This is a genomic window from Magnetospirillum sp. LM-5 (genome assembly GCF_902729445.1).
Taxonomy (GTDB): domain Bacteria; phylum Pseudomonadota; class Alphaproteobacteria; order Rhodospirillales; family Magnetospirillaceae; genus Magnetospirillum.
Genome location: NZ_CACVCE010000011.1, coordinates 1 through 57,671, shown reverse-complemented (window position 1 = coordinate 57,671; position 57,671 = coordinate 1). Strand labels below are relative to the sequence as shown.

At 65.0% G+C, this 57,671-nt stretch carries 44 protein-coding genes (1 of these 44 running past the window's edge); 23 read left to right on the top strand and 21 right to left on the bottom strand.

The window, feature by feature from the left end:
• From MTBLM5_RS06095 to MTBLM5_RS06065, 7 genes are all read left to right on the top strand, one after another.
• Nucleotides 1-860: part of a PocR ligand-binding domain-containing protein coding region (locus MTBLM5_RS06095; RefSeq protein ID WP_173974881.1), annotated on the top strand (this coding region is incomplete at its 5' end). 817 nt of the annotated region lie to the left of the window's left edge; the window shows 860 of its 1,677 annotated nt.
• Complete coding sequence (locus MTBLM5_RS06090) at nucleotides 857-5,704, top strand: PAS domain S-box protein (protein WP_173974880.1); 4,848 nt, start codon at nucleotides 857-859, stop codon at nucleotides 5,702-5,704. The genes MTBLM5_RS06095 and MTBLM5_RS06090, both read left to right, overlap by 4 nt.
• Complete coding sequence (locus tag MTBLM5_RS06085; RefSeq protein WP_173974879.1) at nucleotides 5,704-7,182, top strand: chemotaxis protein CheB; 1,479 nt, start codon at nucleotides 5,704-5,706, stop codon at nucleotides 7,180-7,182. The genes MTBLM5_RS06090 and MTBLM5_RS06085 overlap by 1 nt, the downstream gene beginning before the upstream one ends.
• A 21-nt stretch (nucleotides 7,183-7,203) precedes the next feature.
• Entirely contained in the window at nucleotides 7,204-8,982 is a 1,779-nt protein-coding gene (locus tag MTBLM5_RS06080; RefSeq protein WP_173974878.1) for an MCP four helix bundle domain-containing protein, read from the top strand.
• Nucleotides 8,983-9,027: 45 nt separating this feature from the next.
• Nucleotides 9,028-14,064 carry a response regulator gene (locus MTBLM5_RS06075; RefSeq protein ID WP_173974877.1) on the top strand — a complete coding sequence of 1,679 codons (5,037 nt, stop codon included), beginning with the start codon at nucleotides 9,028-9,030 and terminating at the stop codon, nucleotides 14,062-14,064.
• Nucleotides 14,061-14,471 (top strand): two-component system response regulator, encoded by a 411-nt coding sequence (locus MTBLM5_RS06070; RefSeq protein ID WP_173974876.1) that lies wholly within the window; start codon nucleotides 14,061-14,063, stop codon nucleotides 14,469-14,471. Before MTBLM5_RS06075 ends, MTBLM5_RS06070 begins: the two co-directional genes overlap by 4 nt.
• On the top strand, nucleotides 14,468-15,613 hold the full coding sequence (locus MTBLM5_RS06065; RefSeq protein ID WP_173974875.1) for a two-component system response regulator: 1,146 nt from the start codon (nucleotides 14,468-14,470) through the stop codon (nucleotides 15,611-15,613). Before MTBLM5_RS06070 ends, MTBLM5_RS06065 begins: the two co-directional genes overlap by 4 nt.
• 58 nt (nucleotides 15,614-15,671) lie before the next feature.
• Here the strand turns inward: MTBLM5_RS06065 and bfr are convergent, their stop codons facing one another.
• Nucleotides 15,672-16,151 (bottom strand): bacterioferritin, encoded by a 480-nt coding sequence (gene bfr / locus MTBLM5_RS06060; RefSeq protein ID WP_173974874.1) that lies wholly within the window; start codon nucleotides 16,149-16,151, stop codon nucleotides 15,672-15,674.
• 115 nt (nucleotides 16,152-16,266) lie between these two features.
• A complete protein-coding gene (locus tag MTBLM5_RS06055) occupies nucleotides 16,267-16,662 on the bottom strand; it encodes a cupin domain-containing protein (protein WP_173974873.1) in 396 nt (131 codons plus the stop codon).
• A 125-nt stretch (nucleotides 16,663-16,787) separates the two neighbouring features.
• Here MTBLM5_RS06055 and MTBLM5_RS06050 point away from each other — a divergent pair, with 125 nt between their 5' ends.
• Nucleotides 16,788-18,566 (top strand): tetratricopeptide repeat protein, encoded by a 1,779-nt coding sequence (locus MTBLM5_RS06050; RefSeq protein WP_173974872.1) that lies wholly within the window; start codon nucleotides 16,788-16,790, stop codon nucleotides 18,564-18,566.
• Nucleotides 18,567-18,777: 211 nt separating this feature from the next.
• Here the strand turns inward: MTBLM5_RS06050 and MTBLM5_RS06045 are convergent, their stop codons facing one another.
• From MTBLM5_RS06045 to MTBLM5_RS06030, 4 genes are all read right to left on the bottom strand, one after another.
• Nucleotides 18,778-20,538, bottom strand: a complete 1,761-nt coding sequence (locus MTBLM5_RS06045; RefSeq protein WP_173974871.1) for an acyl-CoA dehydrogenase — start codon at nucleotides 20,536-20,538, stop codon at nucleotides 18,778-18,780.
• A gap of 25 nt (nucleotides 20,539-20,563) precedes the next feature.
• On the bottom strand, nucleotides 20,564-22,186 hold the full coding sequence (locus tag MTBLM5_RS06040; RefSeq protein ID WP_173974870.1) for an acyl-CoA synthetase: 1,623 nt from the start codon (nucleotides 22,184-22,186) through the stop codon (nucleotides 20,564-20,566).
• A 120-nt stretch (nucleotides 22,187-22,306) separates the two neighbouring features.
• A complete protein-coding gene (locus MTBLM5_RS06035) occupies nucleotides 22,307-23,035 on the bottom strand; it encodes a response regulator transcription factor (RefSeq protein ID WP_173974869.1) in 729 nt (242 codons plus the stop codon).
• Nucleotides 23,032-25,878 carry a cache domain-containing protein gene (locus MTBLM5_RS06030; RefSeq protein ID WP_173974868.1) on the bottom strand — a complete coding sequence of 949 codons (2,847 nt, stop codon included), beginning with the start codon at nucleotides 25,876-25,878 and terminating at the stop codon, nucleotides 23,032-23,034. The genes MTBLM5_RS06035 and MTBLM5_RS06030 overlap by 4 nt, the downstream gene beginning before the upstream one ends.
• A 175-nt stretch (nucleotides 25,879-26,053) precedes the next feature.
• Between MTBLM5_RS06030 and MTBLM5_RS06025 the strand changes: the two genes are divergently transcribed.
• From MTBLM5_RS06025 to MTBLM5_RS19100, 4 genes are read left to right on the top strand one after another with little or no spacing between them, the layout of a single operon-like run.
• On the top strand, nucleotides 26,054-27,517 hold the full coding sequence (locus MTBLM5_RS06025; RefSeq protein WP_254430926.1) for a TolC family protein: 1,464 nt from the start codon (nucleotides 26,054-26,056) through the stop codon (nucleotides 27,515-27,517).
• Between the two features lie 31 nt (nucleotides 27,518-27,548).
• Nucleotides 27,549-29,522, top strand: a complete 1,974-nt coding sequence (locus tag MTBLM5_RS06020; RefSeq protein ID WP_305792049.1) for a peptidase domain-containing ABC transporter — start codon at nucleotides 27,549-27,551, stop codon at nucleotides 29,520-29,522.
• 1 nt (nucleotide 29,523) lies between these two features.
• Entirely contained in the window at nucleotides 29,524-30,885 is a 1,362-nt protein-coding gene (locus MTBLM5_RS06015) for an HlyD family type I secretion periplasmic adaptor subunit (protein WP_173974867.1), read from the top strand.
• Nucleotides 30,886-30,912: 27 nt separating this feature from the next.
• Nucleotides 30,913-35,172: a cadherin-like domain-containing protein gene (locus tag MTBLM5_RS19100; RefSeq protein ID WP_173974866.1), complete on the top strand. Its 4,260-nt coding sequence runs from the start codon at nucleotides 30,913-30,915 to the stop codon at nucleotides 35,170-35,172.
• Between the two features lie 33 nt (nucleotides 35,173-35,205).
• Here MTBLM5_RS19100 and MTBLM5_RS06005 read toward each other — a convergent pair whose 3' ends face one another.
• Nucleotides 35,206-35,874, bottom strand: a complete 669-nt coding sequence (locus MTBLM5_RS06005) for a hypothetical protein (protein WP_173974865.1) — start codon at nucleotides 35,872-35,874, stop codon at nucleotides 35,206-35,208.
• Nucleotides 35,875-36,328: 454 nt separating this feature from the next.
• Here MTBLM5_RS06005 and MTBLM5_RS06000 point away from each other — a divergent pair, with 454 nt between their 5' ends.
• Genes MTBLM5_RS06000 through MTBLM5_RS05975 form a run of 6 tightly spaced genes read left to right on the top strand, consistent with a single transcriptional unit; the run spans nucleotide 36,329 to nucleotide 41,332 of the window.
• The gene (locus MTBLM5_RS06000; RefSeq protein WP_173974864.1) at nucleotides 36,329-37,465 is read left to right on the top strand and encodes a 4Fe-4S dicluster domain-containing protein; all 1,137 of its coding nucleotides are present in this window, start codon (nucleotides 36,329-36,331) and stop codon (nucleotides 37,463-37,465) included.
• A gap of 1 nt (nucleotide 37,466) precedes the next feature.
• Nucleotides 37,467-38,051, top strand: coding sequence for a cyclic nucleotide-binding domain-containing protein (locus MTBLM5_RS05995; RefSeq protein ID WP_173974863.1), 585 nt, complete (start codon nucleotides 37,467-37,469; stop codon nucleotides 38,049-38,051).
• A gap of 2 nt (nucleotides 38,052-38,053) precedes the next feature.
• Nucleotides 38,054-38,890 carry an FAD/NAD(P)-binding protein gene (locus MTBLM5_RS05990; protein WP_173974862.1) on the top strand — a complete coding sequence of 279 codons (837 nt, stop codon included), beginning with the start codon at nucleotides 38,054-38,056 and terminating at the stop codon, nucleotides 38,888-38,890.
• Between the two features lie 2 nt (nucleotides 38,891-38,892).
• On the top strand, nucleotides 38,893-39,669 hold the full coding sequence (locus MTBLM5_RS05985; protein ID WP_068499326.1) for an oxidoreductase: 777 nt from the start codon (nucleotides 38,893-38,895) through the stop codon (nucleotides 39,667-39,669).
• Nucleotides 39,662-40,954 carry a Ni/Fe hydrogenase subunit alpha gene (locus MTBLM5_RS05980; RefSeq protein ID WP_173974861.1) on the top strand — a complete coding sequence of 431 codons (1,293 nt, stop codon included), beginning with the start codon at nucleotides 39,662-39,664 and terminating at the stop codon, nucleotides 40,952-40,954. The genes MTBLM5_RS05985 and MTBLM5_RS05980 overlap by 8 nt, the downstream gene beginning before the upstream one ends.
• Nucleotides 40,955-40,999: 45 nt before the next feature.
• Nucleotides 41,000-41,332: an ATPase inhibitor subunit zeta gene (locus MTBLM5_RS05975; protein WP_173974860.1), complete on the top strand. Its 333-nt coding sequence runs from the start codon at nucleotides 41,000-41,002 to the stop codon at nucleotides 41,330-41,332.
• Between the two features lie 249 nt (nucleotides 41,333-41,581).
• Here the strand turns inward: MTBLM5_RS05975 and MTBLM5_RS05970 are convergent, their stop codons facing one another.
• The 7 genes from MTBLM5_RS05970 to MTBLM5_RS05940 all read right to left on the bottom strand — a co-directional run bounded on the left by MTBLM5_RS05970 (nucleotide 41,582) and on the right by MTBLM5_RS05940 (nucleotide 48,952).
• Nucleotides 41,582-42,004: a VOC family protein gene (locus MTBLM5_RS05970; protein ID WP_173974859.1), complete on the bottom strand. Its 423-nt coding sequence runs from the start codon at nucleotides 42,002-42,004 to the stop codon at nucleotides 41,582-41,584.
• A 68-nt stretch (nucleotides 42,005-42,072) separates the two neighbouring features.
• Nucleotides 42,073-43,125, bottom strand: a complete 1,053-nt coding sequence (locus MTBLM5_RS05965; protein ID WP_173974858.1) for a hypothetical protein — start codon at nucleotides 43,123-43,125, stop codon at nucleotides 42,073-42,075.
• A 198-nt stretch (nucleotides 43,126-43,323) separates the two neighbouring features.
• Entirely contained in the window at nucleotides 43,324-43,935 is a 612-nt protein-coding gene (locus MTBLM5_RS05960; protein WP_173974857.1) for a LysE family translocator, read from the bottom strand.
• Nucleotides 43,936-43,966: 31 nt separating this feature from the next.
• Entirely contained in the window at nucleotides 43,967-44,164 is a 198-nt protein-coding gene (locus tag MTBLM5_RS05955; RefSeq protein ID WP_173974856.1) for a hypothetical protein, read from the bottom strand.
• 70 nt (nucleotides 44,165-44,234) lie between these two features.
• Nucleotides 44,235-47,306: an efflux RND transporter permease subunit gene (locus MTBLM5_RS05950; RefSeq protein ID WP_173974855.1), complete on the bottom strand. Its 3,072-nt coding sequence runs from the start codon at nucleotides 47,304-47,306 to the stop codon at nucleotides 44,235-44,237.
• On the bottom strand, nucleotides 47,303-48,433 hold the full coding sequence (locus tag MTBLM5_RS05945) for an efflux RND transporter periplasmic adaptor subunit (RefSeq protein WP_173974854.1): 1,131 nt from the start codon (nucleotides 48,431-48,433) through the stop codon (nucleotides 47,303-47,305). Before MTBLM5_RS05945 ends, MTBLM5_RS05950 begins: the two co-directional genes overlap by 4 nt.
• 198 nt (nucleotides 48,434-48,631) lie before the next feature.
• Nucleotides 48,632-48,952 carry a cysteine peptidase family C39 domain-containing protein gene (locus MTBLM5_RS05940; protein WP_173974853.1) on the bottom strand — a complete coding sequence of 107 codons (321 nt, stop codon included), beginning with the start codon at nucleotides 48,950-48,952 and terminating at the stop codon, nucleotides 48,632-48,634.
• Nucleotides 48,953-49,124: 172 nt separating this feature from the next.
• On the opposite strand from MTBLM5_RS05940, the gene MTBLM5_RS05935 reads away from it, so the two are divergent.
• Genes MTBLM5_RS05935 through MTBLM5_RS05925 form a run of 3 tightly spaced genes read left to right on the top strand, consistent with a single transcriptional unit; the run spans nucleotide 49,125 to nucleotide 51,202 of the window.
• Nucleotides 49,125-49,592: a toxin-activating lysine-acyltransferase gene (locus tag MTBLM5_RS05935; protein WP_173974852.1), complete on the top strand. Its 468-nt coding sequence runs from the start codon at nucleotides 49,125-49,127 to the stop codon at nucleotides 49,590-49,592.
• On the top strand, nucleotides 49,589-50,794 hold the full coding sequence (locus tag MTBLM5_RS05930) for a hypothetical protein (protein WP_173974851.1): 1,206 nt from the start codon (nucleotides 49,589-49,591) through the stop codon (nucleotides 50,792-50,794). Before MTBLM5_RS05935 ends, MTBLM5_RS05930 begins: the two co-directional genes overlap by 4 nt.
• 18 nt (nucleotides 50,795-50,812) lie before the next feature.
• Entirely contained in the window at nucleotides 50,813-51,202 is a 390-nt protein-coding gene (locus tag MTBLM5_RS05925) for a hypothetical protein (RefSeq protein WP_173974850.1), read from the top strand.
• Between the two features lie 39 nt (nucleotides 51,203-51,241).
• On the opposite strand, the gene MTBLM5_RS05920 is transcribed toward MTBLM5_RS05925, so the two are convergent.
• The 5 genes from MTBLM5_RS05920 to paaI all read right to left on the bottom strand — a co-directional run bounded on the left by MTBLM5_RS05920 (nucleotide 51,242) and on the right by paaI (nucleotide 55,068).
• On the bottom strand, nucleotides 51,242-51,601 hold the full coding sequence (locus tag MTBLM5_RS05920; RefSeq protein WP_068499298.1) for a HigA family addiction module antitoxin: 360 nt from the start codon (nucleotides 51,599-51,601) through the stop codon (nucleotides 51,242-51,244).
• A gap of 8 nt (nucleotides 51,602-51,609) precedes the next feature.
• On the bottom strand, nucleotides 51,610-51,894 hold the full coding sequence (locus tag MTBLM5_RS05915; RefSeq protein ID WP_173974849.1) for a type II toxin-antitoxin system RelE/ParE family toxin: 285 nt from the start codon (nucleotides 51,892-51,894) through the stop codon (nucleotides 51,610-51,612).
• A gap of 59 nt (nucleotides 51,895-51,953) precedes the next feature.
• Complete coding sequence (gene paaK / locus MTBLM5_RS05910; protein WP_173974848.1) at nucleotides 51,954-53,282, bottom strand: phenylacetate--CoA ligase PaaK; 1,329 nt, start codon at nucleotides 53,280-53,282, stop codon at nucleotides 51,954-51,956.
• Nucleotides 53,283-53,350: 68 nt separating this feature from the next.
• Nucleotides 53,351-54,553, bottom strand: coding sequence for a 3-oxoadipyl-CoA thiolase (pcaF, locus tag MTBLM5_RS05905; RefSeq protein ID WP_173974847.1), 1,203 nt, complete (start codon nucleotides 54,551-54,553; stop codon nucleotides 53,351-53,353).
• A complete protein-coding gene (paaI, locus tag MTBLM5_RS05900; RefSeq protein WP_173974846.1) occupies nucleotides 54,550-55,068 on the bottom strand; it encodes a hydroxyphenylacetyl-CoA thioesterase PaaI in 519 nt (172 codons plus the stop codon). The genes pcaF and paaI overlap by 4 nt, the downstream gene beginning before the upstream one ends.
• Nucleotides 55,069-55,261: 193 nt before the next feature.
• Between paaI and MTBLM5_RS05895 the strand changes: the two genes are divergently transcribed.
• Complete coding sequence (locus tag MTBLM5_RS05895; protein WP_173974882.1) at nucleotides 55,262-56,461, top strand: diguanylate cyclase; 1,200 nt, start codon at nucleotides 55,262-55,264, stop codon at nucleotides 56,459-56,461.
• A 16-nt stretch (nucleotides 56,462-56,477) separates the two neighbouring features.
• On the opposite strand, the gene MTBLM5_RS05890 is transcribed toward MTBLM5_RS05895, so the two are convergent.
• Nucleotides 56,478-56,945, bottom strand: coding sequence for a RidA family protein (locus MTBLM5_RS05890; RefSeq protein ID WP_173974845.1), 468 nt, complete (start codon nucleotides 56,943-56,945; stop codon nucleotides 56,478-56,480).
• Nucleotides 56,946-57,127: 182 nt separating this feature from the next.
• Here MTBLM5_RS05890 and MTBLM5_RS05885 point away from each other — a divergent pair, with 182 nt between their 5' ends.
• Nucleotides 57,128-57,391, top strand: a complete 264-nt coding sequence (locus tag MTBLM5_RS05885) for a DUF1127 domain-containing protein (protein ID WP_173974844.1) — start codon at nucleotides 57,128-57,130, stop codon at nucleotides 57,389-57,391.
• On the opposite strand, the gene MTBLM5_RS18715 is transcribed toward MTBLM5_RS05885, so the two are convergent.
• A partial coding sequence (locus MTBLM5_RS18715) for a hypothetical protein (RefSeq protein WP_217424981.1) occupies nucleotides 57,366-57,671 on the bottom strand: 306 nt, incomplete at its 5' end. The genes MTBLM5_RS05885 and MTBLM5_RS18715 overlap by 26 nt on opposite strands.

Here is a 57,671-nt window from a genome sequence, read left to right as displayed (position 1 = left end):
AGTTGAGCCGTTTGGCCGATGCGGAGCGCTTCGCCCATCTTGCCCGCGGGCGCGAGATGCGCATCCTGGAACTGAAGCAGGAGGTCAACGCCCTGGCCGAGGCCATGGGGCGGCCCGGGCCCTATGCCACCGACCTTGTCGAGCCGGTGGGCGACCACGAGATGACGCAGCACCCCGATTACGAGGTTGGCTCCGTCACTGCGGGCCGGCCCTTGCAACTGGCCGATCTGGTGGATCTGGGCGCCTTCCAGGAGCTGTTTTCGAACTTCTGCGACGCGGTCGGGGTCGCGGCCGCCATCATCGATCTGCAAGGCGTCGTCTTGGCCTCGGCACGGTGGCAACCGGCCTGCACCGATTTCCATCGGGTCAACCCGGAATCGTGCGCGCGGTGCATCGAAAGCGACACCGAGCTGGCGCTCAAGCTGAAGGATGGCGACGCCTTCACCATGTACCGCTGCAAGAATGGCATGACCGACTGCGCCTCGCCGATCATCGTCGAGGGGCAGCATGTGGCCAACGTCTTCATCGGTCAGTTCCATCTCGGCGTGCCGGACATGGACTTTTTCCGCGACCAGGCCAAGCGTTATGGCTATGACGAGGAAAGTTACCTGCAGGCCGTCACGTCCGCTCCGGTCATGGACGAAGCCCGCCTGCCCACCATCCTGGGCTTCCTGGCCGGTTTCGCGCGGATGATCTCGACGATGTCGTTGGCGCGCCATCGTGCCGATGCGGCGCAGCAAGCCCTGACCCGTCAGGCCGTCTTGTTGCGGCAAGAACGGCTGGCCGCCATGAGCCTTGCCGAGGACGTGACCAGGGCCGCCCCCATGACGTCCGGTCGTGAAGAGGAGCCGCGGCGATGAAGGCTGTCCTTACCGCGATCGCCAAGTGGCCCTTGATGCGCAAGATTTTGCTGGGCCTGTCCTCGATCACCGTCATCGCCGTGGGGATCAATCTTTATTCGCTGTATGGCATGAGCCAGATCAGTCGGACCTTCGACCGCTTCTATGTCCATGAAATCGCCACCTTGTCCCACCTCCGGGAAGCGCGGGTCCAATACGCCTTCATGGGGCGGGCGTTGCGCCAGGCGGTACTGCCCCAGGCCCCGGGCGAACGCGACGTCGCCTATCGTCAACTGGCCGACGCCGAGGACAGCCTGCGCCGCGAGATGGAACAGGCGCGCAAGCGCCTCGATCCTCAGGCCAACAAGGACGCGCTGGCCAAATTCGATGCCGCCCTGAGCCAATATAAGGGGCGGGTCGAACACGTGGTGGCGGCGCAACGCCGGGGCGACCTGGCCGATTCGCTGGCGCTGTTGGCGGCGCCGGAATTCCAGCAGGCTGGCCGTGCCGCCAATGACGCGCTGGCCGACATCGTCAAGGGCACCGAAGCACTGGCCCAGCGAGCCGCCGCCGACGCCCGTGCCAGTTCCGAGGCCGTGATGATCCTGGCCTTGGCCATCCTGGCGGGGGGACTTGTTCTCGCCCTCGGTCTGGGAATCCTGATCGCCCTGTCGATCCGCGGGCCGTCCGAAAGCCTGCGTCTGGCGGTGGATCAGTTGGCCGACGGACATCTGGACGTCACGGTGCCGCATGCCGATTACCCCAATGAAATCGGCGGGTTGGCCCGGTCCATCCAGGTGCTGCAGGTCCAGTCCCGCCAATTGGCGGCCCAGCGCTGGATCAAGACCAATCAGGCGGCGATCGGATCGCAGTTGCAGGCCGCGACCAGCCTGACCGAACTGGCCAGGGATTTTCTGGCCCGTCTGGCGCCGCTTTTGAACATCGGGCACGGCGTCTTCTACACCTTTGACCAGGCCGAGCGGCATCTGCGGCTGGTCGGCAGCTATGCGTTCCTGGCCCGCAAGACCTTTCGCCCGACCATCGCCCTGGGACAGGGACTGGTCGGACAGTGCGCGCTGGAACGTCAGCCGATCATCATCACCGACCCGCCCGAGGATTACGTCATGATCGGCTCGGCGCTGGGCGAGGCGGTTCCGCGCGCCATCATGGCGCTGCCGATCCTTCATAACGACGAATTGATGGGGGTTGTCGAACTGGCGACCTTCGAATCCTTCGGGCCGGATCAGGAAGCCCTGCTGGAAGGGGTCATGCCGATTCTGGCGATGACCATGGAAATCCTGGAGCGGAATATCAGGACACGGGAATTGCTGGAGGAAACCCAGCGCCAGTCCGAGAACATGGAAAAGCAGGCGGCCAGGCTCGAGGAGCAATCGGTCGAACTGGAAGCCCAGCAGACCGAGATCAAGGCCACCGAGGCCTGGTATCGCGGCATCATCGAATCGGCGCCCGACGGCATGCTGGTGATCGACGAAGGCGGCACCATCGTCATGGTCAACCTGCAGGTCGAGACCATGTTCGGCTATCAGCCGGGCGAGTTGAACGGGCAATTGATCGAGACCCTGATCCCCGGATCGGCCCGGGCGGGCCATGTCGCCCAGCGCGACAACTTCATTCACGACAACAATGTCTCGCGCATGCCGATGCGTGACCGCGAGCTGCGCGGCCTGCGCAAGGATGGCGGCGAGTTTCCGGTGGAAGTCGGCCTGTCTCGCCTGCCGGCCATCGGTGGACGGGGAAGGTGCATCTGCGCCTCGATCCGCGACATCACCGCGCGCAAGGTCGCCGAAGACCGCATGGCGGCGCTGGAGGAACGCAGCCGCCTGATCCTGGGGGCGGTGCAAGACGGCATCGTCGGTCTCAGCAATGACGGCATCATCGTCTTCGCCAATCCGGCCGCCCCCAGGCTGCTGGGCTACGAACTCGAGGAATTCCAGGGCAAGGCGATGCACGCCCTGGTCCACCAATATTATCCCGACGGATCAGAGTTCCCGCGCGAGCAGTGCTCGATGTACCGGACGTCGGTCGATGGCCAGCCCAGGACCATCGATACCGAGGTGCTGTGGCGGAAGGACGGCATCGCCCTGCCGGTCGAATATTCGACAACCCCCGTGGTGAAGGACGGCCAATTGGTCGGCAGCGTCGTGGTCTATCGCGACATCACCGAGCGGCACCGTCTGCAAGAACAGATGAAACGCGCCAATTTCTTGTCGGATATCGCGCTGGAATTGACCGGCAGCGGCTATTGGCACGTCGATTACAGCGATCCGGACTATTACTACCAGTCCGACCGCGCCGCGACCATTCTGGGCGAGCCGCTGAAGCCCGATGGCCGCTATCACCTGATGGACGAGTGGTTCTCGCGCTTGCAGGAAGCCAATCCGGAAACCGCGCGTCTGACCGCCGAACGCTATCAGGGGGCCATCGACGGCATCTATGACCACTATGATTCGACCTATGCCTACAAGCGCCCGGTCGATGGCAAGGTGGTGTGGGTCCATGCCGCCGGCAAGCTGGTCCGCGACGACGCCACCGGCCAGATCGCTTTCATGTACGGCGCGTACCAGGACGTCACCGAGCAGAAACTGGCCGAGCAGGAAGTCCTGAGGGCCAAGGAAATCGCCGAGGAAGCCACCAAGGCGAAAAGCGACTTCCTGGCCAATATGAGCCACGAAATCCGCACGCCGATGAATGCCATCATCGGCATGAGCCATCTGGCCTTGCAGACCAAGTTGGACAAGAAGCAGCGCAATTATATCGAGAAGGTTCACCGCTCGGGCGAGAACCTGCTGGGAATCATCAACGACATCCTTGACTTCTCGAAGATCGAAGCCGGCAAGATGAGCATGGAATCCATCGACTTCCATCTGGAAGACGTGATGGACAACCTTGCCAGCCTGGTCGGCCTGAAGGCCGAGGACAAGGGGCTGGAACTGCTGTTCAACATCGCCCCCAACATCCCGACCGCCTTGATCGGCGACCCGTTGCGCCTGGGGCAAGTGCTGATCAACCTTGGCAACAACGCCGTCAAATTCACCGACAAGGGCGAAATCATCGTCGGCGCCGAAATGGTGGGGCGGACCGGCGATCAGGTGGTTCTGCATTTTTGGGTCCACGATTCCGGCATTGGCATGACGCCGGAACAATGCGGCAAGATGTTCCAAAGCTTCAGTCAGGCCGATTCCTCGACGACCCGCAAATATGGCGGCACCGGTCTGGGGCTGGCCATTTCGAAGAATCTGGTCGAGCTGATGGCGGGGCGCATCTGGGTCGAGAGCGAGGCCGGCAAGGGCTCGACCTTCCACTTCGAGGTTCGCCTGGGCGTGCAGGCCCAGCCGGCACCGCGGCGGGTCTTCCATCCCGACGAATTGTTGGGTCTTCGGGTCCTGGTGGTCGATGACAATGCGTCGGCCCGGGAAATCCTGTCATCCATGGCCAAGGGGTTCGGGCTCGAGGTCGATGCGGCCTGGGATGGCCGCCAGGCCTTGGAAATGGTGGCGGCGGCGAAAAAGCGCGATCTGCCCTATGACTTGATCTTGATGGATTGGCGGATGCCGGTCATGGACGGCGTCGAGGCCGTCCAGCAATTGCAGGCCCAGCATTCCGGCGCCATTCCGGCGGTGATCATGGTCACCGCCTATGGCCGCGAAGAAGCGCTGACCGACGCCCACGAGCGGGGCATTGCCCTGAAAACGGTGCTGACCAAGCCGGTCACCGGCGCTTCTCTTCTCGAGGCCATCGGCGAGACCCTGGGGAAGGGGACGGTGGTCGAAACCGGGGCTCAGGACAAGACGGCCGGCTATCAGGCGGCGATGAAGGCCCTGGAAGGGGCGCGCGTCCTGTTGGCCGAAGACAACGAGATGAACCAGGAACTGGCCACCGAACTGCTGGCCATGGCGAAGATGGAGGTGGTGGTGGCCGCCAACGGCCAGGAAGCCCTGGACATTCTGGCCCGCGATACCGGTTTCGACGGCATCTTGATGGATTGCCAGATGCCGGTGATGGACGGCTATAACGCCACTCGCCTGATCCAGGCCAATCCCGGCCTGAGCCACATTCCGGTCGTCGCCATGACCGCCAACGCCATGGCCGGTGACAAGGAAAAGGTCGTCGAGGCCGGCATGGTCGATCATATCGCCAAGCCGCTGAACCTGGACACCATGTATGCCACCATGGCCAAGTGGATCAAACCAAGCCGCACGGCGGCCAGATCCGATGCCAGGCCGGACCAGGCCGCCGGAACCGGCGGGCTGCCCGATCTGCCCGGCATCGACGTCAAGGCCGGCATGGCGACCATGGGCAACAAGGAATCGCTGTACCTGCGCATGTTGGCGAAATTCCGCGATGGCCAGGCTGATTTCGCAAAGATATTCGCCGATGCCCGGACCGATTCCGATCCGACCGCGGCGACACGGGCGGCCCATACCCTGAAGGGCACCGCCGGCAATATCGGCGCCAAGGGCGTGCAAAGCACGGCGGCCGATCTGGAGCATGCCTGCAAGGATGGCAAGCCCGACCACGAGATCGACGCGCTTCTGGCCAAGACCCTGGCGGAACTGGCGCCGGTGATCGCCGTGCTGGGCCGGATCGGCGGCGCGGCGCCAGCCCCGGCCCCGGCCCCGGCAAAGACGGTCGGCGCCACCGACGGCGAGGTCAAGACGGCCCTGGAGAAACTGGCGGCCCTGCTGCGCGAGAGTGATTCCGAGGCCGGCGACGTCCTCGAGGCCCTGATGCCGAAGATCGCGGGCAGCCCCCTGGCCGAGAGTTTGAAGCCGGTGGCCCTTGCCATCGAGAATTGCGACCTCGACGAGGCCCTGGCCAAACTGACGGCGGCGGGCCTGACCTGATGGGCGCCGCCAGCCAGCCTTCGGCACACGCTCCGTCGCATGTCGCCGGGATCGGCGCCTCGGCCGGCGGTCTCGAGGCCATGCTGGTGATGTTCGCCCGGATGCGGCCGACCGGGCGGGTCGCCTATGTCGTCGCCCAGCATATGGCCGATGACGGCCACAGCGATCTGGTGGTGCGCCTGATTCAACGTGAATCGGCCCTGCCGGTGGTGTTGGGCGAACATGGACGGCGGCTGGAGCCCGATCGGATCATGATCATTCCCGCCGGCAAGGACGGCCACGTCAAGGGCGACACTCTCAGGCTGTGCGAACCGGCGCCGGAACATCTGTCCACGCCGTCGGTCAACGCCCTGTTTTCCTCGATCGCCGAGAATTGGGGGCCGGCATCGATCGGCATCTTGTTGTCCGGAACCGGATCGGACGGCGTATCGGGATGTCGGGCGATCCGCGGCGCCGGCGGGCTGACCCTGGCGCAAACCCCGTCGCAGGCGAAGTTCGACGGCATGCCCGAGGCGGCCATCCGCGCCAAGCTGATCGACGAGGTGCTGCCCGCCGAGGCGATCGGGGAAAATCTGGCGTTACGTTTCCCCGGAAAGCAACCGGGACCGGCGCCGTCGCCAAGGGCGGGCCTTTCCGCCGCCGAGACGATGATGGCCGATCCGGTGGTGACGGCGGCCGAACACCAGGAATTACAGGCGCTGATCGTCAAGATCCACGACGCCACCGGCATCGATTTTTCCAGCTACAAGGAAGAAACCCTGCTGCGGCGCGTGGACAAACGGAAGTCCGCCCTGGGGATCGGGTCGGCGGACGCCTACCAGGCCTTCATCCGCAAGAACCCGGAAGAATTGCACATTCTGCAGCATCTGTTTCTGGTGTCGGTGTCGTCGTTCTTCCGCGATCGCCCATCGTTCCAGGTCCTGCAAGGTGCCTTGGCCGACACCTTGATCGACCAGCCCCCGGGTGCCCCCATCCGCGTGTGGGTGCCGGGCTGCGCCACCGGCGAGGAACCCTATAGCCTGGCGATCATTTTGACCGAACTGATGCGCACCGTCGGCGAGCGGCGTCCCATCGTCATCATTGCCAGCGACCTGAACCCCGAGGCCCTGGACGCCGCCCGCGAGGGGCTTTACCGCAAGACCGCCTTCAAGGAGGTCGAAGATGGTCTGCTCGAGCGATATTTTCACCCGCGCGGCCAGCATTACGAGATCGATCCGGCCATCAAGGCCTGTGTCACCTTCGAGCGGCGTGACGTGCTGAGCGGTCTGCCCCCGGCAGACCTGGATTTGATCAGCTGCCGCAATCTGCTGATCTACATGAAAAGCCATCTGCAGGACGGCCTGTTCAAACTGTTTCATCAGTCGCTTCGGCCGCAGGGTCTGCTGTTCATCGGCCAGTCGGAATCGCTTGGTTTCGCCGGCAATTCCTTGTTCGCACCCATCGACCATTTCCATCGGCTGTACCGCCGTCGCCGCTGAAGTCCCAGGAAAGGACGGTTCATGAAAGCATTGCTGTTCTCGGTCGAGCGCCTGACCGTCACCACCAAGCTGATGATCGGCTTCTCGACGGGCATTGTGGTCGCCCTGGTGATCGGGGTGAACGCGCTTGCCGGGTTGCAGGCGATGGAAACCGAGATGGAGCGGATGTACGAGAACGACCTTCTGGGGATTTCGCACATCAAGGACGCCAACCTGAACCTGATCTACATGAGCCGGGCGATGCGTCACATGTTGATCGCGCAGGATCAGGTGGTTCGCGACGCCTCGGCGGCGCAGATCAAACGGGCGCGGGAAAACATGCTGGTCGATCTGGCCGAAGCCCGCAAACGCATCTATCGACCCGAGGCGATCGAGCGCTTCAACGCCTTTCAGGCCGACCTGAACAAGGCGCTCGAGGGGATCGAGCATGCCGTCGTCTTGATCCAGGGCGAGGAAATGCGCGCCTCGGCCGCAGCCCGCTACATCACCAGTCCCGAGTTCGGTGCCGCCATCGCCAAGGCCGACCAGGGACTGCATGCCCTGGTGGAGCTCAAGGAACGAGGCGCCGATGATGCGCTCGACCAGGCGCGGCTGGCGTCGTCCCGGGTCAAACTCGCCTCGGTTCTTCTGCTGGCCGTCGGGATCGTCATTTCGGTGCTGGTGGGCATCGTGATCGGCCTTAGCATTCGCCGGCCGAACGAGCATCTTCGGGCGGCGGTCGAGGCGTTGGCGGCCGGCAACGTCGATGCGGCCATTCCGCACAAGGATTATCCGAACGAAATCGGGGTGATGGCCCGGGCCATCGACGTGCTGCAAAACATCTATCGCAAGGCCAACGATCAGCATTGGGTGAAGTCGCACGTGGCCGAAATCAGCGCCGCCCTGCAACAGGCCGAGGATTTCTCGGCCCTGACCCAGAGGGCGGTATCGAAGGCCGCCCCGGTCATCGGAGCGGGGCACGGCGCCTTCTACGTCGCCGACGCCGACGGGCGCTACAATCTTCTGGCCAGCTACGGCTATCGCGAGCGCAAGCATCTGTCCAACAGCTTCCTGGCCGGCGAGGGACTGGTCGGGCAATGCGTGCTGGAACGCTCGACCATCATGCTGACGGCGCCCCAGAACTATATCCGGATCGGCTCGGGCCTGGGCGAGGGGCCGCCGGCCTGTGTCATCGTGTTGCCCATCATCCATGGCGACCGCGTCCTGGGGGTCCTGGAACTGGCCTCGTTCCAGCCCTTCACCGATCGCGAACGGGCGGTGATGGATGGGCTGTTGCCGGCGTTGTCGGCCAGCATGGAAATCCTGGACCGCAATCTGCGCACCAAGGAATTGCTGGCCGCCACCCAGGAACAGGCCGAGCGAATGGAAAAGCAGGCCGCCCAGCTCGAGGAACAGCAAGTCGAGATGGAAGCCCAGCAGGTCGAATTGCTGGAAACCGAGAACTGGTTTCGCAGCATCATCGAGACCGCGCCCGACGGCATGCTGGTCACCGATGCCCAAGGTCGCATCCTGCTGACCAATCCCCGCGCCGAGGCGATTTTCGGCTATCGGGCCGGCGAACTGATCGGCACACTTTTCAGCCAATTGGTGCCCACCCGTCTGCGGGGCGGGCAGGGCGGGGTTTCCGAACAGGTTTTGATCGATCATGCCAGCCGGGTGATCGATGGCGGCGCCGACATATTCGGGCTGCGCCGCGATGGGGAAGAGTTCGCGATGACGGTGGTCTTCAATACGCTGCCGCCCTGCGGCAACCGTGGCAAGTGCATCAGCGTTTCTGTTCGGGTCCAAGCGGTGTCATAAAGAAATGGCGGCCTTGGCGTCTCGATTGGGGAGCGAGTAAAGCGAATGCGTGTATCGACGGTCGTCAGCCTTGGCATGGGATTGGTGATATTCGCCAACGTCATGCTTATCGGGCGTGTCATCGAACCACAATTGGACATGCTGTCGCGTGTCCGATCGGGCATGGCGGCCGAGCGCCTGATGGAACTGGGGCTTGCCGCGGCGACCAAGATATCGGCTGAACGCGGCCCGGCCAACGGGGTGCTGGGCAGCGATGTCCCGCTGCCGCCCGAGCGGATCGATGCGTTGAAGGCCGCTCGCGCCGCCACCGATCAGGCCCTGAAAGAGGTCGAGGCGAAAGTTTCGGCGAAAACCCCGTTGAAGGAGATCGGCGCCGTCGCCAATTCCCTTGCCGCCTCGGGCCGGCAGTTGGTCACGGCCCGGCGCATGATCGACGATCTGGCGAGCAGGCCGCGCGCCAATCGTAACGATACCGAGGTGACAGCGGCGGTCACCGCCATGATCGACGTGCTGCCGCTGTTGGCTCCTGGCCTGAACGTCATCGAGAACAATCTGGCCCAAGCCGATCCGCAATTGATCAACTACGTTTCCATCGCCCGCCTGTCGACCGAGATGCGTGATTATGCCGGCCAGCTGGGATCGGTCTTCACCGCCGCCTTTGTCGGCCGCCGACCGCTGAACCAGGCCGAACAGGCCCGGATCGACACCTTGTTGGGGACGATTGGCTCGCTTGATACTCAATTGCGCCTGGCCTTCGACAAGACCGGGGCGCCCCAGGATCTGAAGACGGCCTTGGGGGTGATCGATGCCGATTTCGTCGGCGCCGGCCTGCCTTTGGTCCGCAAGATCCGGGATATCGGCCGCACCAGCGGCGACTATGGCATGAGCGCGGCCGATTTCGCCAAGGCCTACGTCCCGCAGATGAACGTCATCCTGGCCTTGCGGGGCGCGGCCTTGAAGGCCATTTCCACCCGCATCGCCACGCTGGACCGCGAAAGCACCGGGTCTTTGGTCACCAGCATCGCCTTGGCCGCAATCGTCGGGTTTTCGATCGCGCTGTGCTTCCTGCTGGTCATCCAGCGTCTGTCCCGTCCGTTAAGTCATGTCCATCGGGCGTTGGGGCAACTGGCGGCTGGGTCGGACGACGTGACCCTGCCGGCCATCGACCGGCATGACGAGGTGGGCGAGTTGTTCTCCGCGCTCAAGCGTCTGGTCGGCGTGGTGCGCGGTCGGGTCAGTGAAAGCTATGTCTCGGGCATGGTCGCCCGGATATCCACCGACCTGCAGGCGGCCGAGGATTTCGAGCGCCTGGCCGGGGCACTTTTCTCGAACCTTGGGCCGATCCTGGACCTGGGGGTGGCCAGCTACTTCCGAGCCGACGGCGCCACCGGCGATCTGGTCTATTGTGGCGGCTATGCCCGTGCCGGCGCCGTGCATTCCAGCCGCGTCGTCGCCCCCGGCGACGGCCTGATCGGAGAGTGCGCCGCCACCCGCCGGGTCATCTTGGTGACCGATCCGCCGTCCGATTACCTGTGCGCCCAGACCGGATTGGCCAAGGCGGTTCCGCGCGCCATCTTGATGCTGCCCATCGTCGGCGGTGACGAATTGCTGGGCGTGGTCGAGATGGCGATGCTCAAGCCCATCGATCCGCTCGATCGGGATGTGCTGGATGCGGTCCTGCCGGTGCTGGCCATGCGCATGGAAATCCTGGCGCGTAGCGAACGGACCCGCCAATTGCTGGAGGCCACGCAACAGCAAGCGCGCGAGCTCACGGTCCAGCAGGACAGAATCCAGTCGTTGCTGGCCGAACAGGACGCCATTTTCAACAACGCCCCCATGGGCATCATGTATATCGCCTCGGGGGCGATCCAGCGGGCCAACCCGGCGATGGCCGAGCTGTTGAACCATTCGCTCGACGCACTGAAGGGGTTCAAGGTCGCCGGCCTGTTCTCTTCCGAGGCAAGCCACCACGGCTTTAGCGATGCCATCGGATCCCGGTTGAATGGCGGCGAAGGGGTCCATCAGGAATGGGACCTGCTGCGCGGCGACGGGCATGTCTTCACTGCGGCGGTTTCGGCCAAGGCCGTCCAGTTGGAAGGGATGGAAGGCGCCTCGATCTGGATCGTCGAGGACATTACCGAACGTAAGCGCCTGGAACACGAGATGCAGGAAAGCGGCGAGCGTTTGCGCCGCATCCTGGAAAACAGTCCGGCCGGCGTCTCGATCAATACCGAGGATGGCCAAGTTCTTTTCGCCAATCGCCGTCTGGCCGAAATGCTGGGCGCCACGGTCGATGAGCTGATGGCCCGCAATGTCGCCAAGTCGTGGCACGACCCCGCCGAACGCCAGACCTTCCTGAAGCAGATGCGCGCCGAAGGGGCGACCCGCGATTTCCAGACCCGGTTCATCCGCGACGACGGCCAGCTGATCACCGTGCTGTTGACCTCGGCCTGGACGGAATTTGCCGATGGCCGCCGCCTGGTGACCTGGGTGTACGACATCACCGAAAGGCAGAAGACGGAAGACGCCGTGCGCGTCGCCAGCGCCGAACAGCAAGCCATCCTGGAAGCCGCGACGGTGGGCATCGCCTTCCTCAAGGACCGGGTCATCGTGCGCGGCAATCCGCGCCTGGACAAGCTGTTCGGCTATGAATCCGGCGAGCAGATCGGCCGGTCCACCCGCATCTGGTTCCCCGACGACGAAAGCTTCGCCGATATCGAGGGGGCCTACGAGGCGCTGGGCCGGGCCGAGGTCTACCAGCGCGAACAAAATTACGTCCGCAAGGACGGTTCGCGCTTCTGGTGCCGCATCAGCGGCAGCGCCATCGACCCTTCGGATCTGTCCCGTGGGTCGGTGTGGATGCTGGAAGACGTCACCCAGGCCCGCGCCGCCGCCGAAGCCCTGGCCCGCGCCAAGGAGGTGGCCGAGGATGCCGCCAAGACCAAGTCCGACTTCCTGGCCAACATGAGCCACGAGATCAGGACGCCCATGAACGCCATCATCGGCATGGCCCATCTGGCCCTGAAGACCGATTTGACGCCGCGCCAGCGCGATTACGTCAAGAAGATCCAGCAATCGGGTCAGCACCTTCTGGGCATCATCAACGACATCCTGGATTTCTCGAAGATCGAGGCCGGAAAGCTGGAGGTCGAGGTCTCGGACGTCCATCTCGACAAGGTCTTGGACAATGTCGCCAACCTGATATCGGACAAGGCCGCCACCAAGGGGCTGGAATTGCTGTTCGACATCGGCCCCGGCGTGCCGATGGACCTGATGGGCGATTCCTTGCGTCTGGGCCAGGTGCTGATCAATTACGCCAATAACGCGGTCAAGTTCACCGATGAAGGCGAAATCGTCGTCGGCGTCCGTCTGCTCGAGGATTTGGGCGACCAGGTCATGCTGCGTTTCGAGGTCAAGGATACCGGCATCGGCCTGACCGAGGAACAAAAGGGCCGGCTGTTCCAAAGCTTCCAGCAAGCCGACAGCTCGACCACCCGCAAGTTCGGCGGCACCGGTCTGGGCCTGGCGATATCGAAGAAGCTTGCCGACTTGATGGGCGGCGAGGTCGGCGTCGACAGCGTGCCGGGCCAAGGTTCGACCTTCTGGTTTACCGCCAGGCTGGGCAAGGGCAAGCCGCGCGCGCGGATGCAGCCCGAGGCCGAGTTGCAAGGCCGACGCATGATGGTGGTCGATGACAACGAAAACGCCCGCGCCGTGCTGGTCGATATGCTGAGCTCGATGTCCTTCAAGGTCGATTCGTTCGATTCCGGTCCGCCGGCCATCGAAGCCATTCGCGAAGCAATGGTGGACGAGCCCTACGAGGTGGTGTTCCTGGATTGGCAGATGCCCGGAATGGATGGGCTGGAGGTCGCCGAGGCCATTCATTCCCTGCGTCTTCTGTATCCGCCGCATCTGATCATGGTGACCGCCTATGGCCGGGAAGAGGTCCTGAAGGGCGCCCAGGCGGCCGATATCGGTGAAGTGTTGATCAAGCCCGTCAACCAGGCCGCCTTGTTCGACAGCATCATGCGGGTCTATGCCTCGGACGACCGCCGCGGCGAGACCATCGACAACGCCGAGCCGGCCGGCCAGAATCTCGAGGCGCTGAGGGGCACCAAGGTCTTGCTGGTCGAGGACAACGACCTCAACCAGGAAGTGGCGAGCGAGATCCTGCGCGATGCCGGCCTTGAGGTCGATATCGCCGATAACGGCCAGATCGCGGTCGATATGGTCAAGGCCGGCTCCTACGACCTGATCTTGATGGATATGCAGATGCCGGTGATGGACGGCGTTACCGCCACCCGCGAAATTCGCAAGCTGGGACAGACGCATCTGCCCATCATCGCCATGACCGCCAATGCCATGCAGGTCGATAAGGATCGGTGCCTGGACGCGGGGATGAACGACCACATCGCCAAGCCCATCGACCCCGATTCGATGTTCGCGACCCTTTTGAAATGGCGCGGTCCGGCCATCGCGGCGAAGCCTGCCGCGACGGACGTCGAGGCGGGGGGCGAGGATGGCGGCGCGATCATCGAGCGCCTGCGCACGCTGCTGGCCGAGAGCGATTCCGAGGCCGAGGATATTGTCGATGCCAATATGGACCTGCTGCGCCAGGTCCTGGGGGCGAAGGCCGCGCGTTTCGCCAAATTGGTGCACGATTTCGACTACGACAAGGCGATCAAGCTGTTGCCCGGGCCAACCGCCTCGAACGACCGTCCGGACCTGCCCGAGATCGACCCCGACGTGTTCGACTTCGACCGCATGGGGCCGATCTATAAATGGGATATGGCGCGGCTTGGGCCGCTTCTGGCCGCCTTCCTGGACGATGCCGCCGGAAAGGTCGCCCGCATCGAGGCCGAGGGCGGGTTGCCGGCGAAGGCCGAGTTGGCCCACGGACTGAAGGGCACGGCCAACACTGCCGGCGCGGTGCGGCTGGGACGGCTGGCCGCCGATATCGAGAGCTCGGCCAAGGGCGGCAACGCCGAGGCGGTCGAGATGCTGGTCCCGCTGCTGCCCAGCACGGTGACCGAACTGAAGGACGCGCTGGCGTCGGTTGTTGACCATAAAGGTGACGCATGAGTGATACCGATCTTCGACGAATCAAGATTCTGCTGATCGACGATGAGCCCTTCATCCGGCTGACCATTCGTCAGATCCTGGTGCAGATCGGCATTCCTCCGTCGAATCTGTACGATGCCGGCGACGTCAAGGCCGGCTTGGCCGAAACGCTGCGGGTCCGCCCCAGCCTGGTGTTGTGCGATATCCACATGCCGGGCGATGACGGCTTTGCCTATGTCGCCAAGGTGCATTCCGCTCCGATTCCGGAAGTGGCCGGCATTCCGGTGGTGATGCTGACCTCGGATTCGGGGGAAGAAGCGGTGCTGACCGCCAAGGACCACAAGGTCGCGGGCTATTTGGTCAAGCCCGTATCCATCGCTGCCGTCAAGAAGTCCATCGAACGCGCCCTGAAGGTGACCCTGCCATGACCGATGACGCCCGCCAGAATATCCTTGTCGTCGACGACACCCCCGACAATCTGAAGCTGATGGGGGCGTTGCTCAAGGATCTCTATCGCGTGAAGATCGCCAATTCCGGCGCCAAGGCGCTGGCGATCGCCGCGTCGGAATCGCCCCCCGACCTGATCTTGCTCGACATCATGATGCCCGAGATGGACGGTTACGAGGTCTGTCGGCGTTTGAAGGCCGACCGCGCCACTCGCGACATTCCGGTGATCTTCCTGACCGCCAAGGCCGAAACCGCCGACGAGGAACTGGGCCTGAAACTCGGCGCGGTCGATTACATCACCAAGCCGATCAGCCCGCCGATCGTCCTGGCCCGCGTCGAGACGCAATTGAAGCTGAAGGCCAGCGCCGACTTCCTGCGCGACAAGGCGGACTATCTGGAGGCCGAGGTGACCCGCCGCACCCGCGAGATCACCGCCATTCAGGACGTCACCATCCTGGCCATGGCGTCCCTGGCCGAAACCCGCGATTCCGATACCGGCAACCATATCCGCCGCACCCAGCATTACATTCGCGTCCTGTCGGAAAAGCTGAAGGTCCACCCCCGTTTTTCGGGCTATCTGGACGATTCCACCATCGACATGCTGTTCAAATCGGCGCCGCTGCACGACATCGGCAAGGTCGGCATTCCCGACCGTATCTTGCTGAAGCCCGGTCGGTTCGAACCGGCCGAATTCGAGATCATGAAGACCCACACCACCTTGGGCCGCGACGCCATCGAACATGCCGAGCACTCGTTGGGCACTCCGGTCGAGTTCCTGTCGATGGCCAAGGAGATCGCCTACTCCCACCAGGAAAAGTGGGATGGCAGCGGCTATCCGCTGGGTCTGTCGGGTGACGATATTCCGATTTCGGCCCGGCTGATGGCGGTGGCCGACGTCTATGACGCCCTGATCAGCCGGCGGGTCTACAAGGAAGGCATGCCGCATGATCGCGCCGTGGCGATCATCAGCGACGGTTCGGGCAGTCACTTCGATCCCGACATCGTCGATGCCTTCCTGGCCCTGGCCGACGATTTCAAGACCATCGCGGATCAGTTTTCCGATTCCGACCGGGATATGGAGCAAAAGCGCCAATATCTCGAACAGGCCGGAGCCGAAGGCTGAACGACGCGGGCCTGACGGTCATCCAAGGTCGAAAGGCCCGCGTGTCCAGCGGCAGACCTTAATCGGCGATTTCGCCCATGGCGGCCTGCAGATAGTTGGGCAGTCCCATGGACTTGATCAGGTCCTGCTGGGTCTCCAGCCAGTCGATATAATCCTCGACCTCTTCCAGGATCTCGCCCAGTTCGTGGCGGGTGATGAAATCCTCCTTGGCTTCGGCCAGGGTGATGGCCGCGACCACCGCCTTGTGTTCGGCCTTGGCCATCCGCAGGTCGTCGGCGATGATCTCCGGCACGTCCTGGCCGATGGACAGCGTGCCGTGCTTGCCGACATCGGGGGTGCCTTCCAGGAACAAGATGCGCCGGATGATCTTGTCGGCATGCTCAAGCTCCTCGTCGCGCTCGTGGGCGATGCGGTCGTAAAGCTTGGTCAGGCCCCAATTCTGGAACATGCGCGAATGGGCGAAATACTGGTCGGCGGCGGTCAACTCCGCCGTCAGCAGCTTGGCCAGGATGTCGAGAACCTTCTTGCTGCCCTTCATGGCGGCCTCCGTCGAGAATATCGAGAATTCAATATGCGAATGAGAATGAATTGCAATATATCGGCGCCGGACGGCGAACGCAAGGGGGCAGGTGGGGCGGCCCCTTTGAAGCTGGCTATTCGGTGGTCTTGCCGTCGAAATGCTCGTGCGCGGCCTGGGCCTCGGCGCAGGTCTTGTGGACGGTGCCGTCGATATGTTCCGGCGGACCGTAGATGGTGTAAAGCCGCAACGGCTCGGTGCCGGTGCTGATGACGTTGTGGCGGGCGTTCTGCGGGACGACGATGCCGTCCTCGGCCTTGACCTTGTGGCAGAGCCCATCGATCCAGATTTCGCCTTCGCCGGCCTCGATCCGGAAGAACTGGTCGCGGTCGTCGTGGACCTCGTCGCCGATCTCGTCGCCGGGTTGGATGGTCATCACCACCAGTTGCAGGTTATGACCGGTATAGAGCACCCGCCGGAAATCGTCATTTTCCTTGGTGATCTTCTCGATGCAGCCGACAAAGCCTTTCATCCGAACATCCTTTCCACGAAGGGGGCGGACGGGTTCGCCGTTCCATCCAAGGGTTTCACTTTGTCACGGCGGCGGTTACCCTGACCATAGAGCAAACGGACGACACGACCTTAGCGAGACAGGCGATGAATCGCCAGCAACGACGCGAGCAGGCCAGCCTGGGCGGCAAAGCGCCACCGATTCCCGCCGGTAACCGCTTTCACGCCGAAGCGATGGCCCACCATCAGGCCGGCCGGCTGGAGCAGGCGAAGGCCGCTTATGCGGCGGCGCTCAGCCGCGAACCGAATAACGCCTTCATCTTGCACCACCTGGGAATCGTCGCCTGCCAGTTGAGTGATCTGGATGGTGGGCTGGCCTATCTGGCCCAGGCGGTGGCGGCCAAGCCCGATTTCGCCGAGGCCCAGTGCAATTACGGCCAGGCGCTGTTCGACCGGGGCCGCTTCGCCGAATCCTTGGCCGCCTTCGACAGGGCCTTGGCGGCCAAGCCGGAAATCGCCGACGCCCATGACAAGCGCGGCAAGGCGCTGCAGCGGCTGGGGCACTTCGCCGAGGCGGCCGCCGCCCACCGCCAGGCCTGCGCCCTGGCCCCGGGTCTGGCGTCGGCCTGGAACAATCTGGGGGCCGCCTGCCTGGAACTGGGGCTTCATGCCGAGGCCGAGGCGGCTTGCCGACGGGCCTTGGCGATGGTTCCCACCATGGCGGTGGCCAGGATCAACCTGGGCCTGACCCTGGCCCGCACCGGCCGCGAGGCCGAGGCCGGGGCGGCCTTGCGCCAGGCGGCGGCCGATGATCCCCGGTCGGACGCGTACTACAATCTGGGCTGCATGTTCAACGCCTCGGGCCGGTTGGACCAGGCAGTCGGGGCCTTCCAGGCCCAATTGGCGACGGTGCCCCATCATGCCCTGTCGGCCAACAATCTGGGGGTGGCGCTGCGTGGCCTGAACCGAGTTTCCGAGGCCGAGGCGGTCCTGCGCCGCGCCCTGGCCCTGGCACCCGATTCCGCCGAGGCCCGGTTCAATCTGGCCCTGACCTTGCTGGTCGGCGGCCAATTGGCGGCCGGATGGCCCGAATACGAGGCGCGGTGGGGCCTGAAGGCCTGGGAGACCGTCGGCCTGATGCGCTCGGGCCCGCAATGGCGGGGCCAGCCCGCGCAAGGGCAGCGGATTCTGATCCACGCCGAGCAGGGTCTGGGCGACACCATCCAGTTCGTCCGGTTCGTGCCGCGCGTCGCCGCCCTGGGGGCCGACGTGGTGCTTGAGGTCCAGCCGGAACTGGTCACCTTGCTGCAGGGCCTGTTGCCCTTCGCCGAAGTCATCGGGCGGGGAACGCCCTGCGACTATCATCTGCATTGTCCGCTGCTCTCTCTTCCCGGCATCTTCCAGACCACCCTCGAGACCATCCCGGCCGAGCGTCCCTATGTCAGCGCCGACCCGGCCCGGATCGAGCCATGGCGCCACCGGCTGGCCTCGCGGCGCGGCCGGCGGGTCGGGCTGGTGTGGGCCGGCAGTGCCGACAACACCAACGACCGCAACCGCTCGCTGTCGCTGGCGGCGCTGGCGCCCTTGCTGGAGAGGCCGGGCATCCGCTGGTTTTCGCTGCAAAAGGGCCGGGCCGAGGCGGCGGGCGATCCCCGCCTGATCGATCTGGGGCCGGACCTGACCGACTTCGCCGAAACGGCGGCATTGGTCAGCCTGCTGGATCTGGTGATTACCGTCGATACCTCGGTCGCCCATCTGGCCGGGGCGATGGGTAAGGATGTCCGGGTGATGCTGCCCTTCGCGCCGGACTGGCGCTGGCTGCTGGATCGCACCGACAGCCCGTGGTATCCGACCATGCGCCTGTTCCGCCAGCCCGCCCCCGGCGACTGGGCCAGCGTGGTGGCGGCGATCGGCGCATCGCTTTAGCACCGTGCCTCACATCTGAGACACGGTGCTCTAGCCGGTTGCGGAAAAACACCGACATGGCGCCCTCACACCCATTTCCGTAACCGGCCGAACAAAAAGAGGGCCGGGCGTCTGGGACGTCCGGCCCTTTTTCAGGTGTGGCTCTCGTGAAGGGAGACATCTTCGCCGACGCCGCCTGGGGAGGGACGGCGCCAAACCGGGAGCCCGCCGGTTAAAGGAGATCCTCGTCCAGCGCCATCACCACCCCGGCGCCGGCCTGGATCAGCTGGGCCAGGCCATCAATCCGCGTCAGCACGTGCTCGCCGTAGAAGCGGGCGGTGACGGATTTGGCGGCCAGGAAACGGTCGGACGGCGCGGCCTGGGCGGCGATCAATTGCTCGGCCATCATCTGGCCGCCGACCAGGGTGCCCATCAATTCCAGGAACGGCACCGCCACGGCGGCCGCCTCGCGCTGGGGCAGTTCGACCAGGCAGCGGACCGAAATCTTGGCGGCCTCGGTGGCGGCGCTCAGACGGGCGGCCAGGGCCTTATCGTGCGCCGCCAACCGGTTGGCGGTGGCGGCGATGTCGGCCAGCATTCCGTCGATGGCGGCACCGCCGTCGCGCAAGGTCTTGCGCAGCACCAGATCGTTGGCCTGGATGGCGGTGGTGCCTTCGTAGATGGTGGTGATGCGGGCGTCGCGGAAATGCTGGGCGGCGCCGGTTTCCTCGATGAAGCCCATGCCGCCATGCACCTGCAGGCCGGCCGAGGCGACGAAATTGCCAACCTCGGTCGACCAGCCCTTGACCAGCGGCGTCAGCAGGTCGGCCAGCAGCTGGGCCTCGGCCCGGCGGGTGGAATCGGGGTGGTGGTGGGCCAGGTCGACCGCGGCGGCGGCCTTGTAGATCAGGCCGCGCATCGCCTCGATGCGGCACTTCATGTCCATCAGGGTGCGGCGCACGTCGGGATGGTTGACGATGCCGGTGCGATCGTCGCCGGTCCAGCCTGCCGGGCGGCCCTGGATGCGCTCGCGCGCATAGGTCAGGGCCTGCTGATAGGCCCGCTCGGCGATGGCCAGACCCTGCAATCCGACCGATTGGCGGGCGTGGTTCATCATCGCGAACATGTATTCCAGGCCGCGATTGGCCTGGCCGACCAGGGTGCCGATGGCGCCCTGGTTTTCGCCGAAGGCCATCACCGCCGTCGGGCTGGCATGGATGCCCAGCTTGTGTTCCAGCGAGGCGCAGGCGACGTCGTTCCTGGCCCCCAGCGAGCCGTCGGCCCCCACCAGGAATTTCGGCACGATGAACAGCGAGATGCCCTTGACCCCCGGGGGCGCGTCGGGCAGGCGGGCCAGCACCAGATGGACGATGTTTTCCGCCATCTCGTGGTCGCCATAGGTGATGAAGATCTTCTGGCCGAACAGGCGGAAGCTGCCGTCGCCCACCGGCACGGCGCGGGTGCGGATGGCCGCCAGGTCCGAGCCGGCGGCCGGCTCGGTCAGGTTCATGGTGCCGGTCCATTGGCCGCTGACCAGCTTGGGCAGATAGGTCGCCTTCTGCTCGTCCGAGCCGTAGCCGGCGATGGCGTTGACCGCGCCTTGCGTCAGCATCGGGCACAGGGCGAAGGCCATGTTGGCCGAATGCCACATTTCCTGCACGGCGACGTTCAGCAGGTTGGGCAGGCCCATGCCGCCGAACTCGGCCGGGAAGGCCAGGCCGTTCCAACCGCCTTCGACCAGCACGTCCCAGGCCTGTTGCCAGCCCTCGGGCAGGCTGACCTTGCCGTCCTTCAGATGCGCGCCCTCAAGGTCGCCCACCCGGTTCAGGGGGGCGATGGTGCCGGCGGCGATCTTGGCCGCTTCTTCCAGGATGCTGTCGGTCAGGTCGGGGCTGGCATCCTCGAAGCCGGGCAGGGCGGTGATGTCGGCCAGCCCGGCCAGCGAAGTCAGGACGAAACGGATATCGGCCAGGGGTGCGGTATAGGTGGTCATGGTCGTGTGCTCTCCGCCCGGCTGATCACAATGCCTTGGCCTGCTGGCGCAGCATGAATTTCTGGATCTTGCCGGTGCTGGTCTTGGGGAGCGGCCCGAATACCACGGTGCGCGGAATCTTGAAATGCGCCATGTGGTCGCGGCAAAAGGCGATGATGTCGGCCTCGGTGGCGGCAGCCCCGGGCTTCAGATCGACGAAGGCACACGGCGTCTCGCCCCATTTGTCGTCGGGCCGGGCCACCACGGCGGCTTCCATCACCTCGGGGTGGCGATACAGCACGTCTTCCACCTCGATGGACGAGATGTTCTCGCCGCCCGAGATGATGATGTCCTTGGACCGGTCCTTGATCTCGACATAGCCATCGGCGTGCCACACCGCAAGGTCGCCGGTATGGAACCAGCCGCCCTGGAAGCATTCCTGGGTCGCCTTGGGGTTCTTCAGATAGCCCTTCATGACGTTGTTGCCGCGCATGAAGATCTCGCCCATGGTCTGGCCGTCCTTGGGGCAGGGCTCAAGGGTCATGGGGTCGGCCACCATCACCGCTTCCAGCATCGGGCCGCGCACGCCCTGGCGGGCCTTCAAGGTGGCCTTTTCGTCCAGGGTCAGGCCGTCCCACTTGTCGTGCCACACGCACAGGGTCACCGGGCCATAGACCTCGGTCAGGCCGTAGACATGGGTGACTTCCCAGCCCATCCGCTCCATGCCGGCGATGACGGCGGCCGGCGGCGCGGCGCCGGCGGTCATCACCTTGACCGGCTGGGTGATGCCTTCCTTCAAGGCGGGCGGGGCGTTGTTGATCATGTTCAAGACGATCGGCGCGCCGCAGAAATGGCTGACCCGCTCGGCGCGGATGGCCTCCAGGATCGGCTCGACCCGGACATGGCGCAGGCACACGCTGGTTCCGGCGGTGACCGCCAGGGTCCACGGGAAGCACCAGCCGTTGCAATGGAACATCGGCAGGGTCCACAGATAGACCGGGCCGTCGCCCATGTTCCACGACAGCGCGTTGGACACCGCGTTCAAATAGGCGCCGCGATGGTGATAAACCACGCCCTTGGGGTTGCCGGTGGTGCCCGAGGTATAGTTCAGGGTGATGGCCTGCCATTCATCGGCCGGCATGGTCCAGGGATGCTGGTCGGCGGCCAGCAGGTCCTCATAGAGGCCCTGGCCGATCAGCTCGCCGCCGGCATAGGTGGGGTCGTCGATGTCGAATACCGGGACGGGCATATCCAGCATCGCCAGCGCCCGCTTGGCGACGCCCGAGAATTCGCGATCGACGATCAGCATCTTGGCTTCGGCGTGCTTCAGGATGAAAGCGATGGCTTCGGCATCCAGGCGGGTGTTGATGGCGTTCAGCACGGCACCGGCCAGCGGGATGCCGAAATGGCCCTCGAACAATTCGGGCGTGTTGGCGGCCAGCATGGCGATCGTGTCGCCCTTGCCGATGCCGCGCGCCTTCAGCCCGGCGGCCAGGCGGCGGCAGCGGACAAAGGTCTCGGCCCAGCTTTGGCGGCGAGCCCCATGGATCAGGGCGATGCGGTCCGGCCACACGGCGGCGGCGCGTTCCAGGAAGGTCAATGGGGTCAGGGCGACGAAATTGGCGTCGTTCTTGTCCAGATCCTGCTCGTACACGCTGGCGCCGCCCATGCGCTTTCTCCCTTGGCCAAGGTTTCCCTGTCGCCGCTTTCAGCAGCGTTGGGCAAAGCTGTATCAGGCGGGCATTTCCTAAGTGTCTCAGGATTGTGACGAATTGTTGCGGGCAGGGGATTACTCCCCGCTCAGCCACACCACGTCGGCGGCGAACAGGTAGCCGGCGCCGTAAACGGTCTTGATCAGACGCGCCCCCTTGGCATCGCGTTCGATCTTCTTCCTGATGCGCGAGATGCGGACATCGATCGAGCGGTCGAAGGCGCAATCGTCGCGGTCGGATTCGGCGCCCTGCAACTGGTCGCGCGACAGCACCCGTTTGGGGGCCTTCAACAGGGCCATCAGCAGGCCGGCCTCGGCGGCGCTCAGGCTTTCCTGATGGCCGTCATCGGCGATCAGGGTCAGGTTGCCGGGGTCGAACACCCACTCGCCGAAGCGGGCGCGCTGCAGATTGTTGCCGGCCGCCACCGCCGCCAATTGTTCGCGGCGGCGCACCAGCGAATTGATGCGGGCCACCAGCTCGCGCGGCTCGAACGGCTTGACGATGTAATCGTCGCCGCCCAGTTCCAGGCCCAGCACGCGGTCGGACACCCCGCCGCGCCCGGTCAGGATCACCACGCCCATGCGGGCGTCGCCCCATAATTCGCGCACCAAGGTCAGGCCGTCCATGTCGGGCAGGCCCAGATCGACGATGCATAATTCCGGCGGCTGGCGGCGGATGGCGGCGCGGGCGTCCTTGCCATTGCCGAAGGTCTGGACCTCGTAGCCATAGCCCTCCAGCACCGAGCGGACCAGGGTGCGGATGTCGGGTTCGTCGTCGATGACGTAAAGAAGTTTCCTGCTGCTCACCCGGTTGCTTCCCCTAAAACCTGACCGGCCTTGGCGATGGCGTCGATCAGGTCCCGTTTGTCCCACGGTTTGCCCAACACGATGATATCCGATCCGACCACGCTGTCATCCATGGCGAATCCGCTGATCAGCACGATTGCGATCTCGGGCCGGGCGGTCTTCAGCCGTTTGGCCAGTTCGGTGCCCGACAGGCCGGGCATGACGATGTCCGACACCACCAGATGCAAGCCATCGATCTGCTGGGCTAGGTCCCAGGCCTCGTCGCCGGATTCGGCCTCGACCACCGAGAAGCCCAGTTCGACCAGTTGCCGGCGCATCACCCGGCGGACGTCGGCATTGTCCTCGGCCACCAAAGCCAGGCGGCCGGGCCAGGCCTGATCGACTTTTGCCGAGACCGGGGCCTGATCCTGCGAAACAGGTTCGGCCCTGGGCAGCAAGATGGTGACGATGGCGCCACAGCCCGGCCGGCTGTCGATCCTGATGAAGCCGTGCGACTGCTTGACGAAGCCATAGACCATCGACAGGCCCAGGCCCGAACCGCCTTCCTTGGTGGTGAAGAACGGCTCGAAGGCGTGGGCGGCGGCGGCGGCCGCGAAGCCGTGGCCGCTATCTTCGACCTGGATGCGCAGATAGTCGCCGGCCGGCGCCATTTCGTCGAATTGTTCGGGGGCGTCGAGCACCCGGATCGCCGCCGACATTCGCAAGCTGCCGCCGTCGGGCATGGCGTCCTTGGCGTTCAGGGCCAGATTGACCAGGGCGTTTTCCAACTGGTTGGGGTCGGCGATGGCCCAGCAGGACAGGCCTTCGTCGGCGATGTCCATCTGGATCGAGCTGGGCAGCGACCGGCGCAGCAGCACCGCCATGTCGCGGATCAGCAGGGCGACATCGACCGGCTGCGGCTTCAGGGGCTGGCGGCGCGAAAAGGCCAGCAGGCGGCTGGTGATGTCGGCGCCGCGCCGGCCGGCGCGCTGGGCCGGTTCCAGATAATCGTCCAGCCCGGCGACGTCGCCGTAACGTTCCCGCGCCGCCGCCAGGTTGCCGATGATGATGGACAGCAGGTTGTTGAAATCGTGGGCCAGCCCGCCCGATAGCTGGCCGACGGCGTTCAGGCGCTGGGCTTCCATCAGCCGGCGTTCGGTCTCGCGCTCGGCGGTGACGTCCAGCGACAGGACGAACATGCCGCCGCTGGCCTCGCCGTTGGCCAGTTCCGGGATCAGGGTGTTCTTGGTCACCATGTTCTGGCTGTCGTCGCCGAACGGGAAGGCATATTCGAAGGTGACCGGCTCGCCCTGGTGGGTCTGGTCCAGATAGGGCGCCAGCACGCCGTGGGCCGAGCGGCCGACCACATCGGCCAGCAGGCGGCCGATCACTTCGGACTTGTCGCGCCGCATCAGGTCGGCCCAGCGCTGGTTGGCGAAGCGGATCGTCTGGTCGCCGTCGAGATAGGCGATGGCCGCCGGGATGGCGTCGAGGATCAGGCGCTGGCGCGCCTCGGTCTCGGCCAGGGCGGCCTGGGCGCGGTTCTGCTGGCCGATGGCGGTCTGCAGGCGGCGGTTGCTGTCTTCCAGTTCGATGGTGCGGTCACGCACCCGGCTGTCCAGGGTGGCGATATTGTCCTGCACCCGGTCGATCATGGTATCCAGACCGGCGGCCAGGATGCCGATCTCGTCATCGCTGGTGATGCCGGTCCTGGCGGTCAGGTCGCCGGCCTGGACCTGGGCGGCGGTATCGACCAGCCGACGCAGCGGCCGGACCAGGCGCCTGGCCCCCATCCATGCCATGGTGATGCCGACCAGCAGGATCAGGATGGTCAGCAAGATGATGCGGTTGGACAATTCCTCGGCCGAGCGGCGCAGGTCCTCGACATAGACCGACGAGGCGATGTACCAGTCGAAGCCCGAGAAGTGCCGCACCCAGCTGATCTTCTGATAGACGTAATGGCCGGGGTCGGACGGCTTGTCCCACAGATAATAGACCGGCTCGCCCGAATCGGCGGCGGCCTTCAATTCGTCGGCGATGGACCGGCCCGATTGCGGGTTGGTGAGGCCCGAGAACTCGCTGCCCTCGATGTTGGGGTTGGGGTGGATCACCATGTTGTTGCGGGCGTCGAAGATATAGACGTAACCGGCCACGCCGATGCGGATGGCGCGCAGGACCTGGCGCAGATCCTCGATGGCCACGGATTTGCGCCGCTCGACCTCGGCGTCGATGTCGGCCAGATAGGCGCCGGTGCCGACCACCAGCCGGTGCTCGGGCAGGTCGCGGAAATACGAGATCTTCTGCTCGGTGGACCCGCCCTTGGCCCGACGCCACGGATAGGTGTGAAAGCCCTCGCCCCAGGCCCGGGCCGTCGAGATGATCATCGGGATGATGGTGTTGCCCGACTGGTCGCGGAAATCGGCGGCGTTCTTGCCCTGGAACTCGGGGTCGGGGTGCGACAGCAGGTTCGAATAATAATCGGTTACCCAGATGTAATCGTCGCGGCCGTACTTCATCGAGCGCAGGCCCTCGAACACCAGGCGCCGGGCCTCGGAATCGGAAATCTCGCCGCAGTCGCGCTGGCCGAACACCCAATCGACATAGCCCGCCGCCAATTGGACGATGCTGCGCAATTGCTGTTTGTAGGAGGCCTCGGTCAGGCTGCGCTGCTCCTCCAGCCCGCCCTTGATCTTGGTCGCCATGGTGAAGACGTTGTCCAGGATGGCGCCGCTGGCGTTCAGCTCGATGGTGTAGGCCCTGGACTGCACCAGCGGCACCACCAACAGATAGACCGCCGCCGAGAACGAGCCGACGACGATCAACATGGTGGAAAACAGCCGGTGAAACAGGCGAGAGCGGATCATGCGTGGTCCCGACGACGGGCGTGGGTGCGGTGTCCATCCTTATCCGCAAGCCGCAGGCGGCTCAAGTGTCTCGCAAAAAACCTCAAAAAATGAAGAGGATGCTGACCGAGTCTGATGTTTTCTGTGCGCTTTAAACGCATCGTTAAGGGGTGCGGAAATAAGAGTTGATGTTGGAATGGAGTATTGTCCTTTGAAGAAATCGGGGGCTTTCGGTTCGGTCATGATGGCGGCGGCGCTGGCGTCGTCGCTGTCGGCCTGCGCCCTCGAGCCCGAACAGTTGGGCGAAATTCGCCAGGACCTGCAAAAGCACGCCGACACCTTGCCGCAAGAGGTGTTGTCGCGGCCGCTGACCGTCGATGATGCCATCGCGTTGTCCATCACCCACAACCTGGATTCCCGCGTCCGCCTGCTGGAAGAGGTGTTGGCCCAGGGCAAGGCCGACCTGTCGATCTTCGCCATGCTGCCGACCATGGCGGCCAAGGCCAACGTTTCGCGGCGCGGCCCGCGCAAGGCCACCACCTCGAAGGACCTGACCGACGGCACCACCGGCAATTATTCCACCAGCGAAGACGTCATCAGCCGCACCCGCGACCTGACCGCCACCTGGAACCTGATGGATTTCGGCATCGCCATGCTCAGGTCCGACCAGGAAGAGGACCGCGTCAAGCTGGCGCTGGAAAAGCGCCGCCGCGCCTTGCATCTGTTGGTCCAGGACGTCCAGGCCGCCTATTGGAAGGCGGTCATCAACGAATTCGCCGAGGCCAAGTACAACGCGCTGGAATTGCGGCTGATCCGTTCCGTCAACGACGCCGAGGAAGCCGAGCGCAGCAAGGTCGGCGACCCCATGCAGATGCTGGCCCACCAACGGGCCATCGTCGATACCATGCGTCAGATCGCCGAGATGCAGCGCCAGACGGCGACGGCGCGGGCCGACCTGGCCGGGTTGATGGGCATTCAGTCGATCGGCGCCTTCCGCCTGGCCGAATTGTCGGAAGGTGCCACCTTGGCGGTCACGCCGCCGGCCCCGGATGTCGAGGCGCTGCAGCAGGTGGCCTTGGACAACCGCCCGGAATTACGCAGCGAGGAAGCGCAGTTCCGGATCGACGTCCAGGACATCTACACCGAGCTTTTGAAGTCGCTGCCCGGCATCGGGCCGTTCATCGGCGGCCACCATGACAGCAATTCCTATCTGAAATACAACGCCTGGGCCGATGCCGGCGTGCAGGTGGCATGGAACCTGGTCGACGTGCTGTCGATGCCCAAGCGCATCCGCCAGGCCCAAAGCAACGTCGAGGTCACCCGGGCCCGGCGTCTGGCCCTTGGCATGGCGGTGGTGACCCAGGTCCGCGTCGCCGACATCCAGTACCGCCACGCCCTGAAGGAATACCGCCTGACCGAGCAGATGGCCGGCATCGACCGCCGCATCACCTCGCTGGCCGGCAAGTCCAAGGAAGCCGGCAGCGGCAGCGCCATGGAAGAGATCAAGGCCGAGGCCTCGTCGATGCTGTCGGCGATGCGCCGCTTCATCCTTTATTCCGATCTGCAGGCGGCCAAGGCGCGCCTGGACGCCGCCATGGGCCTGGACCCCAGCCATCCGGGCGAGGAGAAGCCCCCTGCCACCGCTGCCCTCACCAACTGAGCCGCACATTCTCGACGGCCAGGCCAAGGCGGTGTCGGCCTGCCTGCGCGCCTTGGGCCAGGCGGTGGCGGCGACCGCCTTGAAGGATTCCTACCGCATGGCCGAGGCCGAGGGCGAGGCGCAGCCCTGGCCGGTGGCGCTGGGCCGGCACGGCTTCGCCGCCCATGTCGAGGCCCGCATCGACCCCTCCACCCTGTCGGACGATTTGTTTCCCTGCGTGCTGCTGAGCGGGGCCGAGCCGCGCCACCTGATGGCGCCGCCGTTGCAGCCAGGCGCGGCCACGATGCTGTTCGTCCGCCCGTTGCTGGACAAGTCGGTGGCCGACACCCCCACCGCCTGGCCGGCGCTGCTGGCCTCGTGGCGGCCGATGATCGTGCGCGCCGGTCTGGCCGGCGGGCTGGCCAACGTGCTGGCGCTGGCGGCGCCGTTGTTCTCGGCCCAGGTCTATGACCGCGTGCTGCCGCATGGATTGCTGGATTCGCTGGCGGCCATGGCCATCATGTTCCTGGCGGCCGCCATCTTCGAGCAGGTGTTCCGCCGCCTGCGCGGCCTGTTCGTCGAGGACGCCCTGCACGAGGGCAATGTCCGCCTGGCCATGGACATGCACCGGCGCATCCTGGAAACCCGCTTCGACGGGGCGGCGGCGCCATCGGGCCATCTGATGCGCATGCTGCAGGATTTCGATGCGATCCGCGACGGCTTCGGCGCCGCCGCGGTGTCGCTGCTGGCCGATCTGCCGTTCATGGCCCTGTTCCTGCTGGGACTGTTCCTGTGCGATCCGCTGATCGCCCTGGCGGTGCTGGGGCTGAACCTGGTGGTGGCCGGCTCGACATTGGTGGCGCTGCATCGCCAGAAACTGCTGCATGCCGAATTGTCGCGCGCCGCCAGCTTCCGTGCCCAGGCGGCGCAGGAAAGCTTCTTCGATCCCGAAACGGTGCGCCGGGTCGGCGCCAAGACCTATCTGCAGGGCCGCTTCCGCCAGGGCACCGCCCTTTACGCCCAGGCGGCCCGGGCCATCCGCACCATGGCGGCGGGGCGCGGCAACCTGTCGATGCTGGCGCAGAACCTGGCCATGCTGGCGGCCATCGGCCTGGGCGGCTGGCGCGCCGTCGAGGGCCAGATGAGCGCCGGAATCATCCTGGCCGCCACCATGCTGGCGACCCGCTTCACCGGGGCCACCATGCAGTTGATGAGCGTGGTGCCGCAGACCCTGTCGGCGCTGGCCTCGCTCGAGGCCTTGCGCACCGTCACCGGCCGGCCGACCGAACGGCCGGTGGGCGTGCATCTGATCCACCGGCCGCTGGCCCAGGGCGCCATCGCCGTCGAGGGGCTGGTCGCCCGTTATCCCAAGGCCGCCCACCCGGTGCTGGACGGCATCGATCTGGCCATCGGCGCCGGCCGCCGGCTGGCGGTGGTGGGGCCGTCGGGCTCGGGCAAGACCACGCTGGAAAAGGTTCTGAGCGGCATCATCCGGCCCGAGACCGGCCGGGTGCTGCTGGACGGTGTCGATATCGCCCTGATCGATCCGGCCGACCTGCGCCGCCATATCGCGGTGTGCCCGCAAAACCCGCCGCTTTACAGCGGCACCTTGCGCTCGAACCTGTCCTATGACGGGCTGGTGTCGGACGACGACATGATCGCGATGCTGAATTCCCTGGGGGCGGGGGGCATCATGCCGGTCGGCATGGGGCTGGATTTCGAGGTGATGGAAGGCGGCCGCAACCTGTCGGGCGGCCAGCGCCAATTGGTGGCCGTGGCACGCACCCTGCTGCAAGCGGCCCCGGTGACCATCCTGGACGAACCCACCGCCGCCCTGGACGAGGCGACCGAGCGCAAGGCCATCTCGGGCATCCACCGCGCCATCGGCACCCGGACCCTGGTGGTGATCTCGCACCGGTCGGCGGTCGGCGCCCTGGCGCTGCGCACCGCCACCATGGAGAAGGGCAAGATCACCCAGCTGACCCAGCGCGAGCCGCCGGCCGCGCCCGCCGCCAAGGGGGCGTGACATGACCGACAAGAAGCCGGCCGCCGACAACCCGATCATCGATTCCTTCCGCAGCCCGATCCACGGCATCGCCCCCAAGCTGACGCCGCCGTCGGCCAATGCGCTGCTGCGCTGGTCCACGGCCGCCTTCGTCGGGTTGATGGCGGCCGGGGCGGTGCTGGAAATCGACGAGGTGGTCACCGCGCCGGCCCGGGTCGAGCCGTCGGGCCAGATCCGCCATGTCCAGCATTTCGAGGGCGGCACCATCCAGGAAGTGATGGTGCGCGAGGGCAGTTTCGTCGCCGTCGGCGAGGTTCTGGTCCGGCTGGTCAATTCGCAAGGGGCCGGCGATCTGGCCGACAAGCGCGCCCGCTGGCTGGCCTTCCAGGCCCGCGCCGCCCGCCTGAAGGCCGACCTGTCCGGCGCCAAGGACATCGAGTGGCCGGCCGGCATCACCATCGATGCCGACACCAAGCGCCGCGAGCTCAGCATCCATACCGAGCGTCTGTCGCACCGCGCCCAGCAGGTGACGGTGATCCAGCGCGAGATGGAACGCCGCCGTCGCGAGGTCACCGAGACCGAGACCCGCCATTCCGGTCTGGTGCGTGCCCAAGCCAAGGGCAACGAGGAAATGCGCATCAAGAAGAAGGCGTTCGACGCCGGCGTGGTCGGCAACCAGGAAATCGTCCGCCTCGAACGCGAGCAATTGATGCTGGACACCGAGGTCGCCACCGCGCGCGACACCATCTCGCGCCTGCAGGCCCAGCTGCACGAGGCCGAGGCCAAGCTGTCGGAGTTCGAGAAAGGCTGGCGCACCGACGTCTTGGAGGAAATCAGCAAGGTCGAGGCCGAGATTTCCTCGCTGAAGGCGACCATGGAGGTGGCCACCGATCGCGAATCGCGGTCCGACGTTCGCTCGCCGGTCCGGGGCGTGGTCAAGATGGCCGCCATCACCAGCGTCGGCCAGGTGGCCAAGCCGGGCGACACCTTGATGGACATCGTGCCGCTGGACGACGCCCTGGTGGTCGAGGCCCGCGTCGCCCCCGAGGACATCGCCCATCTGCGCCCCGGCCTCAAGACCTCGATCCGGCTGTCGGCCTATGATCCGTTCCGCTATGGCCAGTTGAAGGGCCAGGTGATGGCGGTGGGCGCCGATTCCATCGAGGATGCCAAGGGCAACACCACCCAGACCTATTACAAGGTGACCATCCAGTCCGATCAGGCGGTGCTGACCGATGCCAAGGGCGTCGAGCATGCGGTGCGCTCGGGCATGGCCGGCACCGCGTCGATCGTCATAGGGCGCAAATCCATCCTTCGCATGGTGTTCGACCCGCTTTTGCGCAATGAGATGATTTTTTCACTGAATTCGTTCAGACTACCCTGACGAGCCATTCCCAGAAAGGTGAAGGCCATGCCGATCCTGACCAATCCGGTCGCCGAGCCAAAGTTGCCGGTGACCCAGGTCGCCGACGAGAAACCCGCCGCTCCGCCCGCCGCCGGCAAGGTGCCTGTGGTCATCGGCAAGGTCGATGCCGTCGAGGGCGAGGCGTGGATCGTGCGTGGCGGGCAAAAGATCGCCGCCACCCAGGGCGCCGCCCTGCAAAAGGGCGACAGCATCGAAACCAGCCACGATGCCCAGATTTCCCTGGTCTTCGCCGATCGCTCGACCTTCGTCTTGAAGGATCGCGGCATGATCGCGGTCGATGATTTCTCGTACGATCCGGCCACCAAGACCGGCCACGAAACCATTCTGGTGGCGCAAGGCGCCTTTTCCTTCGTGTCGGGCGACATCGCCAAGGCCAAGCCCGACGCCGCCAAACTGGCGACGCCGGTGATGAGCATCGGCGTGCGCGGCACCACCGTTTCCGGCCTAGTCGGCTCGGACGGCGCCACCTCGGTCGCGCTGCAGGCCGACCCCGGCAGTTCCTTCGTCGGCCAGATCGTGTTGTCCAAGGTCGGCAGTTCCGACGCACCGCTGGTGCTGAATTCCGCTGGCAGCGGCGTGCTGGGCGCCACCCTGGGTGGCGCGGCCTTGACCGCCAGTTCGAATGCCGGCGCGGCGATGGCGTCGGTGGCGCCGACCCCGTCACCGCCGCCGGCCGCGCCGCCGACCCTTCCGGCCGCCCCGGCGGCGCCAACCGGGGGGCAGCAGGGACAAGGCCAGGGGCAGGGAGCGGCTCAAGGTCAAGGCACTGGCGGCGACGCCCCGGCCGGGCCGGCGGCCGCGCAGGCTGCGGCGGCCGATCCGGCCGCTGCGGGCACTGCCAACGGAGAGCCGGTCCAGCAGGCTGCAACGGCCGAACCGCCGCCACCGCCGCCACCGCCGCCGCCACAACCGATCGCGGCGGTTACCTTGGTCACGGTCGGAACGATCGGGCAAACGGGCGGCACCACGCAGGTCGGCGGGACAGACCCCGGCACCGGTGGTGGTGACCTTGGCGGCAGCAAAGGCGGCGGCGATACCGGCGGCAATCCCGTCGGGGGCGGCCAAGTTAATCGGGCGCCGGTCGGCACGGCGGTAACGTTGGCCGCGCACGGCACCGAGGACCTGTCGCACACGGTCAACGCCGCCCAACTGCTTGCCTCGTTCTCCGACCCTGACGGTGATCCGCTGCAACTGGTGTCGGTGACCGCCGACCATGGCTCGGTGATCGACAATCTCGATGGCACCTACACCATCGTCCCCAATGCCGACTTTGCCGGCAACATGGTGCTGAATGTGGTGGTCAGCGACGGCAAGGTGACGGCGTCCAACGCGGTGACGGTGATCTTCGACGGAATCAATGACCAGCCGACCAACAGCCCGGTCACCCTGACCGCCGGCACCGAGGATACCAGCGTCGTCATCACCAAGGCCCAATTGCTGGTCAACGCCGCCGACCCCGATGTCGGCGACACCCTGAACGTGACCGGCATCACCGCCAGTTCCGGCAGCCTGACCGACAATCTGGACGGCACCTACACCTTCGTTCCCGCGGCCAATTCGGCGGCGGCGGTGACGTTTGCTTATACCGTCAGCGACGGCAATGGCGGCACGGCGGCCGGCAGCGCCACCATGACCATCAATGCGGTCAACGACTCGCCGACCCTGGCCGCCAGCGTGGCGTTGACTGCGATCGCCGAGGATACCGTCTCGCCGACCGGGCAGACGGTGACCAGCCTGCTGAATACCGGTTTCGCCGATGCCGACGGCAATAGCCTGGCCGGCGTCGCGGTGATCTCTAACAACGTGGTTTCACCCGACGGCGACTGGCAATATTCCAGCGACGGCGGCACCACCTGGGTCGATATCGGCGGCGTCAACGACAACTCGGCGGCGCTGGCGCTGTCGGCCTCGACGTTGGTCCGCTTCCTGCCCAGCGCCGATTTCAGCGGCGCCACCCCATCACTTTATGTGCGCGGACTGGATTCCACCTATGCCGGCGGCTGGTCGGACAGCAGCACAGCGACCCCGGTCACCGTCAACACCGCCAGCCCCGGCGGCGCCAGCGGTATCGCCGCCGCCGCCACCGAACTGACCGGTTCGGTCACCGCCATCAACGACGCACCGACCTTCACCACCAACGCCAATCACGGCGCCGTGACCCTGACCGGGTCCGTATACCTGACCTCGGCCGGCGCCCAGTCGCTGGGCACCAATTTCACGCTGGAAGCCTGGGTCAAGGATAACGGCTCGCCGATGTGGGGCGGCATCATCACCACCACCGGCGGTGCCACCAAATGGGTGCAGCTGAACAAAGACTTTTCCGGCGGGGTGATCCTTGAGGTGACGGACGGGGTGGGGCTGTCGATCATCACCAGCACCACCCTGATCAATGACGGCAGTTGGCACCATGTCGCCGCCTCGTTCGACGGTACCACCATCACCCTTTATGTCGACGGCGTGGCCGAGGGTACGGCGGCGGCGCTGCCGTTCGCCGATCCGGTTTCCTTGCAGATCGGTACCTCGCGGGATACCTTGGCCCATTTCGTCGGCTCGATCAGCGACGTCAAGGTGTGGAGCGAAACCCGCAGCGCCGCCCAGATCGCCGCCGATTCCGTCGATGACCCGGTCGGCAACGAAGCGACCCTGGAGGCGTGGTATCCGATGACCGACGGGGCGGGGACCACCGCCACCAACAGCGCGACCAGCTCGTTCGGCAATGCCAGCGCGACCGGAACTCCGACCTGGCTTGCCGCCTCCACCCTGACCGGCTTCGCCGGTACCGGCGTCACCATTACCGAGGCCCAGCTTCTGGCCGGCGCCGCCGATGTCGATGTCGGCGATGTGTTGTCGGTCAGCGCGGTCTCCGCCAGTTCCGGCAGCCTGACCGACAATCTGGACGGCACTTACACCTTCGTTCCGGCGGCCAACACCAGCGGAACGGTGACCTTCAGTTACACCATCAGCGACGGCAACGGCGGCACGGTCGCCGGCAGCGCCACCATGATCGTCACCGATCTGGCCGCGACGGCGGGAACCGACACCCTGGATGGCGGCAACGGGTCCAACACCTATACGGTGGCGGCGGCCAACTTCGCTGCCGGCGATGCCATCACCGATACCGGCACCAACGGCGGCGACATCGACACCATCAGCCTGAGCACCAGCGGCACCGTCCTGCTGGCTGCCGGCACGGTGACCGGCATCGAGAAGCTTCAATTCTCGGGCGCCGGCAACAGCGTGGTATTGGGCGGCGGCGCCGACCCGCAGCAATTCGCCTCGATCGTCGGTGGGGCCGGCTCCGACGCGGTGATATTGACCGATGCCGGCACCACTTTGGACCTGACCGGCATCACCATTTCCAGCATCGAGACCATCTCGACCGGCGCCGGCAGCGATTCTGTGTCGTTCGACGACGTCTCGGCGGCCGGCGCCACCTTCATCCTGGACGGCGACGGCAGCAGCGGCGATACCGACACCGCCACCTTCTATCAGACCCAGGCCGGCACGCTGGACATCAGCGGCAAGACTTTTTCCGCCATCGAGAAGGTGGTGATGGAGGTCAGCGGCACCAGCGCGGGCGTCACCCTGGTCGGCCACGCCCAGGGCACCAGCTTCGTCGGCGGGGCTGGCAACGACGTGCTGACCGGCGGTCTTGGCGCCGACACCTTTGTCAGCAGTGCCGGAATTGACAACATCGATGGCGGGTCCGGGACCGATGTCCTTGATTATTCGGCCGACTCGGCCGGCGTAAGTGTCAACCTGCAGCTTGGCACCGCCACCGATGGCTGGAGCGCCACCGACAGCTTCACCAACATCGAGAAGGTGGTCGGTTCGGGCTATGCCGACACCCTGACCGCCAGCGGCAGTGGCGCCAGCACCCTGACCGGCGGCGCCGGCAACGATGCCTTCGTGCTGGATTCCAGCGCCAGCACCACCATCACCGATTTCGGCAACGGTTCGGACTTCTTTACCCTGTCCAACTCTGAATTCGGCTTCGGGTCGGTCGGCGACATTCTGACCTCGGACTATGCGGAAAGCGCCACAGCCATGTCGGGCACCGCCACCAATTACGGCGGCGGCAACACCGGCACCGGCCTGATCGCCATCGATAATGGCGGCAATGTCGAACTGTGGAGCACGACCGCGATGGAGGCGGCGACCACCGCCAATTCCACCCTGGTCGGCACCGTCACCGGGGTTGACACCACCGCGCTCGACAACACCAGTTTCCACTTGGCGGTGTGAGGGGCATCATCGATCAGGCCGAGCGGCCGGTCGTCACAGGTGAGTCTGTATCTCGGCCATCAGCTTTCCCCACAGCCAAAGCAGGGTCGGCGTGCAGGCCCATGTGGGCGGTTGCAGCCCGGCGGCGCGGCAGATGTCGACGGCGTTGGTGGTGCAGCTGTTGACCAGATAGCTGTAATTGCCCAGGGTGCCATCCAGTTCCGAGCGCCGATGCTTGCGGTTTATCAGGGTAAGCGCCGCCGACGCGCGGTTGGCGGTGATGTGGATTCGCCTGATGCGCGCCCGGCCTTCGTCGAAGTCATCATCCTCCTCGGCGCCCCCCCACGGACCAAAAAACGTCTCGGTATTCACGCCGATCAACGGTTTCAGCGTGCCCTTCATGCCCTCGGGCAGGTTGCCGACGGTCTGCTCGTTGGCAAGACCGTCCACGACGACGATGTTGTGGCTGACCGTATGGCCCTTGCTGGTCAAGCCGATCCCGATGTAGTTGCGGGACCTCTTGCCGGCGACGAGGATCTCGATGTTGTTCTGCCCCCCGATGTAAGGGCCAAATCCGGCGGCTTTCAGGGCGAGATAGAGGGCCGCGGCGGTCACCGCACCGGTCACGGCCAGGACGCCGGAGACCGACGCGATCAAGGCACCGATGGCCGCCGTGGTGATGGCGCCGGTCAGTCCGCGGGAGACGCCGCCCATGCTCCACATCTGGGCCGATCCGGGCGCAAAGGGGGCTGGGGAAGGCGAGGGCGCCTGAATGGCCGGCGGGCCGAACCGCGTCGGCGGCGGCGGCGCGATTCCCGGGGGCGCGGCAACCGGTGGAGAGAGGGTGGAACGTGGAGCCGCCTGAATGACCGGCTGACCAAACCTTGTCGGCGGAGGCGGAACCGGGTGACGAGAAGCATGATGCTGGCCAGCCATGGAAAAACTCCTGGTGCGGGCTATTCGTCTGGGGATTCACGATACACCCGCCAAGGTGGTATTTGAAAGCGGTGACTGCCCGTTAACATTTTGATGGGGACTTTGGTCGGTCGCCACGGATTCGGGCAGGCTTGCGACCAATGATCCATCCGCAGGGCTGACCGCATCCAAATGGTCATTTGCGCGTTTTTGGCAGGGGTGTACGATACCTATCGATGATCGGACCGAAGGGGGGATCGAAATGCCTGCAGCGGAAGGGACAGCACCTGTGGCGGTGATCCTGGACCAGGCCGGGTTGGGCGGGTTGTTGGCCGCCATTCGTGCCAAGGGCTGGCGCACCATCGGTCCACGCGTCGCCGACGACGCCGTCATCTATGACGAGATCGAGACCGTCGCCGACCTGCCGATGGGTGTCGGCGACGAACAGAAGGGCGGCCATTACCGCCTGAAGGCGCGCGGCGACCAGGCCTTGTTCGGCTATACCAGCGGGGCTCAGGGCTGGAAGCGGGTTTTGTACCCGCCGCGCCAGAAGCTGTTCTCGGCCAAGCGCACGGCTTCGGGCTTCACCATCGACCAGCCGGCACAACCCGACGCGCCGCTGGCGCTGATCGGCGTCAGGGCTTGCGAGATGGCGGCCATCAATGTTCAGGCCAAGGTGTTCGGCGACAAGGATTTCGCCGATCCGGGCTATCAGGGCCGCCTGAAGGGCGCGCTGATCGTCGCCGTCGAATGCACCCGGGCCGGCGACACCTGCTTTTGCGCCTCGATGGGCACCGGACCCGAGATGGGCACCGGCTACGACATCAAGCTGGTGGAAATGGTCGGCAAGGGGGGCGTGACCTATGTCGCCACCGCCGCCACCGACACGGGCGCCAAGCTGTTGAAGGCGGCCAAGGGCACGCCAGCGGCCGAGGCCGACGTCACCGCCGCCGCCAAGGCGGTCAAGGCGGCGGCCAAGCAATCGCGCAAGATGGAGACCGCCACCTCGGCCAAGCTGAAGGACGTGCCGGAACATGCCCGCTGGGATCAGGTGGCGGCGCGCTGCATGACCTGCGGCAATTGCACCATGGTCTGCCCCACCTGTTTTTGCACCACGGTCGAGGACGTCACCGACCTCAAGGGCGACCATGCCGAGCGGTGGCGCAAGTGGGATTCCTGCTTCACCGTCGATTTTTCCTACATCCATGGCGGGGCCATCCGCACCGAGGTTCGCTCGCGCTATCGCCAATGGATCACGCACAAATTGTCGACCTGGCATGATCAGTTCGGCCAGGCCGGATGCGTCGGTTGCGGCCGCTGCATCACCTGGTGCCCGGTCGGCATCGACATCACCGAGGAAGTAGCGGCCATCCACGACAGCACCAAGGGGAGGAAGTGACATGGTCAAGCCGGACGATCTGGGGAAGATCATCGACGAGCATCCCTTCTTCCAGGGTATCGACGACAAGCTGCGCGCCCTGCTGGTCGGCTGCGCCGCCAACGAGCGCTATGAATCCGGCCAGTTCCTGTTCCGCGAGGGGCAGGAAGCGGCCAAGTTCTATCTGGTCCGCGCCGGCACGGTGGCGGTGGAAATCGATGTGCCCGGCAAGCAGCCGATCGTCATCGAGACCATCGGCGAGGGCGAGGTGGCCGGCTGGTCGTGGATCGTCGAGCCCTATCGCTCGACCTTCGACGCCCGCGCCATCGGCCTGGTTCGCGCCATTTCCTTCGACGGCAAGTGCCTGCGAAAGAAGATGGCCGCCGATCCGGCCCTGGGCTACGAGGTGCTGCGCCGCTTCGTGCCGATGATGGCGCATCGCCTGTCGTCGGCCCGCCTGCAGATGCTGGATCTGTACGGACCGTCGGCCAAGCCGGAAAAGGTCAAGAAGGCCAAGGTCAAGTCCGCTGGCAAGACCAAGGGCACCAACCGCAGCCCGGCGGCGCGGCTGGCCAAGGCGGCGAAGAAGTCGAAGAAGGATTCCTGATCATGACGGCCGTCCCCAGGGATCCGATGCTGCCGGTCTTGTTCCGCATCGAAAAGGTGCGCCGCGACCTGTCCGACACCTTCACCATGGAACTGGTGCCCGAGGCCGGGGGCGAGTTCTCGTTCAAGCCCGGCCAGTTCAACATGCTTTACGTCTTCGGGGTGGGCGAGATTCCCATCTCGATCTCGGGCGATCCGGGCGACCGCTCGGTGCTGGTGCACACCACCCGCGCCGTCGGTGCCGTCAGTTCGGCACTGGATTCCTTGAAGGCCGGCGACCAGATCGGCGTGCGCGGCCCCTATGGCACCGCCTGGCCGATCGAGTCGGCCTATGGCCAGGACGTGGTGTTCGTGGCCGGCGGTGTCGGCCTGGCCCCGCTTCGTCCGGCCATCTACCACGCCATGAACAACCGCGAGCGTTACGGCAAGGTGATGGTGCTGTACGGCGCCCGCACGCCCGAGGACATCTTGTTCAAGAAAGAGCTGGAACGCTGGCGCGGCCGCTTCGACATGGACGTGCTGGTGACCGTCGATCGCGCCACCGGCAAATGGAGCGGCAATGTCGGCGTCGTCACCAATCTGGTGGCCAAGGGCGGCTTCGACCCCTTGCACACCACCGCCTTCGTCTGCGGCCCGGAAGTGATGATGCGGTACGGAGCGAGCGCCCTGGAAAAGAAGGGCGTGGCGCGCGACACCATCTGGATCAGCATGGAACGCAACATGAAGTGCGGCGTGGGCCTGTGCGGCCATTGCCAATGGGGCTCGCATTTCGTCTGCAAGGACGGGCCGGTGTTCCGTTATGACAGCGTCGCCGATCTGTTCCAGGTCAGGGAGCTTTAGCCATGGCCGAAAGAAAACGCCCGAAACTGGCGGTGTGGAAGTTCTCGTCCTGCGACGGCTGTCAGTTGTCCCTGCTTGATTGCGAGGACGAATTGCTGGCCCTGACCGAAGAGGTCCGCATCAGCTATTTCCTGGAAGCCACCCGCAAGATCGAGAAGGGGCCTTACGACGTTTCGCTGGTCGAGGGCTCGATCACCACGCCGCACGACGTCAAGGCCATCCGCGAGGTGCGGCGCCAGTCGAAGGCGCTGATCACCATCGGTGCCTGCGCCACCGCCGGCGGCATCCAGGCGCTTCGGAACTTCAAGAGCGTCAAGGAATTCATCCGCTGCGTCTATGCCCACCCGGAATATATCGACACCCTGACCACCTCGACGGCGATTTCCGACCATGTGTCGGTCGATTTCGAGCTGCGCGGCTGTCCGATTTCCAAGCATCAATTGCTGGAAGTGCTGAACGCCTATCTGAACGGCCGTAAGCCCAACGTGCCCCGGCATTCGGAATGTATCGAATGCAAGGCCAACGGCATCGTCTGCCGCATGGTCGCCGCCGGCACGCCCTGCCTGGGTCCGGTCACCCAGGCCGGCTGCGGCAGTCTGTGCACCGGCAAGGATCGCGGCTGCTTCGGCTGCTTCGGCCCGATGGAAACCCCCAACACGGCGGCCCTGGCCGCGCATCTGAAGGAACTGGGCTGTTCCGGCCGCGACGTCCAGCGCCTGTTCAGAAGCTACAACGCCAACGCCGAGGCCTTCCGCAAGGAGAGCGAGACCCATGGCTGAGACACGCACCATCAAGGTCGAAGCCCTGGCCCGCGTCGAGGGCGAGGGCTCCCTGCACGTCAAGATCAGGGACGGCCGCGTCAAGGAGCTGCATTTCGGCATCTTCGAGCCGCCGCGTTTCTTCGAGGCCTTCCTGAAGGGCCGCGACTTCCGCGAGGTCCCCGACATCACCGCGCGCATCTGCGGCATCTGCCCCATCGCCTATCTGATGGGGGCCAGCCAGGCCATGGAAGACGCCCTGGGCATCCAGGTGACCAAGCCGATCCGCGATCTTCGCCGCCTGATCTATTGCGGCGAATGGATCGAAAGCCACGCGCTGCATGTCTATATGCTGCACGCCCCCGACTTCCTGGGCCTGTCCGACGCGCTGGAACTGGCCGCCGTCAACCGGCCGCTGGTGGAAAACGCCCTGCGTCTCAAGAAGGTCGGCAACGAAATCCTGGAAGTGATCGGCGGCCGCGCCATCCACCCGATCGGCCTGAAGGTCGGCGGCTTCTACAAGCTGCCCGACAAGAAGGCCTTGAAGGGCCTGGAAGAGGATTTGAAATGGGCGCTGGAAACCTCGATCGCCACCGCCAAGCTGGTGGGCGGCTTCGATTTTCCCGACATCACCCAGGATTATAATTTCATGGCGCTTCGTCACCCCGACGAATACGCCATCCATGAAGGCCGGCTGGTCACCTCGGCCGGGCTCGACATTCCGGTGTCGAAGTTCCTGGACCATATCGACGAGGAGCATGTGCCGTGGTCCAACGCGCTGCACGGCGTGGCTCGTGACGGCTCGGCCCACCATGTCGGGCCGCTGGCCCGCTATAACCTGAATTACGACAAGTTTTCGGCCACCGCCAAGGAATCGGCCAAGGCGGCGGGATTGGGCAAGGTGGTCAAGAACCCGTTCCAGTCCATCGTGGTGCGCGCGGTCGAACTGGTGCAGGTGTGCGAGGACGCCCTGAAGCTGGTGCAGAATTACGTCGTGCCCGACCGCGCCTATGTCGAAGCGCCGGTGCGGGCCGGCGAGGGCCATGGCTGCACCGAGGCGCCGCGCGGCATCTGCTATCACCGCTATCGCATCGACAAGGAAGGCACCGTTCTCGACGCCCGCATCATCCCGCCGACCGCCCAGAACCAGAAGGTGATCGAGCTTGACCTGATGAAGGTGGTGGAGGCGAACCTGAAGGAAACCGACGACACCATCAAGTGGAAGGCCGAACAGGCCATCCGCAATTACGACCCGTGCATTTCCTGCGCGACCCATTTCCTGAAGCTGGAGATGGATCGGGGATAGGCCCGGCCGTTTGCAGGCCGGGCCGGGCGCCCCTACATTAAGGGCATGACAGATTACGTCCGCACCGTCGATGCCAAGGGGGCGACCAGCCAGGTCAACTTCATCGCCAACCAGGAAGCCGCCTTCTGGGTGCGCGCCCGGCGCAACCGGCTGCTGGCCGAGTGGTTTTCCGACCTGACCGACGAAGACAGCCAAAGCTATCTGAAATTGCTGCTGGACGAGGATTTCGCCCGCGTCGAAAGCCGCGAGGCCGAACGCTGGATTCTGCTGAAGATCAGGAACGACCTGCTGGGTTTCGGGGTGTTGCAGTCCTTGGACGATCTGCGCGACCGTTTCCAGCGCTTCGAGCGCCAGGCTTGGCTGGAACGGACCGGCTGATCAGCCGGGCTTGCCCCACTTCCGTCCGGAGTCCGGGGCGTGAAGGCTGTGCCGGTGTTTGGGAAAAATTCAATTCACCACAGAGGCACAGAGGCACAGAGGGGGCTTTCGTGGGGCAACCCTGTCGCCACGGCTCGGAAACCTCTGTGCCTCTGTGTCTCTGTGGTTCAAGATAATTGCACACTCCGTCATGGCCGACCGTGACGATGAAATCAGCCAAATTGAAATCCGGCCTCGTCGCCCGGCTGATCAGCCGGGCAGGATCAGCGCGCCGTCGTCGGCCAGCGGGAATTGCGGCACCCAGGCCACTTCCCACGGATGGCCGTCGGGATCGGCGAAATAGCCGACGAAACCGCCCCACGGTGTGTCCTGGGCCGCTTTCAGCAAGGTCGCGCCGACCGAGATCGCCTGGTCCAGGGTGGCGGTGACCTCGTCCTTGCCGCGCATATTGACCGCCAGGGTGATGCCGCCGGGGCGGGGGGCATCAAGGCCGGTATCGGCGGCCAGGGCCGCGGCGGCATAGAGCGCCACCACCATCGCGCCACACTGGAAAAAGGTGATGTCCGGGGCGTCGATGCCGGTCCAACGCTTCCACCCCAGCGCCTGGTAGAACGCGGTCGAACGGCCGACATCGGCGACGGCCAAGGTGATCAGGCTGATGCGTTGGTCCATGGAATGGGCTCCGGGGGGGGCAATGACCGGGGGCATCCATTTCTGTCCCCGGTCATTTCTGTTCATGCCTAAGCGTCGTCGCCTTCTTCGTCATCCTGAGATTGAGTGCTATCGCCATAAAGTCCGCTTTCGCGGAGCCACGTCGCGAAGCTGTCCAGGCTCCCTCGAAGGATTACCTCGACAACGTGGATTCGACCCAGGGAGCCCAGGTCGCCGCCATGGCCGTCAACGGTCATCAAGACAGACCAGCCGAAAAAACCTGAGATGCGGATACGCCCTTTGGCATCCAACTGGATACGCTGAACCCCGTGGCGGCTGAAAAAGTATGGGGTGCGTTCGCCGGGCTTGGTGGCTCGGTTGCGCGCCCAAGATGCAATCAGATCCACGAATCTGGAAATCACTTCCGGGTTCTCGACCTCGTAGGTATCGCGCTGCCGACAAACTTTAGAAATACCGGGAAAGCTGGTGGGGTGGGTCGCAATGCTGAGAAAGCAGTTGAGTCCATCTGTACTTTCAATTTCTTCCACAGAAAATCCGTTGGCAACCGCGGCGGCGATGAAGGCGCCATTTGCGAGATAGTAGTAAACTTCCGGATGTGTACGCTTTATCCACTTCTCGACTGCATGCTTCATGCCGTAGCTGGACCAGCGCCTATGCATCTTCGGCGCTTTCTTGCAGTGGGCCAACCACAATTCCGCTTTCAGGAACATCTCGACGGTTCCGTCCCCAAGGAACTCATCGCGTGACTGCGCCCAGTCCTCGTGGGTCTTATAGACATAGCGGCGCCCAATGGACGGATTCAGTCCGTTCAAAGTCATGCGGGGAAACTGATCCGCCACCTTTCGGATGCGCCGTAGCGTGGCTTCATGCAGGGCGGCGGAAAGTGGCGCCCCATCAAGAGCAGAATGGCCGAGCGCCCGAAGGCGGCCATTGAACGCTTCATCGTCGATCTCGGTAATGACCGCCCCCTGTGCGAGAGCCGTTTTGAGAGAAATGTTAGTCCTATATCCCATCCCCGAGGCGATGGCTTCGGACAGGTGTGACGAGCCGACGCCTTGGATGAAATCCATGGTCGCCCGCTTGATCATCTTCAGGGAATCGTGGGTAAGCGCTACCGGCATCGCCGTATCTCCTTGCGATGGTCGGACGCCTGCCGATTAAACGCCGACCAGGGAGATAGGTCGATGCGAAAAGAAGAAAATCCAGGAGGTTTAACCCGGCAGGATGTCTGGTCCCTGGATGCCCACGCGAGAAGGTTGCCACCAGTGCAGGCTCGAAGTCAATCATCTCCGCAATAGGAGCCGTACAGTGAACTTCCATCACCCCCGCAACGGCAACGCCACCCCGATCGCCACGAACAGAGCGCCGCAGAAGTGGTTGAAGCGCCGCCCCACCCGGGCCAGCCAGCGGCGGACCTTGTGGGCGCTGGCGGCCAGGCCCCATTCGGTGGCGGTCTCGGTCACCGCGAAGGTGCCGGCCATGATGAAAAATTGCGGCACCAGCGGCCGGTCCGGATCGATGAATTGCGACACGAAGGCGCCGAAGAACAGCAGCACTTTGGGATTGCTGAGCGCCGAAGCGGCACCCTGGCGGAACAAGGTCAAGGCGGTTACCGCGCGTGCCGCAATCGGCAGTTCAAGACCGATCGGCGGGGCCCGCCATACGCCGATGCCCAGCCACACCAGATAGGCGCCGCCGATCCATTTCAGCGCCACCAGCCAATGGGCCGAGGCCTGCAGCAATGCCCCGATGCCGAACATCGAGGCGGCGATGACGATGACGAAGCCCAAGGCGCCGCCGGCCACCGTCCACAGCGCGCGGGCCTGGCCGTAAAGGGCGCCGTGGGTCAGCGCCAGCAGGCTGTTGGGGCCGGGCGACAGCGACAGGCCGATGGCGGCGGCCAGATAGATCAGCCAGGTGTCGAAATCCATGCCCCGATGGTGCCGGGCCAGCAGGCCTCGGTCAAGCCGCGCGGTCGGCCTGACGGTGCGGGGGGCGGGCGGTGGCGCTGGCGGCCTCGGTCTGGGCGCGCATATGGACGTGATAGCAGGTCTGGCACCACAACGCGTCGGCCAGCTTGCGTTCGCCCCGGCTGACCCGGTGGCGGGTGCGGCGCTGGCATTGCGGGCAATGGTGGAATTCGTCGTCGTGGTCGTACATCTGTCCTCTCCTGTTGGCGGGCAGAGTAAGCCAGCCGATTATGGTTTTCCCGTGGCGTTTTGGTGAAAGTTCAGGCCGCCTTGACGACCATCGCCCGGGCCCGTTCGAACCACAGATACAGGACCGGGGTGATGTAAAGCGTCAGCACCTGGCTGACCACCAGCCCGCCGACCACCGACAGGCCCAGGGGCTGGCGCAGCTCGGCCGCCGCGCCGTGGCCCAGGGCGATGGGCAGCGTGCCCATGATCGCCGCCATGGTGGTCATCATGATCGGGCGAAAGCGCAACAGGCAGGCCTGGCGGATCGCCTGATCGGGGCTTAGGCCCTGGTGGCGGGTGGCTTCCAGGGCGAAGTCGATCATCATGATGGCGTTCTTCTTGACGATGCCGATCAGCATCAAGATGCCGATGATGGCGATCACCGACAATTCCATCTTGAAGGCCAGCAAGGTGGCCAGCGCACCGACGGCGGCCGCCGGCAGGCCGGACAGGATGGTCACCGGGTGGATCAGGCTTTCGTACAAGATGCCCAGCACCACATAGATCACCACGATTGCGGCCAGCAGCAGCAGGCCCTGGTTCCGCAGGCTTTCCTGGAACACCTTGGCGGTGCCGGCGAAGTTCGAGGTGATGCCGGCCGGCATGCCCATCTCGGTCTCGATGGCGCGGATGCGCGTGGTGGCGGCTCCCAGCGCGGTGTCGCCGGCCAGGTTGAAGGCGATGGTGACGGCCGGCAGCTGCGATTGGTGGTTGACGGTCAGCGGCCCGACGGTGCGGCGGATGGTCGCCACCGCGTCCAGCGGCACCAACGGCCCGTTGGCCGAGCGGATCTTCAGCTTGGCCAGCGCCGCCATGTCGGTCTGGAAGCGGGGATCGAGTTCCATCACCACGGCATAATCGTTGGCCGAGGCATAGATGGTCGAGACCTCGCGGGTGCCATAGGCCGAATAAAGCGCCGAGCGGACCGCATCAAGCTTGACCCCTAAGGCGGCGGCCTTGTCGCGGTCGACATCGACCAGCGCCTGGGCGCTTTTGATCAACAGGTCGCTGGTGACGTCCTGGATCAGCGGCTCGCGCTTCAGGCGGTCTTCCAGGCGTTCGGCGAAGGCGTAAAGCTCGGCCTGGTCGATGCCTTCCAGGGTGTACTGATATTGCGACTTCGACGACCGGCCGCCCAGATTCAGGGTCTGGACCGGCACGATGAAGACGTTGATGCCGGGGATACCCGACACCTTCTTGCGCAAGCTGGCGATGACCTCGGTCACCGGGCCGCGCTGGTCGCGGGGCACCAGATTGATGAACATGCGCCCCGAATTGACCGCGTTGGACAGGCCCGACACCCCCATCGCCGAGGTCACCGTGGCGATGTTGGGATCGGCCTGGATGATGGCCATCACCTTCTGCTGCTGCTCGGCCATGGCGGCGAAGCTGATATCCTGCGCCGCCTCGGTCTGGATGAAGATCTGGCCGATATCCTCGGTGGGGAAGAAGCCCTTGGGGATCTCGCGGAACAGCACCACCGTACCGACGATGGTCACGAGCGTCGCCACCAGCATCGAGCCGCGATGGACCAGCACCCAATCCAGGCTGGCGCGATAGCTTTCGGCCAGGCGCTCGAAGCCCTTCTCCAACGCCCGCTCGACCGGGCCGGCCTCGGAATCATGTTCGGGGCGCAGCCAGCGGGCGCACATCACCGGGGTCAGCGTCAGCGATACGAAGGCGGAAATCACGATGGCCAGGCTGACCACCACGGCGAATTCGTGGAACATCTTCCCGATGACGCCGCCCATCAGCAGAATCGGGATGAACACCGCGATCAAGGATACAGTGATCGAGATGATGGTGAAGCCGATCTCGCGCGAGCCCAGCAGCGCGGCATCCAGCGGTTTCATGCCGGCATCGACGTGGCGCTGGATGTTTTCCAGCATGACGATGGCGTCATCGACCACCAGCCCCACCGCCAGGGTCAGGCCCAGCAGCGAGATGTTGTTGAGCGAAAAGCCCAACAGGTGCATGGCCCCCAGGGTGGCGATCAGCGACACCGGCATGGCCACCGCCGGGATCAGGGTGGCGGACACCCGGCGCAGGAACAGGAAGATCACCATCACCACCAGCGCCACCGTCAGCCCGAAGGTGAATTGCACGTCGGCGATGGCGGCGCGGATCGGCTTGGAGCGGTCGTTCATCACGTCGATCTTGACGCTGGCCGGCAGGCTGGCCTGGACCAGCGGCAACAGGGCGCGGACATCGTTGACCACCGACACGGTGTTGGCGTCGGGCTGGCGCTGGACCGCCACCACGATGGCGCGGGTGCCGTTGAACCAGCTGGCGGTGCGGTTGTTCTCGACCGAATCCGACACCGTGGCGACGTCTTTCAGCCGCACCGGGGCGCCGTCGCGCCAGGCCACCACCAGCTCGGCGAAGGCGGCCGCGTTGGGCAATTGCGGATTGGATTGCAGCACCAATTGCTGGCGCGGCCCGTTCAGCACCCCCAAGGGCGAGATCGAGTTGGCCGATTTGACCGCGCCCTGCAATTCGTCGATGCCGATGTTGCGAGACGACAGGGCATCGGGATCGACCTGGACCCGCACCGCATATTTCTGGCTGCCATAGATCAGCACCTGGGCGACGCCGGAAAGCCGCGAGACCCGGGGGCTCAGGATGGTCTGGGCGTATTCGTCCAGCTGCGACAAGGGCAGGGTGGCCGACGACAGCGCCATCAGCACGACCGGGGTGTCGGACGGGTTGACCTTGCGAAAGGACGGCGGCACCGTCATCTCTTCCGGCAGCCGGCGCAGCGCCCGGGTGATGGCCGACTGGACGTCCTGGGCGGCGGCGTCGATGTTGCGGTCGATGTTGAATTGAAGCGTGATCGAGGTGGTGCCCTGGCCCGAGGACGAGGTGATGGTCTCGACGCCGGCGATGGTCGAGAACTCGCGCTCCAGCGGCGAGGCCACCGACGAGGCCATGGTCTCGGGGCTGGCGCCGGCCAGATTGGCCGAGACGTTGATGGTGGGAAAATCGACGTTGGGCAGTGCGGCCACCGGCAATTGCTGCCAGCCGACCAGGCCGGCGAACACCAGGACCAGCGTCAGCAAAAGCGTGGCGACCGGCCGGGCGATGAAGGCGGCCGACAGGTTCATTGCGGCGCCCCGGCGGTGCGCTCGACCACCTTGACGCCGTTGCCCAGCCGCATCTGGCCCTCGACCACCACCTTGTCGCCGGCGGCAAGGCCCTTGGCGATCACCGCCAAGCCGTCCAGCACGCGATCGACGGTGATGGCGCGGATTTCGGCGATGGTTTCGGGCGTGACCACATAGACATAGGTGCCGATCTGGCCGGTCTGCACCGATTCGGCCGGCACCACCAGGGCGGCTTCCTCCGTGCCCAGCGTCAGGCTGACATTGACGAACTGGCCCGGCCACAGGCGGGTGTCGTCATTGGCGAAGGTGGCCTTCAGGCCGATGGTGCCGGTCTGGGTGTCGATGGCGGAATCGATGAAGGTCAGCGCCCCGGTGGCGGCCAGACCGGGATCGGCGGCGCTGGTCACCACGACCTGCAGCTCGCCCTGGGCCATGCCGGCGCGAATGCGCGGCAGCACCGATTCGGCCACCGCGAACGACACCCGGATCGGGCGCAATTGGGTGATGGTGACCATGGCCTGGGCATCGGACGGCTTGGCCAGGCTGCCCAGCTTGGCGTTGACCACCCCGGTCCGGCCCGGCACCAGGGCCTTGATGGCGGAATAATCGATGGTCAGGCGGGCATTGTCGATGGCGGCCTGGTCGGATTTGATGGCCGCTTCCAGCACGGCGACGTCGGCGGTGGCCTGCTCGACCTTTTGCCGGGTCGCCGAGCCGGTTTCCAGAAGCTTGGCATAGCGGGCCAGATCGGCGCGGGCCCGGTCCAACTGGGCGCGGTCGCGGGCCAGATTGGCCTCGGCCTGACGGCGCGCGGCTTCGGCCGGGCGGGCATCCAGGGTGAACAGGATGTCGCCGGCCAGCACTTCCTGGCCTTCCTGGATATGGACCTTGATGACCTCGCCCTCGGCGCGCGGGCGGACCGGCACCACCGACAGCGGCTGGACATTGCCGACGGCGGAAACCCGCACCGGCATCGGCCTGGCCTCGACGGCGCGGGTCACCACCGGCATGGGGCGAGCCTCGGCCTTGGGCGGGGCGGCCTGTTCGGATTTCGACGTCACCAGCCAGCCGCCGCCAGCGACGGCGGCAAGGGCTAGGGCAATAAGGGCGGGGCGAGAGATCTGCATGGGTTTGATCAATCTCTCAACGGCCGCCCGCCGTCAATCGGGGATCGGTAACGGATGGTAACGGGGGGAGGGGGCGAGGGTCTCACGCTCAGCTTAAGGCGTGTGCAGATGTCCTGCGCCCCATCGTGTCACTCCGACCTCGATCTCACCGAGAGCCCGATGGGTGTCGATTATATGCCGTAATATTTATGTGCACTGTCACCGTAATCCGGCGACTTTCGCCAGGATGAACCAGCCGCCATCCTTGTGCCGGGCCAGACACCGCAGCGGCGTGCGGGCCAGCCGCGCGAACTCGCTGTCGATGCCTTGCGCCTTGAAGCCGATCGCCTTGGCAGTGCGCAGCAGATCGACCTCGTCCGCCATCTTGCCCGGGTCGCCATGGCCGTGGCGCAACTGATCATGTTCGCCCGCCTTCTCGAAGAACTTCGCCAGCATCGCCAGGCAGGCCAGGCCGGGATCGAGGGTGGGCGGTGGCAGCGGGGCGGTGGGCTTGCCTTCTTCTGCGGCAACTTGATTCATGGTCACCGTATTCCTCAATCCACCGCAATATCCCCATTGGCATGCACTATGCCGTTGGTGTGCTCTATTACGAGTGCTGCACGATATTGAGCGCGTAAATAGAGCAAATATTGAATAGCACGCCTTGACGCGTGCATGCAAATCGTACGAGCCTAAAAATAAGGTGTCGGCAATGTGCTGGCGCCAGCCGGAGACGTGGGGGCAGCAAATGACTGGCATCGGCAGGGGCGTTCCGGAAAAACTGACCAAGCCCGATGTCGCCAGCGCGGACCCAAAACCTCCGCAAAAGGGGCCGGCAACGCCGGCCCAGTTGCTGGGCGAGGTGATGTTTCTGGCCCTCAAGTCGCCGGACCATCGTGGTCTGACCCTGGCCGAACTGGAATCCCGCCTACTGCCCCCCTTGACCCTGGGGCAGTTCCGTCTGTGGCGTGTCGGCGGCCGGCCGGTCGGCTTTGCCAGTTGGGCGATGGCGGCGGATCAGGGCAGCCTTCCGCCCTTCACGACGCCAAGCGCGGCGGACTGGCGTGCCGGGCCGTTCCCGGTTCTTGTCGATCTCATCGCCCCTTTCGGCGGAGGCGAGGGGTTCGAGCGAGATTGGCGGGAAAAGGTGCCGTCGGGGAAAGCGGAGGCCGGAGCATGAGACGATGGGCACTGAACCAGGATTTCCGTGCTCCGGTTTACCCGTGGTGGCGGGCGGCTGTCCTGATTTTGATTCTTTGGGTGATGTCCAGCCCATCCCCCGCAGAAGAAACGCTGCTTGGCCATCCCATCCATACAGCGCCGTTCGGAACCCGGGCGACCACAGGGGCTTTGAAATGGGTCGATGACAGCCATCTAGCCCTCAATGAGACCGATCGGGTGATCGTGTGGAATGTCGATACCGGCCAGACCGTTGAGGAAGTTGGGCGGCATCTGATCTGTGTTGATACCAACGGGTCGGAACCAATTTTCCTGATGAAGGGAGTGGAACGGGTTCCTCCGCAAGGCGATCCGCCGGAGGGCGACCCGAAGCGGGATCTGCTTTTTCCAAAGTACCTTGGTCCGTGGGGCCAGGAAACTCGGCTGGGGCCGGATCAGGAACGGACCACCGATTTGCCGACCCGGGACCTTCATCAGCCATCGGGACAGACATTCCGCCAATGGTTCGTGCGGGAAAGCTTCACGGGCTGCCTGGGGCGGTGGCTGCCCGATGAATCAACCCCACCCCATATGATCGAGCCGATACACAAGCATTATCCGCTGTTTGCCGGCAAGATCGTGGTTGATTGGCGTGGAGGAAGAAAGGACGAGCCGTTAAGGCTGCATCTGGCCGACCGACCCGAATCGGTTGAACTGGACATACTTCGCCGCGACATTAGCGCTGGCTGGTCTGGCCTCGGATATTATGCCTTCAAGCGAGCCTATCTTGCCCTTGGCTATGGAAATGAACTCCGCAAACCATGGCGCTATTGGTGGCTTCACGAGGATGGCGCGGTTGAGGCGGGGGGGATGCCTCCGCTGATGGAGGCCTCTAGCTTGGTGCAAAATGAGGCGCCTGGGCGAAAGTTCTCTCATCAGGTCGTAGGGCTTACGGCCGCCATACCGACGAAACTTGGGTTCATCGTCACGATCACTTTTTCGCTTCGCGACGGCCCGCCGCTGGATATTCTCGTACTCGAGGACGGCACGCGCTGGCGCCTGCTGTACAAGGCGGCCTACATCCAGGGGCCGTTGCTGACATCGCCAAATGGCTGCCGCATTGCCTTTGCCGCAACGAATGACCGCCAGAGGAGGACTTTTAACGGGCCGCCAATGCCCATAAAGGTCGTCGATCTTTGTGATGCCACCACCAATGCCCAATAAACACCCTGGGGGAAAGCCATGACAACCTATTCCAACGATCAGGCCAACCTTCTGCTGGGAAACGCCGCAACGTTTCAGGCTTACAACGATGTCCCCGGAAGGGGGACGATCGTGAACGATGTCATCATGGATCCACGGACCTTGGCACCGGGGTACGAGTTGGAGGCGGTCGTCTACGCCGGTCAGGAAGGAAATCCGCCGACCCCGGGAAGCCATCAGGCACGGCTGGACGGGTGGGTCAATGCCAGCACCGGCAACGCCATCATCGCCTTCGCCGGAACCTACGACAATGCTGCCGATTGGCGCAGCAATGTTGATCTGGTCAGGGATGAATTCTTACACAAAGGTGTCCCGACAATCGCCGATTACGGTGACAGTGCACTGAATCAATCGCGCTCGCGCCGATGAGATACATTCCGATGCCGCTGGCTTGGTCACCTACCCCCATCACGCCGCATGGGGCCGCACTTCGGCGTTGATCTTCTCCCCCAGGGCGAGCCGGGTGGTTTCCAGGTCATAGGCGGCCTGGAGGCCCAGCCAGAAATCGGCGCTGGTCTCGAACAGGCGGGCCAGGCGCAAGGCGGTCTCGGCCGTCACCGAACGGCGCCCCTGGACGATCTCGTTCATGCGCGACCGGGGAACACGCAGTTGTTCCGCAAGGCGATAGACCGACATGCCGGCGGGCTCCAGATACTCATGGCGCAGCACATCGCCCGGGTGAACGGGGGGCAGGCGAGCGGCATTCGGGTCGGCCACCTCCGACAGGTCGATCCGCCCCGATTCCAGGTCATCACGGCGAATGGTCATGGCGCACCTCATGCGTGGTAATCACAGAACTCGACGTCCTCGGCGCCGTCGGCCGTCCAGCGAAAGCAGACGCGCCACTGATCGTTGACGCGGATGCTGTGTTGCCCCTTGCGGTCCCGTTCCAATGCTTCCAGTCGGTTGCCGGGTGGGCTGGGCAGGTCGGTCAGGTCAACCGCCTTGTCGATCATCGCCAGCTTCCGGCGCGCGACATTCGCCACATCGGCCGGCGTGCCCTTCGGGCAGAGCCCCGCGAAGATCGCGGCAGTGCGCTTATCTGCGAAGCTCCTGATCATTCATCAAGCGTACCGCGATACGGGACGTATCGTCAATCGATACGTCCCGGCCATCACCCTTACCCCTTCGGCCGCTTGTCGATGATCCGCTTGGCCTTGCCCATCGAGCGTTCGATGCTGTCGGGGGCCACCACGTTGACCTTGGTCGAGATGCCGATATACGACTTGATGTGATGGACCAGGTCCTTGGCCGCCGCCTTGGCGGCCTCATCGTCATAGGGTTGGTCGGACCGCATCTCGACATTGACCGCCAGGCTGTCCAGATGGTTCTCGCGGGAAATTTCCAGCTGGTAATGCGGCGCCAGCCGGTAATCTTTCAAGATCAGTTCCTCGATCTGGGTCGGGAAGACGTTGACGCCCCTGATGATCATCATGTCGTCGGACCGGCCGGTGATCTTCTCGATGCGGCGGAACGACCGCGCGGTGCCCGGCACCAGCCGGGTCAGGTCGCGGGTGCGGTAGCGGATGATCGGCAAAGCTTCCTTGGACAGGCTGGTGAAGACCAGCTCGCCCATCTCGCCGTCGGGCAGAACCTCGCCGGTGGTCGGGTCGATGATCTCGGGATAGAAATGGTCTTCCCAGATGTGCAGGCCGTCCTTGGTCTCGATGCATTCGCAGGCCACGCCCGGCCCGATCACTTCCGACAGCCCATAGATATCGACGGCGTCGATGCCCATGCGGGCCTCGATCTCTTCGCGCATCGCCCCGGTCCACGGCTCGGCGCCGAAGATGCCGATCTCGATCGGGCAGGTCTTGGTGTCGATGCCCTGGCGGTCCATCTCGTCGGCGATGGCCAGCATGTAGCTGGGCGTCACCATGATGATGCGCGGCTGGAAGTCGGAGATCAGCTGGACCTGCTTCTCGGTCTGGCCGCCCGACATCGGGATGACCATGCAGCCCAGGCGCTCGGCGCCGTAATGGGCGCCCAGGCCGCCGGTGAACAGGCCATAGCCATATGAGATGTGGCACTTGTCGCCCCTGCGCCCGCCCGAGGCGCGGATCGAGCGGGCCATGACGTCGGCCCACATGGAAATGTCATTGGCGGTATAGCCGACCACGGTCGGCTTGCCGGTGGTGCCGGAACTGGCATGGACGCGCACCACCTGATCCTGCGGCACGGCGAACATGCCGAAGGGATAGGTCTGGCGCAGATCGTCCTTGGTGGTGAAGGGGAAGCGGGCCAGGTCCTTCAGGTCGCGGACGTCGTCGGGATGCACCCCCTTGGCCTGGCACTTGGCGCGGAAGTGGCCGACATTGTCATAGGCATGCTTCAGCGACCATTGCAGGCGCTTGAGCTGCAGGGCGGCGATCTCGTCGCGGCTGGCGATCTCGATCGGGTCCAGGATGTCGCGGGGTGGCGGGTTGCGGCGGGTGCTGACGGCGTTCAATGGATCCTCCCTCTTTTGAGATGCGGCCCCCGTCTTGGCGCGGGGATCGGCCGCCGAATGTCATGAAGTCAGGCGCGTTCCAGCAGAAGCGACACGCCCTGGCCGACGCCGACGCACATGGTGGCGACGGCCATCTTGGCGCCCGAGCGGGCGAGTTCGATGGCGGCGCTGCCTGCGATGCGGGCGCCGGTCATGCCCAGCGGATGGCCCAGCGCGATGGCGCCGCCATTGGGGTTGATGTGTCCCGCGTCGTCGGGCAGGCCCAGGGCGCGGGCGCAGGCCAGCACCTGGGCGGCGAAGGCCTCGTTCATTTCCCACAGATCGATATTGGCGACGGTCAGATCGTGGCGGTCCAGCAGCTTGCGGGTGGCCGGCACCGGGCCGATGCCCATGATGCGCGGCGGGCAGCCGGCCGAGGCGAAGCCCTTGATGCGGGCCAGCGGGGTCAGGCCGTATTTTTCCGCCGCGCGCGGGCTGGCGATCAGCAGGGCGGCCGCGCCGTCATTGACGCCCGAGGCATTGCCGGCGGTCACCGATCCGCCCTTCCTAAACGGCGCCTTCAGCTTGGCCAGCGCCTCGATGGTGGTGGCGCGGGGATGCTCGTCACGTTCAACCACCACCGGATCGCCCTTGCGGGCGGGCAGGGTGACCGGGGCGACTTCCAGCCCGAACCGGCCCGACGCTTGCGCCTTGGCGGCGCGGTCCTGGCTGCGCCACGCGAAGGCGTCCTGGTCGTCGCGGCTGATGGACAATTCCTCGGCCAAATTCTCGGCGGTCTCGGGCATCGAATCGATGCCGTACTGGGCCTCGATCGCCTTGTTGACGAAGCGCCAGCCAATGGTGGTGTCGTAGATGGCGGTCTCGCGCGAGAAGGCGCTTTCCGCCTTGGGCATGACGAAGGGTGCCCGGCTCATGCTTTCGACGCCGCCGGCGATCATCAGATCGGCCTCGCCCAGGCGGATGGCGCGCGCGGCCAGCGCGACCGCGTCCATGCCGGACCCGCACAGCCGGTTCATGGTGGTCGCCGCCACCTCGACCGGCAGGCCCGACAGCAGCACCGCCATGCGGGCGACGTTGCGATTGTCCTCGCCGGCCTGGTTGGCGCAGCCCAGCACCACCTCGTCCAGATCGCGCCAATCGATGGACGGATGGCTTTCCATCAGCGCCTTGATCGGATGGGCGGCCAGGTCGTCGGTGCGCATGCCGGCCAGCACGCCGCCGAAGCGGCCGATGGGGGTGCGCTTGACGGCGCAGATCAGGGCGTCGGTCATGGATGGGCTTCCTCGGGGATGTGGTGGCCGTCGATCACCCGGCAATGGCCGCGAAACAGCGCCACCACCTCGCCGTCGGGACGGCTGACGGTGACGTCATAGGTGCCGTTGCGGCCCTTGCGGTGGGTTTCGACGCATTCGGCGGTCAACAGGTCGCCTTCCTTCGCCGCCGCCGGATAGGTGATGGTGCAGGCCAAGGCCACCGCGTGGCGGTTATAGGAATTGCAGGCATAGGCGAAGGCGTCGTCGGCCAGCTTATAGGTGAAGCCGCCATGACAGATGCCCAGCCCATTCAGCATGTCTTTGGTCACCCGCATCGACATGCGGGCATAGCCGGGCCGGATCTCGTCCAGGGTCACCCCCAGGAAATGCGAGCTGGGATCGTTGGCCATGATCGCCCGGCCGACTTGCTCGGCCAATGCTTGCGCATCGTTGCCGACTTGCTCGGCCAATGCTTGCGCATCGTTGCCGACTTGCTCGGCCAGGGCCTGGGCATCCTTGTGGCGTGCGTGCATGGTGACCGTTGAACCTCCCTCGGGGTCTTCGCCCCATTTCGGTATTTTGATACCGAATTATTGTCGCAAACGCAATGGCCGTGTCGCAACGGCGCAAGGCCTTGTGTGCAAAGGCCTTGCATGTGCGAGATGGACCAAGTACCGTTCGATGGAACTGGTGGTCACGGGGGCAAAAGGATACCGCCAAGTGAACATGGTCAAGGTGTTGATCGGCAGGGTGCTGTCCATCGTCTTCTCTGGGATGACGCTGGCGGAAATCTTCGATCTGTTCATCCCCACGCGTCAGTCGGCCTTCGTCCAGCGCCGCCGCTCGCTGCTGATCCTGTCGCGTGTGCGGCTGGTTTCTGCGGTTTTCGCCGTGCTGACGCCCCTGTGGATCCCCGTCGATCTGTTCATTTTCGAGACCGCGCTGTCGATGTATCTGGCCGCACTGCGTGTGCTGGCCTCGATCGCCTTCATCTTGCTGTGCCTGGCCTATCGCGGTGCCGACAGCGTGGCGGTGGCCCGCTGGGGCCTGATCTGGCTGTTGTCGATCCCGACGGTGTTCTTCCTGATCAGCCATCCGCTCTTGGCCCAGTTCGCCATTTCCGATCCGGCCCAGCAGGTGGTGGCTGCTGGCTATGCCTTTTTGCCCTTCGTCATGGTGGCCGGTCTGGCGGTGTTCCCCATCACCGCCATCGAGGGCGCGCTGCTGTCGCTGCCCTTGCTGCTGGCCTATCTGCTGACCGGTATCCTGGGCTACCAATTGCTGCCGTTCGCCTCGCACCTGGGGGCGCAGTGGCTGCTGCTGCTGCTGGCGGTGGTGGCGACCTTGGCCGGCATGAGCCAGTTGCATTTCATGAGCCAACTGGTCGACCAATCCTCGCATGATGGTCTGACCCGGGCTTATAACCGCCGCGTCGGCGAGGAGATGCTGGTCCAGCAATTCCTGACCTCGATGCGGTCGAAGATTCCGTTCTCGTTGGCCTTCGTCGATCTGGACAATTTCAAGTCGATCAACGACCGCTACGGCCACGAAGAGGGCGACAACACCTTGCGGGCGGCGTCGGCGGCACTTCGCAAGGTGCTGCGGCGCGGCGACGTGCTGATCCGCTGGGGCGGCGAGGAGTTCCTGGCCCTGATGCCCAACACCGACCCCGAAGGCGCCCGCATTGCCATGCTGCGCCTGCGCGAGACCGGGCTGGGCGTGCGCCCCGACGGCAACCCGGTCACCGCCTCGATCGGCGTGGCCGAGCGCATGTCCGACGATTGCCAGCAATGGCAGGAATTGGTCGAAAAGGCCGACCATCGCATGTATATCGCCAAGCAGACCGGCAAGGACCGGGTCGTCGGCGACGGCGACAAGCTGATTGCCGGCGGCGACATGCCCGAACAGGCCGTCGCCGCCAGCTGATCAAGACGTCGCTGGGTCAGGCGATTTCGAAGATCGCCTCGATCTCGACGGCGACGTTCAGCGGCAGGGCGGCGACGCCTACGGCGACGCGGGCATGGCGGCCGGCCTCGCCCAGCACCTCGACCATCAAATCCGACGCACCGTTGACCACCTTGGGCTGGTCGAAGAAGTCCGGCGTGCCGGCGACAAAGGCGGTCATGCGTACCAGCCGTTTGACCCGGTTCAGGTCGCCGCCACAGGCAGCGCGCGCCTGGGCCAACAGGTTCAGCCCGCACAGGCGGGCGGCGCGAACGCCATCCTCGATGGTGACGGTGTCGCCCAATCGGCCGACCACCGCTGCCTTGCCGTTTTCCAGCGGCAGCTGGCCCGACACGAACAGCAACGAGCCGGTCAACACCGACGGCACGTAATTGGCCACGGCGGCGGCAGGAACCGGCAGGGTGATCCCCAGCTCGGTCAGGCGGGTTTCCGGATTGGTGGCCATCTTGGTCTCCTTGGGGGGGCGGTCGTGGGCGGCCAGGGTAGCCGGCAAAGGCGCGGCGGGGAAGGGGGTGCGGAAGTGATGCAAAAAACGCCGGCACTCATGCAAAAATGTATCTTGTTGTTCGGCGTTGCCAAACCATATGCTTCTTACAAGCATTCAAACCCTGCTCGATGGAGCCGCCGATGTCCCTGTCCCCCGCCTTCGGGCCTTGCGCCCCCAATCCGGTCTGCGGGCCGAGCCCTGTTCCCCGTCGTCCGGCGACCTCGCTGTGGCAGCAGGCCGTGTCTTTCCTGGAAGACACCGTCGTCCGTCCGGTGCAGGACCGCATCGCCCGCGATCGTCTGCAATCCGAGATGGCCGGCCTGGATCATCGCGAATTGAAGGATCTGGGACTGTCCGAGGACGAGGTTCCCTATTTCGTCAATCAGTGGAAGCCGAAGCACTGAGCGCCTGAACCCGGGCGATCCGATACGGACCCGGGCAGAATTTCGACACGCCCTGTTTGTCCTTGAGCGCCGCCCCTCTCTTTGGGCGCTTGGACAGGCAGGGCGTTGTCGTTTCGGCCAACCGATTGACCATTGATCGAGATTGGAGCGCCGAGCCTCCATAGTGAGGCACGGCGCTCCGGCGAGCGTTGAGCGAGCGGCCAAGGGCGCGGATGCGCCCGCCCGGCGAGGGACAACCAAAAAATGAGACCATCGTGCGCCATGTTTGGCGCTCGATGGT

Coding starts and splice junctions, on each gene's coding strand:
- MTBLM5_RS05895 (WP_173974882.1), top strand. CDS start 55,262: ATGGTCAAGGTGTTGATCGGCAGGGTGCTGTCCATCGTCTTCTCTGGG.
- MTBLM5_RS05995 (WP_173974863.1), top strand. CDS start 37,467: ATGGTCAAGCCGGACGATCTGGGGAAGATCATCGACGAGCATCCCTTC.
- MTBLM5_RS06070 (WP_173974876.1), top strand. CDS start 14,061: ATGAGTGATACCGATCTTCGACGAATCAAGATTCTGCTGATCGACGAT.
- paaI (WP_173974846.1), bottom strand. CDS start 55,068: ATGCACGCACGCCACAAGGATGCCCAGGCCCTGGCCGAGCAAGTCGGC.
- MTBLM5_RS06050 (WP_173974872.1), top strand. CDS start 16,788: ATGAATCGCCAGCAACGACGCGAGCAGGCCAGCCTGGGCGGCAAAGCG.
- MTBLM5_RS06055 (WP_173974873.1), bottom strand. CDS start 16,662: ATGAAAGGCTTTGTCGGCTGCATCGAGAAGATCACCAAGGAAAATGAC.
- MTBLM5_RS05960 (WP_173974857.1), bottom strand. CDS start 43,935: ATGGATTTCGACACCTGGCTGATCTATCTGGCCGCCGCCATCGGCCTG.
- MTBLM5_RS05920 (WP_068499298.1), bottom strand. CDS start 51,601: ATGACCATTCGCCGTGATGACCTGGAATCGGGGCGGATCGACCTGTCG.
- MTBLM5_RS06040 (WP_173974870.1), bottom strand. CDS start 22,186: ATGGGCGGCGCCAGCGTGTACGAGCAGGATCTGGACAAGAACGACGCC.
- bfr (WP_173974874.1), bottom strand. CDS start 16,151: ATGAAGGGCAGCAAGAAGGTTCTCGACATCCTGGCCAAGCTGCTGACG.
- MTBLM5_RS05945 (WP_173974854.1), bottom strand. CDS start 48,433: ATGCAGATCTCTCGCCCCGCCCTTATTGCCCTAGCCCTTGCCGCCGTC.
- MTBLM5_RS06090 (WP_173974880.1), top strand. CDS start 857: ATGAAGGCTGTCCTTACCGCGATCGCCAAGTGGCCCTTGATGCGCAAG.
- MTBLM5_RS05940 (WP_173974853.1), bottom strand. CDS start 48,952: ATGAATCAAGTTGCCGCAGAAGAAGGCAAGCCCACCGCCCCGCTGCCA.
- MTBLM5_RS05890 (WP_173974845.1), bottom strand. CDS start 56,945: ATGGCCACCAATCCGGAAACCCGCCTGACCGAGCTGGGGATCACCCTG.
- MTBLM5_RS05965 (WP_173974858.1), bottom strand. CDS start 43,125: ATGCCGGTAGCGCTTACCCACGATTCCCTGAAGATGATCAAGCGGGCG.
- MTBLM5_RS05990 (WP_173974862.1), top strand. CDS start 38,054: ATGACGGCCGTCCCCAGGGATCCGATGCTGCCGGTCTTGTTCCGCATC.
- MTBLM5_RS05985 (WP_068499326.1), top strand. CDS start 38,893: ATGGCCGAAAGAAAACGCCCGAAACTGGCGGTGTGGAAGTTCTCGTCC.
- MTBLM5_RS06065 (WP_173974875.1), top strand. CDS start 14,468: ATGACCGATGACGCCCGCCAGAATATCCTTGTCGTCGACGACACCCCC.
- MTBLM5_RS05975 (WP_173974860.1), top strand. CDS start 41,000: ATGACAGATTACGTCCGCACCGTCGATGCCAAGGGGGCGACCAGCCAG.
- MTBLM5_RS06015 (WP_173974867.1), top strand. CDS start 29,524: ATGACCGACAAGAAGCCGGCCGCCGACAACCCGATCATCGATTCCTTC.
- MTBLM5_RS05980 (WP_173974861.1), top strand. CDS start 39,662: ATGGCTGAGACACGCACCATCAAGGTCGAAGCCCTGGCCCGCGTCGAG.
- MTBLM5_RS05970 (WP_173974859.1), bottom strand. CDS start 42,004: ATGGACCAACGCATCAGCCTGATCACCTTGGCCGTCGCCGATGTCGGC.
- MTBLM5_RS05950 (WP_173974855.1), bottom strand. CDS start 47,306: ATGAACCTGTCGGCCGCCTTCATCGCCCGGCCGGTCGCCACGCTTTTG.
- MTBLM5_RS06080 (WP_173974878.1), top strand. CDS start 7,204: ATGAAAGCATTGCTGTTCTCGGTCGAGCGCCTGACCGTCACCACCAAG.
- MTBLM5_RS05955 (WP_173974856.1), bottom strand. CDS start 44,164: ATGTACGACCACGACGACGAATTCCACCATTGCCCGCAATGCCAGCGC.
- MTBLM5_RS05885 (WP_173974844.1), top strand. CDS start 57,128: ATGTCCCTGTCCCCCGCCTTCGGGCCTTGCGCCCCCAATCCGGTCTGC.
- MTBLM5_RS05935 (WP_173974852.1), top strand. CDS start 49,125: ATGTGCTGGCGCCAGCCGGAGACGTGGGGGCAGCAAATGACTGGCATC.
- MTBLM5_RS06025 (WP_254430926.1), top strand. CDS start 26,054: ATGGAGTATTGTCCTTTGAAGAAATCGGGGGCTTTCGGTTCGGTCATG.
- MTBLM5_RS06000 (WP_173974864.1), top strand. CDS start 36,329: ATGCCTGCAGCGGAAGGGACAGCACCTGTGGCGGTGATCCTGGACCAG.
- pcaF (WP_173974847.1), bottom strand. CDS start 54,553: ATGACCGACGCCCTGATCTGCGCCGTCAAGCGCACCCCCATCGGCCGC.
- MTBLM5_RS05925 (WP_173974850.1), top strand. CDS start 50,813: ATGACAACCTATTCCAACGATCAGGCCAACCTTCTGCTGGGAAACGCC.
- MTBLM5_RS06045 (WP_173974871.1), bottom strand. CDS start 20,538: ATGACCACCTATACCGCACCCCTGGCCGATATCCGTTTCGTCCTGACT.
- MTBLM5_RS05915 (WP_173974849.1), bottom strand. CDS start 51,894: ATGATCAGGAGCTTCGCAGATAAGCGCACTGCCGCGATCTTCGCGGGG.
- MTBLM5_RS06005 (WP_173974865.1), bottom strand. CDS start 35,874: ATGTGGAGCATGGGCGGCGTCTCCCGCGGACTGACCGGCGCCATCACC.
- MTBLM5_RS06085 (WP_173974879.1), top strand. CDS start 5,704: ATGGGCGCCGCCAGCCAGCCTTCGGCACACGCTCCGTCGCATGTCGCC.
- MTBLM5_RS19100 (WP_173974866.1), top strand. CDS start 30,913: ATGCCGATCCTGACCAATCCGGTCGCCGAGCCAAAGTTGCCGGTGACC.
- MTBLM5_RS05930 (WP_173974851.1), top strand. CDS start 49,589: ATGAGACGATGGGCACTGAACCAGGATTTCCGTGCTCCGGTTTACCCG.
- MTBLM5_RS06030 (WP_173974868.1), bottom strand. CDS start 25,878: ATGATCCGCTCTCGCCTGTTTCACCGGCTGTTTTCCACCATGTTGATC.
- MTBLM5_RS06075 (WP_173974877.1), top strand. CDS start 9,028: ATGCGTGTATCGACGGTCGTCAGCCTTGGCATGGGATTGGTGATATTC.